The sequence below is a fragment of the Pseudomonas sp. OTU5201 genome, assembly GCF_038440135.1.
Taxonomy (GTDB): Bacteria; Pseudomonadota; Gammaproteobacteria; order Pseudomonadales; family Pseudomonadaceae; genus Metapseudomonas; species Metapseudomonas resinovorans.
This window is the reverse complement of record NZ_JASATC010000042.1, coordinates 1-49,455: the sequence shown is the minus strand read 5'-3', so window position 1 is coordinate 49,455 and position 49,455 is coordinate 1. Positions and strand designations below refer to the sequence as shown.

Genomic DNA, 49,455 nt, shown 5'->3' with positions numbered 1-49,455 from the left:
ACCAACCTGCCCTGCGCCGGGGGTGAAGTTCGCCGTGGTCGCACCGCCGATGTTGGCCCAGGTCGTTCCGTTGGCAGAGGACTGCCACTGGAAGCTGAACACCGAGGTGGTAGTGCCATCCGGATCGGCAATGGTGCCGCGCGTGGCCGTCAGCAGTTGGCCTTGGGCCGGCGTGGTGTCGCTGATCGCCGGTGCACCGGTCGGGACATCGTTGACCTGGGTGGCGGCTACCGTATCCGTCACATTCGACAGGACTGTCTCCAGCACGCCGTTGGCGTCCTTGTAGATGGCCATCACCCGCAGGGCCAGGCCAGCGAGATCCTCGGTGACGCGGAACGTCCGGCCGGTGGCGCGGGATGCCTCACCGGCGGCAATGAAGACGATGTCTTCGAAGATTCCCGAGCCCGCGACGGTTTCCACCTGCCAGTAGTAGGACACCGGGCCGGTAATGGAACCACCGGCATTGTCCGCATCAGTCACGCCATCCAGAGACGCAGTGAGCAGCGAGCCAACCTCAGGCGTACCGTCGCTGATGCTCACGGCGCCCACCGGACGGGCATCGGTGCCCGATAGATCGATGATTCCGTCGGTGAACTGCAGCCGCTCGATGCTGGTGAGGCGGTCAACGCCATCACGACCAGCCACCAGGTCGGTCACCGTCACAGAGCCATCCAGGTTGGTGACGAAGTCGTACTCGGACGAAAGCCCACGATAAGCCGCGGTATCCAGTGCCGCATCGCCCTGCAGGATCTCCCGCACGATCACCAGTTGCCCCGGGTTGTAAGTGCCGTTGACCATCAGCGGCACCATCTCGGCCATGTTGTTGAAGCTGGCGATTTCCGGTCCTGAGCCGTCGAGGTTTTGACGTACGCTGATGCGCACGTTCAGCCACTTGTCGCCATCGATCAGGTCATCGCCACCGCGCCCCATGAGGATGTCGCTGCCGCTGCCGCCGAGGATGATGTTGCCGCCGTCGAAGAAGGTAACCCCGGTGCCGAGGAATTCCTGCAGGCCCGAGATCAGCGCGATGTTGGTCAGCACGCTGCCCTTGGCGCCAGCTGTCGGCAGCGTAGTGGCATCGGAGTCGTCGCCGCTGATTACATCTCCGAAGGCGGAGCCGGACAGGCCTTCGACGAAGTCGAAGCGAGCCAGCACGGAAGCGCCCGATCCCGGTTGTTGCGGCTGATCGAAGAAGCGGTCGCTGATGTCGATCGTGACGCCGCGCGAGTCGTTCTTGAACGTCGCCCAGTCGTAGCCGGAAGCACCGATGTAGCGATCGCCCAGGCCGGCGCTGCCAACCATGATGTCGTCACCGCCCTCGGCGTTGAACTTGTCGTTCTCGCCGCTGCCGACGTAGACGTCGTTGCCCGCGATGGGGTCGTTGCCAGCCGGATCGAAGTTGTCGCCAGGGGCGCCGTCAGAGGTGCCGGCTTCCAGCCAGTCGTCCCCTTCATTACCCATGTCCTGCTCGTTGGCCTTGGAGCCCAGGATGAAGTCGTTGCCCTGTCCACCGAAGGCCTCACTAGCGTCTTCACCGGTGATGATGAAATCACTGCCGAAGCCACCGAGGATCAGGTTGACGCCATTGCCGCCCTGGATCACGTCGTTGCCGTTGTCACCCTTGATGTTGTCGTCGCCACCCACGTCCGTGATGATGTCGTCGCCGTCGCCACCATTGATGAAGTCATTGCCGTAGCCGCCATCCAGGCGGTCGTTGCCACCGTCGCCGTAAAGGGTGTCGTCACCTTCGCTGGAGCGCAGGATGTCGTTGCCAGCGCTGCCGCCCAGCACTACATGGTCGGGTCCGCGGTACAGCAGGTAGTTGGTATCGGCACCCGGCGTTGCCGGGTTGTCGCGAACCACCAGCGGCAGCAGTGGGTTGTCACCCAGCGGGTCGGAGCTGCCGGCGATGCCGTCGGCCCCCACCACATCGTCCAGCGTGCCCTGGATGCCATCGAGCCCTGCATCGTTGAGGCCGGTGTGCTGCAGCAGCGGGTTGACCTCCAGGGTGAAGCCCGGAGTGAGGAAGACGATGGCCGGCAGGTGGGTCGCATGGGTGTTGGCCATGATCAGCTTGGCGAACGAGTTGCCCTCCAGCTCGGCGTTGAAGTTCAGGCCGGCGGTGCGCTCCAGATAGTAGAAGCGGTCACCGTCCTGGAGTTTCTCCAGCTGGTTCTCGAACACGAAGTTGAAGGTCGAGCCCAACATGCCGCCGAACGGCATGATCTTCTCGGCCAGGCCACCTATCCAAAAGTCCACCAGGTTGAGGCCGGTTTCCACGCCGGTCCAGGCCCCCGTGCCATTGAGGAAGTCCAGTCGGTCGGCCGGGGCGGTAGCGCCACCCAGGACAATCGCGGTCGCGGCGGCACGCTTGTCGGCCAGGGTGGTAGCCCCGGTGATATCCAGGTGGGTGCCGTAAGCCGCGATGAAGTTGATCAGCGACTCCGGATGCTTCAGGTGCATCACCATGTCGGCCCAACTGACGTAGGGCTTCAGGTTGGCGTCGCCGGTGGCTTCATAGAACTGCGCACGGGCATGGTTGAGCGTTGCCACACCCGTATCCCGGCCCCGGGCGATGTTCAGTGCGGCGAGGTCGAGCGGCAGCCCCACCAGGTTGTTACGCAAGGCCTCGGTGACGAACTCGTCGATCTCGTTACCCACGGTGCGGGTCACGCCACGGACGATGGCGCTGGTGGCGTCTTCCGGCGTCAGCCCGCTGGCGGCATAGGCCAGGGGGTTGAGGAAGGCGGCGATCAGGCCCAGTTGCTGGTCGTTGGTCGGGTGCAGCGGATCGACGGTGACCGGGTTGAAGTTGGCATCGAAGCGGTCAACCGTCTCGGTCAGCATCGAGTGGCCGAAGCGGTAAACCGTGTGGGCGAACTCGGCAACGATCGAGGGATCGAGGTTGACGTCATAGACCTGCGTCGGCGCGAAGAACGGGTCGACGTTGGGCTGGATGGTCCGCGCGAACTCTTCGAACACCAGGTGCTGATACTGCATCTCGGTGCCGAACTTGGCGGTCTGGAACAGGCGCTCGCCGTTCCACTGCAGTCCGGCTATCTCGGCCGGGGTGGTTGGGAAGGTAGTGACCGGGGTCAGCAGCCACTCGTTGATGAAGGCCACGTCGTTGCTGGCCAGCACCGTGCTCTTGGTCTGTTCCACCAGGCGGTTGTGCTCGGAGTGGAAGATCGCGTGCACGGCGGTCAGGCCGATGTTCTCGTTGACCCGGCCGTCACCGGCCATGTAATGCGCATCCAGCAGGTCACCGTCGTAGGTGCCAGCCGGCTGGGGAACGCCGGCCTGGCTGTTGATCACACCGTCGTTGTCGCGCACCAGCCCCGGTGCTGCTGACGGGTCGGCGGCGTGAGCGATGTCGATGAGGAACTGGTGCCCGGTGCCGATAGCGCCGGCCAGGCTGATCCCGAGGCCTCCGTTGGCGGCCGGATTGCCTTCCAACAGCACGTCATCAGGTGTTCCCGGCAGCCCGTCCGGGCCAGGGAACACCACCATCGGGAAGCCGTTCGGCCCCTTGATGAAGTTGCCGTAGTCATCGGTGGCCAGCAGCGGCACATCGAACACATTGGCGTCGGTCAGGTTGATCCCGAGGACGTCGCGAGCCTGCGCCTTGACCACCGCCCAGGTGGCCATGCCGCCAATCTCCACATCGTCGGCGGTGCCGAACTCGCCATCGGCGCCCAGGTTGCGGTTGGTGATCAGTTCACCCGTGGCGCGGGGTCCGTCAGGCGTGGAAACGTACTCGCGCAGGAACACCTGGTGCGACGGGTGCGAGCTGTAAGTCTGGTTCTGGTCGACGAAGGGCGAGGTGGTGTTCTCGTTCTGCCCGGGTACACCGCCCACCTGGGTAGCGCGCGTCAGGACCATGAAGTTGGTCGGGCTGCCGGGGACGAAGCGCGGGTCGTCCGGCTGCAGCGGGATGAACACGGCCCCGCTACCGCCTTTGGTTACCAGGTCCAGGCCATGGTCGAAGAACTGACCGAAGAAGGTCATCCAGGCATTGAACGGCGCGGTCAGGCCGGCATCCGGGCTGACGTTGGGAACGAAGTTCACTTGCTGGTCATCAGCGGTACCGAACAAGCCATCCAGGCCGGGGCTGGTCACCAGTGTGGAGCCATCGGTACCTGCCGCAGCGGCTACCGCCGCCGGGTTGTTGTTGGTCTGGTCGACGATCAGGTTGCTGATGGTGCGCGGGTCGCTGTCCACCACGTTGGTGGAAGAGTTGTAGTTGGTGTTGGTGATGCCGTTGAAGGCAGCCTCGTCCTGCTCATCAGTGAACTCTGCCGGCAGCAGGCGCGGGAACGCATTGTCAGCGGCGCCGAACTGGCTCTGGTCGATGCCGGAGAAGTTCAGCAGGTTGTTGAACTCACCGGTTACGGTACGCAGACCGGCCGACGCGCGCACGTTGGGCACCAGGGACAGCAGGTCGGCACCATTGGCGTGAGCTTCGGCAATGCGGATCTGGTTGAGGATGAAGTCCAGGTCCGAACGCACCAGTTGCACACCGGCCCCGCTGGCGGTGATCGCCGGCCCCGGATCGACAGCTGTGGTGGGCGGTGGTGGAGTGAAGGGATCGACCGCAACGGTGGGCGCGGAAAACACCTGCTCAGTCACCCCATTAGCATCGGCGTAGACGCCTTTCACCCGGATTACCAGACCGGCCAGGTCCGGAGTGATGCGGAAGCGGATGCCGTTTGCACTCTGGAAGGCCAGGTCGCCCGCAGGAGCGGCGATGATGTCCTCGAACACACCAGTGCCGGGATTGCGTTCCACCTGCCAGACGTAGGTGACATCAGTGATGCCACCGCCGGGGTTGTCAGCGTCGTTGACGCCGGCCGCGGACACGCTGAGGAAGTCACCGACCTGCAGCGATCCGCCATTGGTATCGGTGATGGTCAGGGAGCCCGTCGGCTCAGCATTAAGTCCCGGCACCAGCACCTGGGTGTCATCGGAGAACCGGATGCGCTCGATGTTGGTCAGGCGGTCGATGCCATCACGCCCGGCCACCGAATCGGTCACGGTGAAGGAGCCGTCGGCGTTGGCCACCACCGAATAGTCACTTGCCAGGCCTTGGTAGTTGGCGGTATCGAAGTCCGCACCGCCATTGAGCAGTTCACGCACCGCCACCAACTGGCCGGGGTTGTAGGTGCGGTTCAGCATCAGCGGAATCAGGTCCACCATGCTGTCGAACGTGGCGATCTCGGGACCCGTGCCGTCGAGGTTCTGGCGCACGCTGATGCGCACGTTCAGCCACAGGTCGCCATCGATCAGGTCGTTGCCGCCGCGGCCCTCGATGATGTCGCTGCCACCGCCGCCGAGGATGATATTGCCACCGACGAAGGTGTCCACCAGATCGTCCGCGGTACCTAGGATGGCATCCGCGCCTACCGAGGCCTGATCGCCGAGGAAGGCCCGCAGGCCAGTGATCAGGTCCAGATTGGTCAGCGCGCCACCGGTGGCGCCACCATGGTTGATGATAGTGGTCGGGTCCACGTCGTCGCCGCGCAGGATATCGGCGAAGTCAGAACCGGACAGGCCTTCCACTTCGGCGAAACGGTCGAAGATGGAAGCCGGCGACTGCGCCACGGGGAAGGCAATGTGGTCGCCCACCTCACCGATGCCGAGGAAGGCCGCCAGGGCCAGGTCAACGGTTACGCCGATGTTGTCGTTCTTGTAGGTGACCCAGTCATAGCCGGACATGCCGTCCATCTTGTCCTGGGCATCGCTGCCCACGAAGATGTCGTCGCCGCCCTCCCCGATCATCTCGTCGAAGCCGCCACCACCGATGAAGATGTCGTGGCCAATCACGTTGTCAGCCAGCAAGGGGGCGAAATTGTCTCCGGGCGCACCGTCCTGTGTGCCCCACTCGATCCAGTCGTCGCCCTCGTTGCCGGTGGGTGGCAGGCTGGTCTTGGCGCTGTAGATAAAGTCGTCGCCCTGACCACCGAAGGTGGTGGACATATCTTCGCTGGTAACGATGAAGTCCTTGCCGCTGCCGCCGAGGATCAGATTGCCAACGCCTCCGGCCATCATGCTGCCAACATGGATCACGTCATTGCCATCACCCCCCTCCATGCGGTTGTCGCCGCCGGCGTCAGTGATGATGTCGTCGCCGGCCCCGCCCATCACGGTGTCGTTGCCATAGCCGCCTTCGAGCACGTCATTGCCGCCATCGCCGTAGAGGGTGTCATCGCCCTCGCTGGAAATGATGATGTCATCGCCAGCCGTGCCGCCGAGCACCACGTGGTCCGGACCGGTGTAGCGCAAGTAGTTGGTTTCCACAGCGGCGGTATTGGGATCGTCCCGGATTACCAGGGGGGTGATCTCGACGCCGTTGATGAGGATGCCGCCGGTGGGGTCATCACGGCCACCAACTCCCAACCCCGTGTGTTGGATAGCCTGGTTGACTTCCAGGGTCCAGGTCGGGGTGGAGAAGATCGCATTGGGCAGGTGAGTGACATCGGTGTTGAGCATCACCAGCTTGGCAAAGGAGTTGTTCTCCAGCTCGGTACCAAAGTGCATCCCCGCGGTACGCGACAGGTAGTAGAAGCGGTCACCGTCCTGCAGGGCCTCCAGCTGCGTCTCGAAGACAAAGTTGAAGGTCGAGCCGAGCATGCCGCCAAACGGCATCTTCTCTTCGGCCAGGCCGCCGATCCAGAAGTCCACCAGGTCCAGGCCGGTCGTGGTGACACCATCCGGTCCGCTCGCCCAGGTCCCGGTGCTGTGCAGGAAGTCCAGGCGGTCAGCCGGCTCACCAGCGCCGCCCAGCACCAGCAGAGTTGCAGCGGTACGCTTGGCCGCCAGGGTGCTGGCACCGGTGATGCTGGAGTGGGTGCCGTAGGCGGCGATGAAGTTGATCAGCGATTCCGGGTGCTTGAGATGGTCGAGGAAGTCCACCCAGCTGGAATAGGGGTTCAGTTGCTCGTCGCCAGTCATGCGATAGAACTCGCGACGCGCGGCATTCAGCGAGGGAATGCCGGTGTCGCGGCCACGGGCGATGTTCAGCGCCGCCAGGTCCAGCGGCAGGCCCACCAGGTTATTACGCAGGGCCTCGGTGACGAACTCGTCGATCTCGTTGCCCACGGTGCGGGTCACGCCACGCACGATGGCCCCTGCGGCTTCTTCGGCACTCGGCCCACTGGCGGCGAAGGCCAGGGGGTTGAGGAAGGCCGCGATCAGGCCGATCTGCTGGTTGGCAGTGGGATGCAATGGGTCGGCGGTGACCGGGTTGAAGCTCGGGTCCAGGCGGTCGATGGTTTCGGTCAGCATCGAGTGGCCGAAGCGGTAAACCGTATGGGCGAATTCGGCGACGATCGACGGATCAATGGTGGTGTCATAGCCACTCGGCGCAAGGAACCCGTCCACCTGGGGCTGGATGGTGCGAGCGAACTCTTCGAACACCAGGTGTTGGTATTGCATCTCGGTGCCGAACTTGGCGGCCTGGAACAACCGCTCGCCGTTCCATTGCAAGGCATCGATCTGTGCCTGTGTGGTTGGGAACGCGACCGGAGCCGTACCCGGCATCAGCCAGGGAGTCAGTTCGGCCAGGTTGCCAGAGGCCAGCAGGGTGTCTTTGGTCTGCTCCACGAGCCGGTTGTGCTCGGAGTGGAACACGTGGTGCACGGTAGTCAGGCCGATGTTCTCGTTGACCCGGCCATCACCGGCGATGTAGTGGGCGTCCAGCAGCTCGTTGTCGTAGCTCCCGGCTGCGGGCGTGGTACCGATGTTGACGATGCCGTCGGCGTCCGCCGTCAGGCCGCCGCTGGGATCGGCGCTGTGGGCAATGTCGATGAGGAACTGGTGACCGGTGCCGACCGCGTTGGCCAGGCTGATGGGGGTCAGCGGATTGCCTTCCACCAAGACATCGTCAGCGGTGCCAGCCAACCCATCCGCGCCTTTCATCACCACCTGCGGGAACCCGTTCGGCCCCTTGATGAAATTGCCGTAGGCATCGGTGGCCAGCAGCGGCACATCGAACACGTTCGCGTCGGTAAGGTCGATGCCGAGGATGTCACGGGCCTGCGCCTTGACCACCGCCCAGGTCGCCATGCCGCCGATTTCCACGTCGTCGGCGGTGCCGAACTCGCCGTCCGCCCCAAGGGCGCGGTTTGTGATCAGCTTGCCGGTGGCATGCGGCTGCCCATCGGCACCGATCTCGTAGGCACGCAGGAACACCTGGTGCGACGGATGCGAGCTGTAGGTCTGGTTCTGGTCGACGAAGGGCGACGTGGTGTTCTGCTGCTCATGGATATCGTCGGCAGTACCCAGGATCCCGTCTGCACCCGGCAGCATGGTGGCGCGGGTCATGACCATGAAATTGGTCGGGCTGCCCGGTACGAAGAGCGGGTCGTCCGGCTGCAGCGGAATGAAAACGATGTCATTGCCGCCCTTGGTGACCAGGTCCAGGCCGTGGTCGAAGAACTGCCCGAAGAAGGTCATCCAGGCATTGAACGGCGCGGACAGCCCCGCATCCGGGGAGATATTCGGGATGAACTGCGTCTGGACGTCATCGGCGGTACCGAACAGGCCATCCAGACCGGGGCTGGCCACAGTGGCCGAACCGGGAGTCTGCGCAGCAGCGGCAACCGCCGCCGGATTGTTGGCGGTCTGGTCGACGATCAGGTTGCTTATGGTGCGCGGCTGGGAGTCGATCACGGTCCCGGTTGTCTGCGCGTAGGAGGTTCCCAACTCTGCAGGCCGGAACACCGGGTCCAGCAAACGCGGGAAGGTGTTGTCCGCAGCACCGAATTCGGTTTGGCCGGCGAACAGGTTGTTGAACGAACCATCGATGGTGCGCAAGCCGAAAGGCACCTGCACGTTAGGCAGCAAGTCCCGAAGCTCCTGGCCGGAAGCGTGGGCTTCGGCGATGAGAATCTGCTGAAGGATGAAATCCAGGTCTGCGAGGTTGAAATTGGCCATTTGCTGATTCCTCAATTCCGACTGCGTAGGGGCGTGCGCCATGGCAGCAAGGACAGGGCTCCACGCTTTCGACTTGATTCGGGATTTGGGGGATTAGATGACGCCTAACTGGAAGCGACGCTGGTGGCAGCGCGAATCATGCTTTTCAGCAGGAGGTTCTATCCCTGACGGTGCCGGCAATCAGGCGCCAGCGCCGGGGTCATCGACCCGGCGGACCGTGGTATTCGGAAAGGTGCAATGAGATGGGCGAGATCGCCCACTGGAACAGGACGCGCGATGCAAGGCTCATGACGTTCTCCCTAGCTTTTATTGTTTCCCGGCTAAGGCTGCAGCGCCCTCACGATGCAGCCACCCGCAATGCGAAACAATTTCTTACATACCTGACTAAAGATTCGGCCAAAAATACTGTCAAGCAACCGTCGATCCGGCCACTTTTCAGCAAATAATCATGCTAAATGATTGTTTTATAAGAAATTTCATTTGAAATAACTTCTTACAAAGAAGAGAATGCGTGGCACTTAGGGGGCCTACTTGCCCACATAGAGGACACGCACGCAACGGCAGAAAGTCCGTTCTAGAGCCTTCAAGGGAGACATCATCCGTTAATCCGGTGTTTGCCACCGCCCGGAGGACACCGGCGCAATCTTGCAAATTCAGCGATTTCATGAGCCAAGAAACCGCGTTCTTGCCTGATTGCCCATTGGGAATGGGTCAGAGGTTGTCGCTGGCGCACGGCTGCCGTACCCAGGTCGACCAGATGAAGTTCGCCAACGATGTGCCGTCGGCCACATGGCGTAGCGACCCGCTGATCGACCTCAGTATCGAGCGCTGAGCGCGGGGCTTCGCGCGCCTTGGGCCAGCGTCCAGTCCAGAACCTGGGCCGCAAGCCGGTCGGCGGCGTGGCCGAAGGCCGCGACCACCTGCGCCGGTGCCTTGTCGCTGGCCGCCTCACGCACTTCGAAGCGTTGGCTGGCGAGCATGCGCCGGTTGCTGCTTTGCACCAGGCGCGCTTCCAGCAGGATATGCACCTCTACCCTCCCCGCCCGGTACTCCCCCTGGAAGGCACGCAGATCGCCCGCCAGCACCAGATCCGTGTCCAACCGGCTATCGTCGCTGCTCACTGCACCGATGCGACCATCACTGCGAAAGGCATCGATCAGGCGATCACGCAGCAACAGCGTGCCACGGTCCTCCCAGCGCACGCCCTGATAGGCACTGATGCGGTCGCCTTCTGGCAATACAGCGATGCGCGTGCTGTCCAGCAGCGGGCTGGCCAGGGGTTTGTTGACCTGCAAGGCCCAATCCACCGTCCGCCCGTTCATGGGCGCGGCGCTGCTGGCAGGCAGCTGGTAGACCACCAGTTCCTCACCCTTGGGCAGGATGGAGCACGCACTCAGCAGCAACAGGAACGCCAGGGGAAACAGAGGCTTCATGGTCGGAACTCCTTGATGCTTTCGCTGCGCAGCAGATAGCCGCCCGGGTCTTCTTCGAGGCGTCGGGAGAAGTTGCGCAGCGATTCCAGGGTGTCGCGCAACTGGCCGATGGCCGGGCCCAGTTCGCCAATGCTCTTCATGCCGCCATCGAGGGATTGGCGGTTGCCATCCAGCAGTTGCTCGATACTGCGGCTGCTGCGTTCCAGGGAGGCCAGCAGCCGCTCTGCGCTGGCGAACGCCTGCCGACCATCGCCATCCAGCAGGTTATTGGCGGTACGCAACAGCGCACTGGCTTCGCTCGTAGCGGTATTCACCTGCTCCAGGGTCCGGCGCAGCTCATCCCGCTGGTCAGCGATGCTGGCAGTGGTCTGTTCGAGATGGGCCAGTGTCTGGGACACGTGCTCGACGTTCTTGCTGGAGAACAGCTTATTGGCCTGCTCCAGCAATAGGGTGACGCTGACCATCACGTCTTCCCCGCCTGCCATCAACCGGGCGATGGGCGATGGATCGGCGATTATCACCGGCAACTTGCCACCCTTGCCCTTGAGCAGCGGACTGGACGGCGTACCGCCGTGCAGCTGGATCACTGCGGTGCCGGTGACGCCGGTGATGGACAGCCGCGCCCGCGTATTTTCCTTGATCGGCGTGGCGCCAACGATACGGATGCGCGCCATCACCTTGCGCGGGTCCTTCGGATCCAGGCGCAACTGCGCCACGTCACCGACCTTGATGCCGCTGTACTGCACCGCACTGCCCTGGGACAGGCCGCTGACCGCTTCGGTGAAGATCACCTCATACTCCTGCAACTGGCTTTCGGAGCCGGCTCTGTTCAGCCAGAGGGCGAAGAGCATTGCCGCGCCGACGACCAGCACGGTGAACAGACCGATCAGAACATGATGGGCTCGTGTTTCCATTCATGGACTCCCCGGCGCGCGCATCGCCGCCTGCTCGGCCGCACGCCCGCGCGGTCCGTGGAAATATTCGCGGACCCAGGGGTCCTCATTGGCGGCGACCACTTCCAGGCGGTCGGCCACCAGCACATGTTTCTGCGCCAGCACCGCGACTCGGTCGCACAGGGTGTAGAGGCTGTCCAGGTCATGGGTGACCAGGAACACACTGAGCCCCAATGCATCGCGAAGGGTTCGGATCAGTTGGTCGAAAGCCGCTGCGCCGATCGGATCGAGCCCCGCCGTGGGTTCGTCGAGAAACAGGATGTCCGGGTCCAGCGCCAGGGCGCGCCCCAAGGCGGCGCGCTTGACCATGCCACCAGACAGCTCGGTGGGATATTTGCCACCGGCATCGGCCGGCAGCCCCACCAGTGCCAGTTTGACCCTGGCCAGGGCCTCGGCGTCCGCCCTGTCGAGACGGGCGTGTTCGATCAGCGGCAGGGCGATGTTCTCGACCACCGTCAGCGACGAAAACAGCGCCCCGCGCTGGTAGAGCACCCCGAAGCGGCGCTCCAGCTGCGAGCGGCGCTCAGCCGGCAACGCCAGCAACTCTTCGCCGAACACCCGCACCGTGCCGACGTTGGCCCGACGCAAGCCGAGGATGCAGCGCAACAACACCGACTTGCCCGTGCCCGAACCGCCAACGACGCCAAGTATCTCGCCGCGCAGCAGGTCCAGATTGAGGTCCTCATGCACCACCTGGGCGCCGAACTGGTTACGCAGGCCGCGCACCTCGATGATGGATTCTCTCGTCACCAGCCCACCTCCATCAGGAACAAGGCAGCCACCGCATCCAGCAGGATGACCACGAAAATCGACTGCACCACGCTGGACGTGGTGCGCTCACCCACCGACTGGGCGCTGCCCGTGACCTTGAAGCCCTCCAGGCAGCCGATCACCGCAATCAGGAACGCGAACAAGGGCGCCTTGCCCATGCCCACCAGGAAATGCCGCAATTCGATGTTCTCCTGCAGCAGTGACAGGTACATCGAAGGCGAGATTTCCAGAGCCAGGGCGCAGACCACCGCACCGCCGACCATGCCGCTGAGCATGGCAATGAACGTCAGCAGTGGCAGCGCGATCAACAGGGCGAACACCCGTGGCAGAACCAGCAGTTCCACCGGGCTCAGGCCCAGGGTGCGGATGGCATCGATCTCCTCGTTGGCCTTCATCGAACCGATCTGCGCGGTGAAGGCGCTGGCCGTGCGGCCAGCCATGAGAATGGCGGTGAGCAACACGCCGAACTCACGCAGGAAGGAAAAAGCCACCAGGTTGACCGTGTAGATGGTGGCACCAAAGTCCGAAAGGATCGTGGCACCGAGGAAGGCGACAACCGCGCCGACCAGGAAGGTCAGCAGCGCAACGATGGGCACCGCATCCAGGCCGCTCTGCTCCAGATGTGCCACCAGCGAGGTAACCCGCCAGCGGCGCGGCCTCAGAAGGATGGCAAACATGGCGGCGAGCGTCAGGCCGATGAAGCCGAGCAACGCCAGGGTCTGCTCCCAGAGTCCCTGCATCGCAGCACCGATGCGTCCGAGCAACTCCATCAGGGCCGACTGTCTCGGGGGCGGAGACACCTCACCGTCCCCGGCCATGGCCGCAGCCACGGCCTGCAACAAGGCTCGACGCTCGGTGGGCAGGTGCGGCGCCAGGCGATCCAGGTCCGCCATGCGCGCGCTGCCGAGCAACTCCACCAGCAGGGCAGCACCGGCGGTGTCCAGGCTGCCGAGTCCGTCGAGGTCCACCGACTGTCCGGGTAGCAGCGTGTCGCGCAGGACGGCTACCCGGCCGCGCAATTCGCCAAAGTGGGCCAAGGTCCAGTCCCCGGCGATGCTCAGGCCCGATGAGTGAACGTCAACGGAAGGCGCCCCGCTCATGGCACTGGGCCTCCCCGATCTACCCCAACTGCTGCAGCGGCAACAGCCAGGCAACAAACCCTTTGCTTCAGCAACACAACACGCTCTCCCTGACGTCGCTACTGCGCTGAAATCGTATCGTTGGCGGTTGGTGCCGCTCTTGCTCCAGGTCATTTCCCCCGGCGAACGGCACCCCACCTTGCTCAAAGCAGCCGAACGCGGTCTTCCGGCTGCGGGAGCGCCCGCCTGACCGCCAAGCCTCAAAGCATAGCCCCTGCCCCAACACGCGGCGCCCGCAACTGGACAGATCGCAATGGCCGGCCTGTGGGTTCAACTCGGCCGCAAGGATTCGACGGGTAAGAGGCCGGGGGCGTGGCATTCCCCCCCGGCAGGCGGTGAATCATCGTCGGCGCTGAGGGGTTCACCCTCGGCGTCCAGGCCAACGATGCCCACCACCCGATAACAGTCGACGTCCTCTTCCAGTGGGATGGCGAACAGACGCACCGTTTCAGGTAGTGCGAAGCGATGCACCTCCTCACCGACGGGTATCCCGTCGCTATAGGCCTCAAGGTAAAGTTCGGCAGCCACTGCGTCCCCCGCCTCGTCGCGGCTCAGCACACCGACCAGGCTGTCTTCGTCGTCGATCGGTTGCAGCCAATGGCTGCGCAGATGCACATCCGCGGCCTGCACCGGCCCGGCTGCAGCCAGCCCGAGCAGGCAACAGAGCGCCAGGCCCTGGAAGGAAGTTTTCATCAGCGGCTGCTCAACTGGCCATTGCCTTCCGGCATTGGCAGCCCGAGCCACTCCTGCCAGCGGCGCAGGTCGCCACGCGCCTTCTCGAACAGCGCGCCGGCTTGCAGCTTATCCAGCGAGCTCACGCAATCCTCCAGCGGAGCCGCTTTGCGCAGGCAGGGATTGTCTGACGGCAACTGAGTGCCCGCCAGATAGGAAACCAGGAAGTAGGTGGCCGCATTGTCATTGGGGAAAATATGCCTGCCGCCGCTGTTCAGCCAGCCGCTCAGCGCTTCGGTCAGGTTGTCGGCATAGGCCTCGGCGTCGAGGGTGAAGTCGACTTCGGTGCAATCTTCCAGATAGAGGTTGCTGGCACTGTCCTCAGTGCCCTTGCCGTACACAGTGCAGTACAGTTCCGCGTAGCTCCCCTCGACAACCGGCTTGGCGTACTTGCTCGGGTCGCTGTGGAGCTCAGCCTGCACGTTGAACATGTCGCTGGCGCCCGGAAGCTCCAGGATCACGTCGTCGGCATAGTCGACCCGCACCGCCAGGATCTCGCCCGTAACGATGAGTTTGCGGCCCTTGAAGAATGGGTCGGCGGCCGCCTCGTCCCCTTCATAGAAACGCGCCAGTTTCGAACTGGGCATGCGCTCCACCGGATTGACCATCGACAGCTTGTTCAGTGCCGACTTCCCGCCAGCCAGGGCCACCAGGTAGTCCTGCTCCATGATGTGACGGAAGAAGTTCAGCGCACCCGGGTCGATGTCCGGACGGCTGGCGGCATCCTGGCGGGACAGATCCCGCGCGGTGGTGGCGATATGCACGCCAAGCAGAAACAGCGGCACGGCCAGGATGGCCACGGCGACGCCGCTGCCCTTTCGCCCGGAAAGGCTCTCGATCGCTCTCCAGGATGCGGGGCACAGCCAGACCGCACCGCAGAGCATCAATAGCCCACCAATGACGGAACTGCGCATGACCCAGAAGGACAGGACGACGAGGACCGAACAGGCGGTCCAGCACATCAGCCGGATGACAGGTACAAACTTCATTCAACGCCTCTTCTCGTAGCAAGACTGGCCCCGGCTGTTCCCGGAAGGCCGCAGCCTCCCTCGGGTCATCGACCTCGGGACGGCCGGATTCTTGGGAAGAAGAAGCGGAAATGAAAATTACCAATCCTCATTTTCTGTCAGCACGCTCCAGCGCCTGACCTCCCGCGCCCCGGACGAGCAAAAGCCCATCTCTGGCGCCCCCTGCGTGGCGTCAGAAGTTTCGCCGACAATGAGCACTATTGATTCGCATCAGGCGTAGGGCGGCGATGAGAATCAGCGGCGAGACCACTTCACTGGAGCGTTCAACATGCTGGTTCTGTGTCGCAATGTCGGGGAAAGCCTGGTCATCCAGCGCACGCCGGACACCCTCACCCGCATCAAGGTCATCCGCGCAGAACGGCCTACGGTCGTCCTGAGCGTGGAAACCCGGACGCTGGATGGAAGGCTCACGCAACGGAGCGAAATCCGCCTGCGGGAGTCCGCCTGATGCCGGCGGAAAGCGGGTCGTCCATGGCCGCCCCTCCGGCCGCCGGCCTGGTCGTCATCGGTTCAGGCAACGGACGTTGTCGATCTCCCGCGCGTAGTAGCAAATCACCTTGTCATCGGCGACCGGCAGGAACTCCAGGTGCAGCGTCGCCCCTATCGCCAGGCCGTACTGGCGGCCTAGCAGCACATCGGGGATTTCACTCATCCGCGCCATGGGCTTGGCGCGGCTGGTCTGCGCCTTCTGCAGGCGGACGTCGAGGCTGCGGGGGCCGAAATGAACGACGTCCGCCACGAGGGACGCGTAGCTCACCTCCCCGGCGACGCGCTCCATGGCAGCGAAGCTCATCACGTCGCCGATGATGAGCCGCTCCTCCAGGCTGATCCGCGTACCGTCGTTGAGCACGATGGCGCTGGCACCGTGGTAGGAAACGCCGCGGGTATAGGCCGGGCGGTCCAGCACCAGGCCGGCAATGGCCAGCAGGGCCAGGCTGCCGAGAATAAAGGCGTGCTTGTAGCGGCGCAGCATCATGGCCAGCCCCTCATGCAGCGCCGGACCATCTCCAGTTGCAGGTTGGCCATCGGGTTGTCCTCGAGAAAGATCAGGTTCTCCGTCGCACCATCGGTACGCACGCAACCGAGGTCGTAGAGTCGGTTCGAGCGGTTGATCCAGATATGCCCGGCGATTCCCTCTTCACGGGTGTTCACGGCCACCTTGAAAGCCTCGCGGGTTCGGGCGTTCTCTTCGGCGCTGTCACCAATGAAGTGGTAGGTCAGCGGCCCTGCCACCACCTCTTCGATCACCTGGTCCGAGGCCGCGCCATCGAAGACGCCGAGGCGCTGCAAGGCCACCAGGACGAGCAGGCCAACCATCAGTGCATAGGCGGGTAGCAGCAGTTTCGGCGAGCGGAGCAATCCGGCCAGCCAAGGTTCCCGTGTGGCAGGCGCGGCATCGGGTTCGGGCTGGTCCACCGCACCGCCAATCCCGACGGCAGTATCGGCGACGGCTATCGTCAGCGCCGGTGTGGGTTCGACCATCAGGTACTGCGCATTGAACCGATAACCGCGCCGCGGGACCGTCTGCAGCAACTCATGGTCGGTGCCGTCATCGATCAGATTGCGCAAGGTGAATATCGCCTGGTTCAAACTTCCAGCCGCAACGACTCGATTGTCCCAGGCGTATTCCATTATTTCATTGCGACTCCGGGTTTCCCCCGGGTTATCCAGCAGAAGTTGCAACAGGCGCGACTCCGAATAAGAGAGCGTCACCGCGCGCGGCTCGCCCGAATTCGGGGTTATATGCAACTGATTACTTGCGGCATCGAACAATGCTTCGCCGCCACTTTTCAGTAAGAACTTGAATTGGCTTTTCATGAAAATTTGCTGAGCTTATTGATTGCATCACCCGTGGGAGAGGACGCGAATTCTCTCGCACATCGACTTCGAGCTGTGCACCTCACGGCATAAATAACGATTTTTGATTCTTGTTTTCGTCGCCCATGCCCCAGAGTGCGGATGCGCCGGAGAGGGCGCGGCAAGGCGCTACGCGCTCCGTGTTTCAAGGCTGGACGCCTGAGGGCAGGCCAGACCGCCGCAATCGATGCCTGTCCCTGGCAGCCACTTCCGAGTGCCATGGATGGGCAGGTCGACGCGACTTCAACAGGAACCCCCATGCATCTCAAAGAACTTTCCATCCTTTCACTTTCGATGGTCTTGTCCGGTTGTTCGATGGCTCCCAGCATCGACACATCCGGATCTTCCGGGCAACAAGCCAATATCCCGCTGCAGGTCATCGAACGGGACGAAAAAACCATCGCCTGGAAGAAATACCCTGCACCACTATCAAGTAACCACGACAAGGCGATATTCATCGATTTACCAATTCCTCTTACTCTCGCCAATAGCGACTCGACATTCAGCGAGTCCAATGCGGATACCAACAAACTGATTCTCCACTTCCGCAACCAACTCGAACGGCAACTTTCCAGCGCCGGCTACCGCCTGGTGGACAAACCCACCCCGGAAGCGCTGTCGCTCCGCGTCTCGATTACCGATCTCAAGCGCACACCGCGTGATCCGAGCGTCATGGAGTACATCCCGATCGGCTTTCTGGTCGGGCTCTCCCTGCACGCCACCGGTGTGCGCGACGAAACCCTCTACGTGTTCTTCCAGAGCGAGGTCAGCGATGGCCGTACCGGCGAAACCCTCGTCCGAGCCGTCGACCGCGCCAGCGGCAGGAACGTCGAGCAATCCGACAAGCCCGTCGTCGAGGACATCTATCCCGCCATGGATGCTGCGGCGCGGCAGATTCGCGAGCGCCTGGACAGGGAATTCCAGCCGAAGGGATCGGCCTGATCCCCCCTCGCCCCGTTCACTTTCAACAAACCCCGCAGGAAGAAAAATGAAGTTCCGCAAGCAATTTGCAGCCACCCTACTTGCCCTGACCTCCCTGGGTGCCTTCGCCGATGACCGAGGCCTCTATGTGGGCGGAGGTTTGACCCGCGTAGAAATCGACGACAACACCCTCGGCGACGACGACAACAGCTACAAGGCCTACGTCGGCTACCGCCTGAATCCCTACCTGGCCGTGGAAGGTGCCTGGGTCGATCTGGGCAGTTTCGAAGGCAGTCGCGGCGACTTCGACGGCCACTCGCTCCAGGCCGCAGCCCACTTCGGCGTGCCGATCGGTGATCGCCTTCGCCTGTTCGCCAGTGCCGGCGTCCATGCCTGGGATGCCGAAGAAGACACCACCGGCGACAGCAGCGACCTGGATCTGACCTATGGCGTCGGCGTCGAACTGGACGTGTTCCGCAACATCGGCGTGCGCCTGGAGCAGGAAGTGCTGAAGGTCGGCGACATCGAGCTGGACCAGACCAGCGCCAGCGCCTACCTGTTGTTCTGATCCCTCTGCGGCTCCTGCTCCGGCAGCGAGCCGCCCTCTTCCCAAGGGCCACACGTCAGCGGCCCTCCAGCCTGCCCAGCACACTGTCCGAAAGCGCTTCCTCACGGTCCCGGGCAAAGCTGTAGGCAACGTAGTACTTGTACACGTTGTTCACGTAGTCGAGGGTTTCACGCCCGAGCGCCCTGGCCGCCATCTGCTCCACATGGCCGAACCAGCGATCGGGGTCGAGGCCATTTTCCCTGGCCATGCGCCTAACCTTCTGCAAATTGCCCGGCCCGGCGTTGTACGCCGCCAGCAGCATGAACATGCGGTTGTCCGGCGTCAGCGCCGGGTCGTCGAGGTAGGTGTCAGCCAGAAAGCGCAGGTACTTGCTGGCAGCCTCGACGTTCTGCTCCGCGCTGCTGCGTACGCCCGACACCCGCACATTGGGATCTGCCGCGGTGCTCGGCAGGACCTGCATCACCCCCACCGCGCCCCGGTTGCTGCGCGCACGCTGGTCGAACTGCGACTCGTGGAACGCCTGGGCCATTAGCATCAGCGGGTCCAGGTCGTAGCGCCGGGCGGAGGCGATGAAGGCCCGGTTCAGCCGACGGAAATTGCGCAGTTCCTCGGCCGATACCGACTCACGGAGAAACTGCCTGGCCTCGCCGTCATCACCATCGAAGGCCTGCTTCATTCGAGGCGCGCGCTGATGCTCGGTAAAGAACTCCGCCAGTACCCTACGCAGCTCTGGGTTGCTCTGGCGTGCAGCCCAGGCGTAGCGACCGCCCCAGTCGAAGTCGACATTCTCCTGGATCGCGATCCTGCCCAGGGTCGGCTGCCAGGCTCGCGCCACACGTCGATCCACCACGGCCGCAGCGAGGCGTCCGGCATTGACCAGCGCCAGCAGCTCTTCTGGCTCGATGCCTTCAGCCAGCGGCACCAGGCGGATCGGCGCCAGACCACGCTCGCTGAAGCCCCGGCTCAACGCCACCAGTTCCCAGAAATCACTGTTCAGTGCCGGCACCGCCACCTCCTTGCCGGACAGCCCGTCGAGGCTGGCAATCGGCTCGCCGGCCGGTCCGCTTACCAGAACCGGGGCGGCACGGAATGAGGCGGAAGCGGTCACCACCTGTTCGCTGAAACGCGCCCGGTCCCCCTCCACCAGCCCACCCGCGGCGATATCACCAACGCCCCGGACCAGGCTGGGCAGCAGTTGGTCGCGGCTGACCGGGATGAACATCACATGCCAGCGCAGGTTCTTCCCCTGGCGGGAATAGCGCGTGTTCAACCAACGCTCGAAGGCGATACCGACCTCATGGGTCACGCCCCTCTGGCGGCCATGGTCGATATGGAAGAACGTCCTGCTGTAGGGGACGAGGATGCGAATGGTGCCGCGCTCGCGGATACGATCGAAATCATCGGTTCGATCCGGCGGCGCATTGGGGGCGAGGATGGGCGCCACGCCCGGCACGACATCCTGCTGCATGGCGTTGGCCTGGGTCATGTGCAGCGCAAGCATGCCCATTGCCAGACCAGCCGGCAGGGCAAGCGCGCCCCGGAATGGGCGCAGAGACCGGCGCCGAGAGTGATTTGACATGAAGTTACCTGCCTTCGAACTCAGGGCACGGTGGCGGTCGGGCCAGGTGCATGAGTGCGATGACCGCGTCCCCGCAGCCCTGAGTCGAATCGAATTCGTTTCCGGCGTGGCTGCCGGAAAATCGCCGCGCCCGGCAAAGGTGCCTGGCGCGGACCACGATCAATGGAAGGGGAAGATGTAGTTCATCCAGGACGCCATGCGCAGGAGGATCTTGCGCATCACCGCCACATGGTGGAAATGCTCGCTGTACAGTGCCGCCTGGCCATAGGAGCCACCGGGCATCAGCTTGGCGTACTGCGCGTAATCGGGGTCGGTGATCTCGATGATCACCGGTACCCGCCCTGGCGGCGGCGAGCCACTGAAGCTGAGCAAGGTGCCGGAGGGCTGCACCTGACCTTCGCCGATTACCGCAATCACGTCCTTGACCTTGCCCTTGAATACGCGACCGGGAATGCCGTCGAAGGCCACTTCCGCCTCGTCGCCCGGGTTCAGGCGCAGTTGGCTGTTCTGCCGCATCCAGGCGGCGAAGTAATGCCCCTCATCCGGGATGAAGACCATGGACGGACGCAGCGGCAACTTGGTCGCCATCATCCCCGGACGCAACGACACATGGGTGACGAAACCTTTGCTGGGAGCACGCACCACGGTGTTGTCCAGCTCGAACAGGGCGACGTTCAGTTGCGCCTGCAAGTCTTCCACCCGCGCGGTGGTGAGGTCCACGTCGCGACGGTTGCCAACATTGCGCGCGGCCAGTTCCCGGGCGCGGGACTGGTCGGCGCGGGCCGATACCAACTGGGCCTTGAGGGATTTCACCCGGTTCTCGAACGGTGTCGGGTCGATGCGGAACAGCACATCCCCCTTCTCCAGCGGCTGGTTGGTCTTTACCGGCACCTCCACCACCTGGCCGTTGACCGCCGGAATGACCGGCGTCGACACGAAATAGCTGCGCGCCACTTCGGAGTACGGGTGGTTGTAGTTCATCAGGAAGATCAGCGCACCGATCAGCACCACGCCACCCAGGGCAGCCGTGGGCACCGACCACTTGTTAAGCGGGATGCGGAAGATCTTGAAGATGGCGACGCAGATGGCCGTGTAGGTGAGGATCAGCAACAGGTCCATGTCAGGCGTCCTCTACTGCAGAGGCCGGACGGGAGACGCGCGCCCCCTCCAGCCGTTCGAGGCGCTGGCGCATTTCGGCCAGTTGTAGCTCCAGATCCCCCCTGGGGACTCCAAAGCCCCAGCCACGATCCGTGCGGTACAACATCGCCCAGATCCACAGGAAGGGCCACAGTGCGTGGAGGGTGAACAGGCTCACCCAGCCGGCGGCATGGATAGCGTCCTGGTGCGGGTGGTTGCGCCGCTTGGCGATTCCATAGGGAATGTCGTGAAGCACGATGATTCCGTAGAACAACACGATCACAACGAAGAACAGCACGCCTAGGGCGAAGTAATCGAGAAACCCATCACTGAGCATGTCATCACCTGATTGGCAGGGGGAATCCGGCGTCCGGCCGGGTGATGCCCGGCGTCGAAGAAAATGCGGATTCGCATCCAGGCTGCTCCGTAGCGCTCGCTTCAGCGCGCGCGACGGCAAACCGGCTGTTCGCCGGTTCCGGCCTGGTGGTTGATCGGGGGAGGCCTGTCAGGGCCTGAAGTGGCGTGCGTCTCGCGCCCAGTCATCGAGCACGGGCGTAAGGTCGTCCAGTATCAGTGGCGTCTTGCGGTTCTCCAGGCTCAATCCCTGGCCCTTGCGCACCATCCTGACAACAGGCTTGCCGCTGGCGGCGTCCAACGCCTCCAGCTCTGCGTAGAGGGTCACTTCCTGGTCACGGGTACCCGCGGCCGTGGTCGCGGCAGCGGCCAGCAGGGCGATCGGGATGACCTCGTAGGCCTTCAGGTGCTCGGTCGAGACCGCCACCGCGGAGATGGAAGGGCGCAGCACCAGGGTGTCCGCCTCGGGCTGCCCCACCAGACGCAACTTGCCCGCCAGCTCGCGCTGCAGCGCCAGGCGCATGTAGGTGGCAATCTGGTCCAGGGTCTGCTGGCTCATCTTGTCGCTGGGTGCCTGGGCGGGATGGAACACCGGCTTCTCCACCAGGAGCGAGCCATAGCGCTGCGGATCGAAATCCGGCGCCGTCCAGCGCAGCACCGGCTTGCCGCTGGCAGACATCGCTTCCTCGAGCTGGGAGTAATCCCCCAGGAAGCCCGAGTACTGCTCAGGCTGGGTGACGTTGCTTGCACAACCACTGCCAAGCAGGACGATTCCAGCCAATGCAAATCCGAATAGCGGTTTCACCATAGAAGGCTCCATGAATGTCGGGGCGAACCGTGCAGGTTCTCCACCCCTTCCGACTGGCGGCAAAGACTAGGGACGGCCGCCCCCTGTGGCTTCGCATTTCATGACATTTTTTTAGCATTTCATGACAATGTGATGCCGTTCCTTGCAACAAAAAATGTCGTCAAATCGCGAGCTTCAGCTCCTGGACTGAACGGAATGAACCCGTTGCACAGGCTGTTCAGCGCGCGTCCGCCAGTTGCAACGCGCCGGCGGCAAAACCTACAGCCGCCTATGTTTATCGCCATCCGCGATAACCCGGTGCCAAATCATGCCTTTCCTTTATCAGCGACTAATGCCCCGCTGCGCCAACGGGAATTTTTTGCGGAATTCGACGACCGTCTGTTCGCCAACGTCCCAACACCTGATACAAGAAGAGGCGAATCCCGGACGGGTTCGTACATCACCAGCACCTGCAGTACCTCTATGGCCGGCAGCAATTCCGAAACGCCTTTCACGCTTTATCCGCCACTGCTCGAACAGCCGGTGCAGCTGACTCGCGCTGAATTACTCGCCTCCCTCGAAACCACCATGAATCGCCATCGCGGTGGGCCGGTCTGGCTGTTCGCCTATGGCTCGCTGATCTGGCGTCCGGAATGCCCCACGGTGGAAACCCGCCGCGCGCGCGTGCATGGCTACCATCGTGGGCTCTATCTCTGGTCGCAGATCCACCGTGGCACGCCGCAAACTCCCGGCCTCGTGCTGGGTCTGGACCGTGGCGGCTCCTGCGCCGGCTTCGCCTACCGCCTGCCGGAGGAGCAATTGGAAGAGCATCTCTTCGCCTTGTGGCAGCGGGAAATGCCCGATGCGGCGTACCAGCCGAAGTGGTTGAGTTGCCAGCTGGAGCGTGGGCCCAAGGTGCAGGCGCTGGGCTTCGTACTGCGCCGCAATATCTCCTGCTACGCCGGCGCCCTGCCGGACCATGTGCTGCGCCAGGTGTTCGACAGTGCCAGCGGCCACTACGGCAGCACCCGCGACTACGTGGAGAAGACCGCGAACACCCTGCGCGCGCACGCCATGCCTGACCGCAAGCTGGAAGAAGCCCTGGTGCGTTGCTGCAAGCAGGGCGCGCTGAGTTTCAGCTGACGGCTCTGGAGCGTACTTTCCCGTACGGTCGAGCCTCAACGCGACAGTATTCCTACTTGGCAACACGAATAATTGGACAGGGTTCATGCCTTGAACCCCTACAGGCCGACTGGGTAGCTTTTTCGCCCGTATTCCGCCTACTGCAGCCCCGAGCGACCCAGCGCATGATGATTCCGCACCATTTCCCTACCCTCGACGAATTCCCCGACGACGTGCTGGACGTCCGCGCCGACTCCAGCCCCGAGGCCTGCCGCCGCCTCGGCGACTATCGATTGGTGCAGGTGGCCCGCCTCATCGAGCGCCTGCGCATTGAGCAGGCGTCCGGCAGTGCCGACTGCCTGAGCCGCGAAGCCATGCTGTCGGGCATGGAGGCACTGCTGATGTATACGCGGGCGTATCAGCAGCCTCGCGGCAAGGCCTGAACCCTGGCCCCGCTCCAGGGCCATTGGCTCGTTCACTCCACCCTGATTTCCACCACATCCCCCTCCAGGCGCACGGACCAGACCCGCAGTTGCTGTTCCGGATACTCCAGGCAGGTGCCGTCTTCGAGGCGGTAGTGCTGTTTGTAAAGCGGTGAGGCGATCACCAGGTCGCCGCCCAGGTGACCGACAATGCCGCGGCCAATGACATTGGCGCCGGCCAGCGGGTCGTGGTTATCCACCGCGAAGAGCTGGCGCCCTTCCTCCCCGTCGGGCAGGTAGAAGAGCGCCACCTGGGCACCCTCCAACCAGGCCACTACGCCCGAATTGGGCACCAGGTCCTGGCGCGAGCAAACGCGCTGCCAGGTTTCCGATATATCGATGCGTTGTGCGCTCTGCTGGGCCATCAGACCACCTCCTCGGCTACAGGAATCAGGGTGAGCTCAGCCGCCTTCGCTGGACGGATCTGCCCACGTTCGTTGACGAAATGGATATCCGGGTCACCACGGCCGTCGTTGACGAAGGTGCGGAAGCGCTTGAGCTTCTCCGGGTCCTTGATGGCGTTCGCCCACTCGCATTCGTAGCGATCCACCACCAGTTGCATCTGGGCTTCCAGCTCATCGCCCAGGCCCAGGCTGTCATCGATAATCACGGCTTTGAGGTAGTCCAGCCCGCCTTCCAGGCTCTCGCGCCAGACCGAGGTGCGCTGAAGCTTGTCGGCGGTGCGGATGTAGAGCATCAGGAAGCGGTCGATGTAGCGGATCAGGGTCTCGTCATCGAGGTCGGTGGCGAACAACTCGGCGTGGCGCGGGCGCATGCCGCCGTTGCCGCAGACGTAGAGGTTCCAGCCCTTCTCGGTGGCGATCACGCCCACATCCTTGCTCTGTGCTTCGGCGCACTCGCGGGTGCAACCGCTGACCGCGAACTTGAGCTTGTGCGGCGAGCGCAGGCCCTTGTAGCGGTTCTCGATGTCCAGGGCCATTTTCACGCTGTCCTGCACGCCGTAGCGGCACCAGGTGCTTCCGACGCAGGACTTCACGGTACGGGTGGACTTGCCATAGGCATGGCCAGTTTCGAATCCGGCGGCAATCAGTTCGCCCCAGATATCCGGCAGCTCGTGCAACTGGGCACCGAACAGGTCGATGCGCTGGCCGCCGGTGATCTTGGTGTAGAGGTTGTACTTCTTCGCCACCTCGCCAATCGCGATCAGGCCTTCCGGGGTAATCTCGCCACCGGGGATGCGCGGCACCACCGAGTAGGTGCCGTTCTTCTGCATGTTGGCCATGAAGGTGTCGTTGGTGTCCTGCAGCGGCACCAGCCAGGGGTTCTGGATCGGACGGTTCCAGCAGGAGGCGAGGATGGAGCCGATGGCCGGCTTGCAGATCTCGCAACCCACATGGCCGCGACCGTGCTTGGCGAGCATTTCCTCGAAGGTCTCGATGCCCTCCACACGCACCAGGGCGTAGAGCTCCTGGCGGGTGTAGGCGAAGTGTTCGCAGAGGCTCTTGTCCACCGCCACGCCACGGGCGGACAGTTCGTGCTCCACGACCTGCTTGAGCAGCGCCGCGCACCCGCCGCAGCCGGTGGCCGCCTTGGTGCAGGCCTTGACCCCGGCGACATCGGTGCAGCCGCCGTCGATGGCGGAGCAGATCGACCCCTTGCTGACGTTGTGGCAGGAGCAGACGGTGGCGGTGGCCGGCAGCGCATCAGCGCCCAGGGCCGGGGCGCCCTCGCCCGCCGGCAGGATCAGGCTGGCCGGATCGGCCGGCAGCTTGATGCCGTTCTGCACGTACTGCAGCAGGGTGTCGTAGTAGCTGTTGTCGCCCACCAGCACGGCCCCCAGGGCCTGCTTGCCGTCAGCGGAAACCACCAGCCGGCGGTAGCTGGAGGTGGCTTCGTCGATGAAGCGATAGCTGCGAGCCCCCGGCAATGCACCATGGGCGTCGCCGATGGAGCCCACATCCACGCCGAGCAGCTTCAGCTTGGTGGACATGTCGGCGCCGATAAAGGGATCGGCCTCCTCGCCGCAGAGCTGCGCGGCGACGCTGCGGGCCATCTGGTAGCCGGGAGCGACCAGGCCGAAGATGCTGCCGTTCCAGGCCGCGCACTCACCGATGGCATAGATGTTCGCGTCCGAGGTCAGGCACCGACCGTCGATGGCCACTCCGCCACGCGCCCCCAGCTCCAGGCCGCTCTGGCGGGCCAGGGCATCTTGCGGGCGGATGCCGGCGGAGAAGACGATCAGGTCGGTTTCGAGGAAATCCTCACCGGCGAAGTTCATCCGGTAGCGGTACTCCGCGCCGGCACAGATGGATTGGGTGGCCTTGGACACGTGCACGCCCACGCCCAACTCCTCGATGCGCGCCTTGAGCGCCTGGCCGCCCTGATCGTCCAGCTGCACCGGCATCAGGCGCGGGGCGAACTCCACCACATGGGCGTCGAGGCCGAGGGACTTCAGCGCATTGGCCGCTTCCAGGCCCAGCAGGCCACCACCCACCACCACGCCACGGCGTGCGTTGGCCGCCGCATCGCGAATGGTGTCGAGGTCCGCCAGGGTGCGATAGACCAGCCGCGAGTTGCCCTCGGCACCTTCGATGGGCGGCACGAAGGGATAGGAACCGGTAGCCAGCACCAGCTTGTCGAAGGCCACGCAGCCGTTGGCGGTAATCACCTCGCGACGCTCGCGGTCGATCTCCAGTACCGGCACGCCCAGGTGCAGCGTCACGCCCGGGGTACGGTAGAGGCTGGCCTCACCCAGCGCCAGAGACTCGGCGTCACGGCCACCGAAGTATTCGGACAGGTGCACACGGTCATAGGCGCGCAGCGGTTCTTCACTGAAGACCTCGATGCGATAGCGGCCAAGCGCGCCGCGTTCGATCAGTTGCTCGACGCAATGATGGCCGACCATGCCATTGCCGATGACGATCAGCGTTTGCACATCAGGAGTGGAAGCGACGTTGGAGTTCATAGGTAGCACCCGGCCCAAGCCAATCACGTTTTTCGGGGGCAAAAAAAAGCGCCTGGGACTTATCGTCCCAGGCGCCTTTGCCTGTTCATTCCTCGGTGTCGCCGGGCCACGCTGCCTGACGCACCTGTGAGCCCGGGATGCGATCGCCATTGATCTGCCGGGCAGCCCTGCCGCAGCAGTCGCGGTGGGCTCAGTTATCCCTATGCAGTGGCTGTGCCAGTTCGTCAGGGAGCTTCGCAATGGCCCCTTTCGGTTGGCGCCTCGGCTCAGCAGCGGCGCGGCCTGTAGCCGTTTCCAGCTCGTTGGAGCGCTCCGGCGACATCGGCGCGAGAGGAACCAAAACGGTGCGAGAAGACAGGGCACGCCCCATCCTGAAGCCGGAACCCAGGCCCACCAATCCCCTCGCGAAATGGCGGGAAAGGCCGGCCGGCAATGCCTTGGCGGCGGTTTCGCGCAACTTGGCATGTGCCTTGCGATAGCCCCGCCAAGGCAATCAATGCCGATTGCCCCACCCCACGACAAAGGCGCCGTGTCTCCCCCGTTCCGACGGTGGGTGGCATGGCGCTTTTTCGTTTCCGCGCAAGGTACGGATATGGCGAACAAGACAGTGCGAAGCGTGTGTCCCTATTGCGGCGTCGGCTGCGGCATCGTCATGGAGGTCGCGGACAACCGCGTGGTCAAGGTGACGGGCGACAAGAACCACCCGAGCAACTTCGGCCGCCTCTGCACCAAGGGCAACACCTGCGCCCAACCGCTCACCGACTCCGGCCGCATGGAGCACGCCTACCTGCGCCACGAGCGCAGTCGCGACCCGGTGCGCACCGGCATCGACGAGGCGATCCAGGACACCGCCAACCGCCTGCGCGCGCTGCTCGACACTCACGGCCCTGACGCCATTTCCTTCTATGTATCCGGGCAAATGTCCCTGGAGGCGCAGTACCTGGCCAACAAGCTGGCCAAGGGCTTCATCCGCACCCGCCACATCGAATCCAATTCTCGGCTGTGCATGGCCAGTGCCGGCAGTGGCTACAAGCTCTCCCTCGGCTCGGACGGCCCGCCCGGCTCCTACCAGGACTTCGACACGGCCGACCTGTTCCTGGTGACCGGCGCCAACATGGCCGACTGTCACCCGATCCTTTTCCTGCGCATGATGGACAGGATCAAGGCCGGGGCGAAGCTGATCGTGGTCGACCCGCGCCGCACCGCCACCGCCGACAAAGCCAGCCTCTACCTGCCGATCAAGCCCGGCACCGACCTCGCCCTGCTCAACGGCCTGCTCCATCTGTTGCACAAGAACGGCCACACCGACCCAGCCTTCATCGCCGCCCACACCCAGGGCTGGGACGCCATGCCGGCCTTCCTCGAGGACTACGCACCGGAGCGTGTCGCCGCCATCACCGGACTCACTGAAGCCGACATCCACAAAGCCGCCCAATGGATCGGCGAAGCCAAAGAGTGGATGAGCTGCTGGACCATGGGCCTCAACCAGAGCACCCACGGCACCTGGAATACCAACGCCCTGTGCAACCTGCACCTGGCCACCGGCGCCATCTGCCGGCCTGGCAGCGGCCCCTTCTCCCTTACCGGCCAGCCAAACGCCATGGGCGGCCGCGAGATGGGCTACATGGGCCCCGGCCTGCCTGGCCAGCGTTCGCTGCTGGTGGAGGCCGACCGCCAGTTCATCGAAGACCTGTGGCAACTGCCGCGTGGGCACCTGCGCCAGGATGGCGGCAGCGGCACCGTGGCCCTGTTCGAGGCCATGCGCGCAGGCGATATCAAAGCCTGCTGGATTATCTGCACCAACCCGGTCGCCACCGTGCCCAACCGCCGCCAGGTGATCGAGGGGCTGCAGAGTGCCGAACTCGTGATCACCCAGGACGCCTTCCTCGACACCGAGACCAACCGCTACGCCGACATCCTCCTGCCCGGCGCACTCTGGGCCGAGGCCGAAGGCGTCATGATCAACTCCGAACGCAACCTGACCCTCACCCAGAAGGCCGTGGACGCGCCCGGCGACAGCCTGCCGGACTGGCAGATCATCGCTCGCGTCGCCTGCGCGATGGGGTTCGCCGAGGCCTTCGACTACGCGTCCGCCGCCGAGGTGTTCGAAGAAATCAAACTCGCCTGGAACCCCAAGACCGGTTACGACATCCGCGGCGTCAGCTACGCCTTATTGCGTCAGGGTCCGCAACAATGGCCCTGCCCGCCCGGCTCGAAGGCCAACGCGCAGAACCCGATCCGCTACCTCAACGACGGGGTGAGCCAGGCGCTCAAGACCACGGCAGACGGCACACGCCCGGCCATCGCCTTCGCCACCGACGACGGCAAGGGCACGTTCTTCGCCCGGCCGCACATGGACCCGGCAGAGCTGCCTGATGACGCCTTCCCCCTGGTGCTCAATACCGGCCGCGTGCAGCACCAGTGGCACACCCTGACCAAGACCGGCCAGGTGGCCACCCTGAACAAGCTCAACCCCGGCACCTTCCTGGAGATCCACCCGAGTGACGCCAGCCGCCTCGGTATCGCCGACAAAAGCCAGGTGGAAGTGCGCTCGCGCCGTGGCCGCGCCGTATTGCCGGCCGTGGTCACCGACCGCGTGCAGCCGGGCAACTGCTTCGCGCCCTTCCACTGGAACGACCGCTATGGCGAAGACCTGGCGATCAACGCCGTGACCAGTGATGCCATCGACCCCATTTCGCTGCAGCCGGAGTTCAAGCACAGCGCCGTCGCCCTGGCGCCGGTCGCCCCGGCCAGCCCCCAGCTCATCCCCTTGGTAGAAGTCGAGCCGGTCGCGGCCAGCGCCGCTGCCGGTTTTCCGGAGGAACTCGCCGACATGCCGATCAATGCCTTCGCCCGTCTGCTGAACCTCGACGCCAGCGCCGACATCAGCCTGGCGCCCACCGAGCAGCGCTACCTGCAGGGCTACCTGCTCGGCCTGCGCAGCGAGGAAAGCCGCAAGCACGGTGGCGTGCCCACCCTGCCAGCGAGCGCGCCGCTGGCCCCGGAAACCCGTCTGCTGCTGGATGGCGTACTCGCCGGGCTGTTCTCCCGCAGCTGGGAAGCGCCTACGGCCGTCGCGAGCCCAACGTCATCGGCGGCAAAACCGCTGCTGGTGCTCTGGTGCTCGCAGACCGGCAATGCGGAAAGCTTCGCCACTGCCTGCGCCGACGCGCTGAAACGCGAGGGCCATGCGGTGAAGGTGCACTGCATGGACGCCATCCAGCCCGCCGAGCTGGCCAGCACTGACACTGCCCTGCTGATTGCCAGCACCTTCGGCGACGGCGATCCGTCTGACAACGGTGCGTCGCTCTGGAGCGCCCTGAACGCGGACAGCGCCCCCTCCCTCAGCGGCCTGGAATTCGCCGTGCTGGCCATGGGCGACTCCAACTACGACCAGTTCTGCGGTTTCGGCCGCAAGCTCGATGCCCGCCTGGAAGCCCTCGGCGCGCGCCGCCTGGTGCCGCGCGTGGACTGCGAGCCGGAATACGAAGAACCGGCGCGCGCCTGGCTGGCCGCCGTCCGGGGCGCCCTGGCCGGTGCAACGGTTCCGCTGCCGGTGCTGGAAACCGCTGGTGTGCCCGCCGAGGACGCAGAGGCACCGCTGTACAGCCGCCAGCGCCCCCTGGCCAGCCGCCTGCTACGCAACCCCGTGCTGAATGCGCCGGGTTCCAGCAAGGAGACCCGGCAGGTCGTCCTCGATCTCAAGGGCAGCGGCCTCGACTACCGGGCCGGCGATGCATTGGGCGTGTGGCCGAGCAACTGTCCGTCGCTGGTGAACGAGGTCCTCAGCGCACTGGATCTGGACGGCAATCAGTTGGTCGAGGTGAACGACCAGGGTGTCCTGCCGCTGGCAAAAGCACTGGGCCGGAATTTCGAGATCGCCAAGGTCACCCCTGATCTGCTGCGCTTCATTGCCGAACGCTCTGGCAGCGCGGCGCTGGCAAGCCTGCTGGAACCAGCGAACAAGGCCGAGTTGGAGGATTGGCTCTGGGGCAAACAGCTGGCCGACCTGCTGCGCACCTACCCCATCCAGATCAACGCGGACGAGCTGCTGGGCCGGTTGAAGCACCTTCAACCTCGCCTCTATTCCATTGCCTCCAGTCCCCTGGCGACCCCGGACGAGGTGCACCTGACCGTGTCCACCGTCCGCTATCAATGCGAGGGCCGAAGCCGTACCGGCGTCTGCTCGGCATTCCTCGCCGACCGTGCTGGCCAGGGCGAGGTTTCGATCTTTATTCAAAAGTCGGCCCATTTCCGCGTACCGGCCAATCCGGAGCGGCCAATGATCATGGTCGGTCCGGGCACCGGTATCGCCCCTTTCCGCGCCTTCCTGCAGGAACGTGAGGCCCTCGGCGCCAAGGGTCGCAACTGGCTGTTCTTCGGCGAACAGCGGGAAGCGACCGACTTCTACTACCGCGACGAACTGCACGCCTGGCAGGCCAGCGGCCACCTGCATCGACTGGATACCGCCTTCTCCCGCGACCAGGCGGAGAAGGTGTATGTGCAGCAACGCATGCTCGAACACGGCGAGGAACTCTGGCGCTGGCTGGAGGAAGGCGCGCACTTCTACGTCTGTGGCGACGCCAGCCGAATGGCGAAGGACGTCGATGCCGCACTCAAGGCGGTGGTGCGCGAGCATGGCGGCCTCAGCGCAGCGGATGCCGAGACCTATGTCAGTAACATGGCGCGGGAGAAGCGCTATGTGAGGGATGTGTATTGAGGGCGAATGAAATGGCTATGTCTGCATGACGTGTTGTAGGCAGCTCCTACAAGGCTCTTGGCCGGATGGGAAATCGCTCGCAACAGCTATCGCGGACATAGCGAATGAATTCGCCCCTACAGGAGAGTTGCACGCCCCACTATTCCCCAATCGCAGCCAGCACTTCCTCGGTACTGAGGATCGCATGGGCATAAGTCGGCCCGTTCAGCTCATGGGCTGCATGCATGGCCTCAGACGAGAACGCCGCCGTAGCATCGGTCACCAAGGTTACGTGGTAACCCAGTTCCGCGGCGAAACGCCCGGTGGACTCAATGCAGGTATTGGCCAGCATCCCGATCAGGATCACACGCTGTATGCCGTGCTGCTTGAGCTGGTAGTCCAGGTCGGTATTGGCGAAACCACTACCGCCCCAGTGCTCCTGAATCATCACGTCCTGTTCCATCGGCTGGAAATCAGGGTGCCATTCCCCACCCCAACTGCCCGCAGCGAACACCTGGGCGCGGCTGGCACCCAGTTGGTAAGGGCTGGGGTGTTTCCAGGACTTGAAGTCGTTCGGCCGCGCGCGATGGTGTGGCACATAGAAAACCTGAATCCCTGCCTTGCGCGCTGCAGCCAGCACCCGGCGCAGGTTATCCAGCGTGCCCACGGCGTCGGCAACCGGTTTGGCCAGGCCATTGAGCTTGCCGCCTTCACTCAGGAAATCGTTATACGGGTCCACCAGCAGCAGGCCGCTGCTCTCGCATGGGTAAGTCATGACGCTGCCTCGGCACAATCAGTGACCTGAGCCAGTGTAGATAGCCCCTGACCAAATCGCTCTGCGCGCACAAAAGTTGCGGCACTTTTGGTCGGCCTCGTTGGAGGTATCTGGCCAGAAGACGGATAGAGATTCAGCGAGAAGCAAAGTCCCGGATTCAGGTCTGGCCCTGCAGAGCCTTCACAGATTGAATCGGGAATCGTCGCGCTGGAAATGCAGAAGCGACCCCTTGAAGGCTTCGCCATTGCCCAGAAGGCAGTTCATTTTGCTGGTGCTCGACATATAGTCGAGTTCGACCATTTCCCGACAGAAGCTGGACCGGTTCGAGCGATTGGGGTCGACGATGTAGACGTCCACCGTATCGGCCGAGTGCCGATCGATGAAATCTGCGAGCAGCGCCGGCTGGCCACGCTCATAGATGAGGTCGCTACCGATGATCATATCGAACACACCCAGCCCATCTTCGAGGTCGGACCAGTCCGCCGCCTGGTACTTGAGGGGGCCGAGATCGTTCAGGCGCAAATTTTCTTTCAGGAAATCGGGGATCAACGGGTGATAGTCGCTGGCGGTGATATCGCCACCCCGGCGATGTACCACAAGGCTGGCCAGAGCCAGGCCGGCCCCCACTTCGAGGATGCGTTTGCCTTCCAGGTCCATCGTGAGCATCGCCAGCGCAAGGACCTGCCCCGATGGCCAGATCTGGCCAAACAGCGGCCAGCTCTCGGGCGATATACCCAGGTTCTCTGCCACCATCTCGGGATCGTGATATTGCTGGTGATCAAGCAACGAGCGGATATGAAAGTCCATATCGCCCACGGATATATCTTGATACCTGACCTCATAGCCTGGCATGCGGAACTCCCTATTCAGTGAGTAATGCCGCCAGATGCGCAGCACTGGATAGTTAATTGGTAACTATCGACAGTACATGGAGGCAAATCGAAGTAAGTTTCTGCTGCCAATAGACAAGCCAGCGAAACGATCGGATTTTTTGGAGCAGAAATAGAAAAGCCCCGTAGAACGGGGCTTTTCGAGTCGGAAAAGTATCAGACTACCTGAACTTTATCCGCTTGCAGGCCTTTCTGGCCACGTACGACTTCGAAAGTCACTTGCTGGCCTTCGCTCAGGCTCTTGAAGCCAGTGCTTTCGATCGAACGGTAATGAACGAACAGATCAGCGCCTTCTGCGGGGGTGATGAAGCCGAAGCCTTTTTCATCGTTGAACCACTTGACGGTGCCGGATTGACGATTGGACATTTCATAACTCCAAGATAAAAATAAATAACCCTGATAGGAACTCAGGAAATTACTGAAGTGCTAAAGCTGTAACGAATCGAGGAGATGAAATAACTTCAATCAGAACATCGAACCAAGTATCGCAGAGACAATCGCAGAGCAGTGGACGCGACTATACGCGGTTCGATCAGGATGTACAGGTTTATTTTCAGGCACATTATTTGCGCCGGCAAATACGCTTGGCATTCATGCGCTTAGACGACGAACGCGGAAATTTCCGCAGGCGGGATGCCAGAAAGCCAGCAGACCCCGCCGCGGTTCATTCATCACGCCGACCGCATCAGCTCAAGGATCTGGGCATGCAGACGCGGGTCGCCGCAGGCGATGACATCGCCGCCGTGCTGTGCGTCGCCACCATCCCAGCGGGTCACCACACCACCCGCGCCCTCGATGATCGGTATCAGCGCCTGGATGTCGTAGGGCTTGAGGCCCGGATCGAGCACCACATCCACTAGCCCCAGGGCCAGCATGCAGTAGGCGTAGCAATCGCCGCTGTAGCGCATCAGACGAACTTCGCGAGAGAGCTTGTCGAACAGGTCGCTGTAGGGCGGCTGCTGGAAATGCTCGGGGCTGGTGACCATCAGGGTCGCATCGGCCAACCGGCTGCAGGCACGTGTCTGGATCGGGCGGCCGTTGAGCGAGGCACTGCTGCCATCACCGACGAAGCGCTCACGGGTAAAGGGCTGGTCCATCATGCCCAGCGCCGGACGGGTGCCGTCGTTGAGGGCGATCAGGGTCCCCCAGAGCGGAATGCCGCTGATAAAGGAACGGGTACCGTCCACCGGGTCCAGTACCCAGGTCCAGGGTTCCTCGCCCGCGATGTTCTCCTCTTCCTCGCCCAGGACGCCATGTCCGGGATAGCGCTCGCCGATCAAGGCACGCATGGCCCGTTCGGCGCCCTTGTCGGCCAGGGTCACGGGGTCGAAGCGCTCGGCCTCCTTGTTCTCCACCTCCAGAGGCAGGCGGAAGTAGGTCAGGGTTACCCGGGCCGCCGCATCAGCCAGTTCTTCAGCGAACTCCAGGTACTCGGGAGGGAGGGATTGATCGTTCATGGGGACTCCGTATCGGGCGAATCAGCAGGTTTCCAGCATAGGTCAGGCGCCCAGGCTTCCGGCGAAGCGCCGGTCCAGCCGTTCGCGCTGGAAATGCTCGGTGAGAAAGTCGATGAAGGCGCGGGTCTTGGCCGGCAGCAGGCTGCGACTGGGGTAATAGAGAGCAATGGTACCGGCATCGGCGTACCACTGGGGCAATAGTCGCACCAGTTGGCCACGCTCCAGCCAGGGCAGCACGTCGGGTACCGCCAGCAAGGCGACGCCGAGGCCCAGCAGGGCCGCTTCGCGCATGGCGGCGGGGTCGTTGAGCATGAGGGTCTCGGCCAGTGGCGCGGCCACTTCGCTGCCGCCGGCGTCACGCAGGGTCCAGTGGCGCATCCGGCCGGTGCGGGAGGAGCGCATGACGATGCCGTCGAAGTCGATCAGCCCGGCCGGATCGGTGGGCAAGGTGCGGTCCGCCAGATAGGCCGGCGCCGCCACTGCGATGATGTGAGCCGGCGCCAATGGCCGCGCCACCACGCCTTGGGCCAGATCGAAACCGCCGCCGATGGCCAGGTCATAGCCTTCGGCAATCAGATCCACCGGGCGGTTTTCCAGGTGCCACTCCGGACGCACCTGGGGGTAGCGGGCTCGGAAGGCCGGCAGCAAAGGCAGGATGTGAGTCATGCCGAAGCTCGGCGCCATGCTCATCTTGAGTACCCCGGAAGGCTCGCCCTGATCGTTGCCTACCGCTGCAATGGCCGACTGCAGGGCCTCCAGGTTTCCGCCGATGGCCTGGAGGAAGCGTTCACCGGCTTCGGTCAGGGTGAGCTTGCGGGTGGAGCGCTGGAACAGGCGCACGCCGAGGTTGCGCTCGAGCATGGCAACGTTGCGGCTGACAGCGGCCGGCGTCAGGGCGAGGCGACGCGCGGCGGCGGAGAAGCTGCCGGTCTCGGCGCTGCGCACGAAGGACTCCAGGTTGGCGAGGGTTTCCATCGGCCGACCTTATATCAATGCTTGAAAATCATTCAAGACATTACCCACTAATCAATGATCAATCCGGAGGGGATAGTGGACTCACACCCACCCCAACCCCGGAGATACCCGCCATGACCACCACCCTCCCCCTCGCCGGCAAGACCGCCCTCGTTACCGGCGGCTCCCGCTCCATCGGCGCCGCTATCGCCAAACGCCTGGCCGCTGACGGTGCCGCCGTCGCCATCACCTACAGCGCCTCGCCCGACAAGGCCGCGGAAGTCGTGCGTGCCATCCAGGCAACCGGCGGCCGCGCCGTTGCCATCCAGGCCGACGCCGGCAATCCGGCCGCCGTGCGCGCCGCCGTCGCCGAAACCGTGGACGCCCTCGGCAGCCTGGATATCCTGGTGAACAACGCAGGCCTTGGCCTGGGCGGCGCCATCGACGAAATCCCCTTCGAAACCTACGAGCGCATGCTGGCGGTGAACGTCACCGGCGTGTTCGTAGCCACCCAGGAAGCCGTACGCCATATGTCGGCAGGCGGGCGCATCGTGCATATCGGCTCCTCCATGACCCATTACGCGGCCTTCCCCACCGCCTCGCTCTATACCCTGACCAAAGGTGCCATCGCCGGTTTCAACCGCAGCCTGGTACGCGACCTCGGACCGCGCGGCATCACTGTGAATACCGTGCACCCCGGCCCCACCGACACCGACATGAACCCGGACGGCGGCCCGGTGAGCCAGATCGTCGGCCCAGGCATCGCCATCGGCCGTTATGGCAAGCCGCAAGAGATCGCCCATGTGGTGGCCTTCCTCGCCGGACCGGACGCGTCCTTCGTCACCGGTGCCGACATCATCGCCGACGGCGGCTTCACCGCCTGATCCATCCGGAGAACAAGCATGAAAAGCATTGGAATCATCGGTGCAGGCGCCATCGGGGCAGCCTTCGCCAAAGCCCTGGCCCATCAGGGTATTGAAGCGGTAATCGCCAACAGCCGCGGTCCGGAATCCCTGGCGGAACTCGTCCGCGATCTCGGTCCGACCATCAAGGCCGGCACCCGCGAACAGGCAGCCGCGCAAGACATCGTGCTAGTGGCAGTGAACTGGTCGAGGCTGCCCTCCGCCCTGGCAGGCCTGCCAGACTTCGCCGGGCGCATCGTGATCGACGCCAACAACCCTATCGAGGCGCCGCTGTTCAGGCCGGCGGAACTGCACGGCCGGCTGTCCAGCGAGGTGTTCACCGACCTGGTACCCGGCGCCCGCGTGGTGAAGGCCTTCAACCACTTGCAACCGCAATTGATATCGGGCAATCCGGCCAGCGAGGGCGGTCGCCGCGTGCTGTTCTATTCGGGCGACGACGCTCAAGCCAAGGTCGACGTGGGTGGGCTGATCGAGCGCCTGGGGTTCTTCGGAATCGACCTCGGTGCACTGGCCATCGGCGGCCGCCTGGTACAGTTCCCCGGCGGCCCCCTGCCAGCCCTCAACCTGGTGCGTTTCGGCTGACGGTCAGCCGACGAGGTCAACCACCACCTTGCCCTGGGCGTCACCGCTGGCCACCAGCCGGTGCGCGTCCAGGGCCTCCTCCAGACTGAAACGATGGGGGTCCAGGCGGACCTTCAGCTTGCCGTCTTCGACCAGCCTTGCCACCTTCGCCAGAATCTCGCTGTGATGTTTGCGGCCCTCGCCGGTGAGCAGCGGCAACAAGGAGAAGACCCCCGAATAGGTGGCGCCCCGGAACGACAGCGGCGCCAGCTTGTGCTCACCCCAGCCCAGGGCGCTGACCACATGGCCGGTGTAGTGACGTACTGCCTGGAACGACGCATCCAGCGTGACGCCGCCAACGGTGTCATAGACGATGTCGAAGCCTCTCCCGTCGGTGTGACGCGCCACGTAGTCCTCCACCGCGGTACTGCGGTAGTCGATGGCGATGGCACCGAAACCTTCGATCACCGCCAGGTTCTCGGCCGAGCCAGTCGCGTAGACCTCGGCCCCGAAAGCACGGGCGATCTGGATCGCCACATGGCCCACGCCACCGGCACCGCCATGCACCAGAACCTTGTGCCCGGCACCGACCCTTGCCCGGTCCACCAGCCCCTCCCAAGCGGTGATGGCCACCAGCGGCAATGCAGCGGCCTGGCGCATGTCGAGGTTGACCGGCTTCTTCGCCAACAGGTCGGCATCCAGCACCTGATAGTCCGCCAGGGTTCCCGGGGTGCCGCCGATACCTCCGGCCATACCGTACACCTCATCCCCCGGCACGAAGTTGCTGACGCCCTCCCCCACACTCTCCACCACGCCGGCCAGATCCATCCCGAGCACGGCGGGCAACGTCTGCCGGGCATGGGCGCCCTTGCCGGCGCGAATCTTGGTATCCAGCGGGTTGACGCCGCTGACGTGAATACGCACCAGCACCTGGCCCGGGCCGGGCTGCGGGCGCATCGGATGGATGAGCTTGAAAGGCGCGTCGACGGTTTCGAGCAACAGTGCGCGGTCACGGGTTTCGACAGTCATGGCTAAGGCCTCCGGGTTGCAGTGGAGAACATTCTTCGCCCACCAGCTCATTCGCAGAAGACGGGGAAACGGCATAGCATTCATTCCACCTGAGAATGAGTGGGAACGGTGATGGACAAGCTCAATGCAATGGCCGTGTTCGTACGGGTGGTGGAAAGCGGCAGCTTTTCGGCAGTGGCGCGAGAACTGGGCACCAGCCAGCCAACCATCAGCAAGCAGGTGCAGGCCCTGGAGACGTCCCTGGGCGGCCGGCTGATCGCTCGTAACACGCGCCAGCTCTCGCTCACGGATGAGGGACAACGCTATTTCGAGCAGTGCCGACAGATTCTCTCGGCAGTGGACATCGCCGAACTCAGTTTCCAGACCGGGCGCGAACAGGTGGCTGGCCCCTTGCGGGTGGCTTCGTCCGTGAGCTTAGGCCGCACGTGCATCGCCCCCGTGCTCGGGGAGTTCCTCGCACGTTATCCACAGGTCAACCTCGACCTGCAGCTCAGCGACCGCAACGAAGACCTGGTAAGCGAAGGCATCGATGTCAGCCTGCGCATCGGCGAGCTACCGGCCAGCGGGATGATCGCGCGCAGGCTCGGCCATATGCGGCGCGTGGTACTGGCCGCCCCCGCCTACCTCGCAGCCCGTGGCACACCACAGTCGCCGGAGGCGCTGCGTGAGCACAACTGCCTGGTTTTCAGCCTGCTGCCGGATGCCGGTACCTGGACCTTCATACGCGACGGGCACACACAGTCGGTGCGGGTGAGCGGCAATGCGCGCAGTAACAGTTCGGAGGCGATTCGAGAGATGGTGCTATCCGGGTTGGGTATATCGCTGTCGCCGGACTGGCTGTTCATGGCCGACCTTGCGGCCGGTCGAGTAGTCGCCCTGCTTCAGGACTTCACCCCTTCAACCTTGCCCATCCACGCCCTGTCCCCAGCCAACCGGCGGCAGTCGGCGCGGGTCAGGGCCTTTGTGGATTTCATTGCACAGAAGCTCGCGTAGTCAGTGGCCGGACGGAGCGAGGCCCGACATTGCAGCGCCAGGCCTCACACCTTCGCCCCCCTGCCTAGGACTTGATGAAAGCCAGCAGATCGGCATTGACCTGCTCCTTGTGGGTGTCGGTCAGGCCATGGGGAGCACCGGGATAGACCAGCAACTTCGCGTCCTTGACCAGCTTGGCCGACTCCAGTCCGGAGGCCTTGATCGGTACGATCTGGTCGTCGTCGCCATGCAGGATCAGCGTCGGGATGTCGAATTTCTTCAGGTCTTCGCGGAAGTCGGTCTCGGAGAAGGCCTTGATGCAGTCATAGGCGCTCTTGTGGCCAGCCATCATGCCTTGCATCCAGAAGGAGTCGATCAACCCCTGCGACACCTTGGCGCCCGGGCGGTTGAACCCGAAGAAGGGGCCGCTGGCGATGTCCTTGTAGAGCTGCGAGCGATCGGCAACGGAGCCCGCCCGAATACCATCGAAGGCTTCGATCGGCGTGCCCAGCGGGTTGTCTTCGCTCAGCACCATTTTCGGCGGCACGGCAGCGATCAGTCCGGCCTTGGCCAAGCGCCCGGTACCGTGGCGGCCAATGTAACGGGCCACTTCGCCGCCACCGGTGGAAAAGCCGAAGAGGATTGCATCGCGCAGGTCCAGCGCCTCGATCAGTTCGGCCAGATCGTCTGCGTAGGTGTCCATGTCATTGCCGTCCCAGGGTTGGCTGGACCGGCCATGACCACGGCGGTCGTGGGCGATGGCGCGGTAGCCCTGGCTGGCCAGGAAGAACATCTGTGACTCCCAGCTATCGGACGTCAGCGGCCAGCCATGGCTGAAGACAATGGGCTGGCCGGAGCCCCAGTCCTTGTAGTAGAGCTGCGTACCGTCTCGGGTGGTGATGCTGCCCATCTTGCGCACTCCTTCGGTGTCGGGCCCCGGTCCGGGGCCCCATGGGGTGGGAAGGTGCTCGATTGCACTCGACTGCATCAGCGGCGGGGGTTACTCGCCGTGCTGCGCGAGGTATTCGTCAGTGGAAATCACAGTGGCGTAGGCGAATGCCAGCGCAGCCATGAAGGCACCATGGACTTGTTCAGCGGGGACGACCTTGCCGTTGAATTCCAGGTCCCGCGAGGCGCAGGCATCGTGGACCACCGTGACCTGGTAACCATAGTCGGCCGCTGCGCGGGTGATGCCATCGACACACATATGGCTCATGCTGCCGACGACCGTCACCTTCTCCACGCCGTTGCTGTCGAGGATGTCCTTCAGTCCGGTTTCGCGGAAGGAGTTGACGAAGTGCTTCAGGACCACCGGCTCGCCCGGCGCATTCAGCACCTTCGGATGGATGTGCGCGCCCTCCGAGCCAGGCCGGAAGAAAGGCGCATCCGGGCTGGTGAACTCGTGACGGATGTGAACCACCAGGTCGCCTGCCTCGCGTGCACCGGCGATGATCCGGGCGGCCTTGTCGGCTGCGGCGTCCGCGCCGTGGAGGGTCCAGAGGCCACCGGGGAAATAGTCATTCTGGATGTCGACTACGATGACGGCTTGCTTGCTCATGATGTTCACCTCAGGTTGTGGGGGGGGTTCGTGGGATCTAAGGTGAACCTTTCAGCACCGGGCAGGGATCGGCGCAACCGACAAATTCGCAGGAAAAACTGACAATGAAGACCATGCTGGAGATCGGCCTCCTGCTCTATCCCGGTGCCCAGCTCGCGGCGGCCCACGGCCTCTCCGACCTGTTCACCGTGGCCAATCGCATGGCCGCCGAGCACACCGACGCCGACCTTCCCCTGCTGCGGGTGCGTCACTGGTCGGCTGCCGATGACGGCGTATTGCGCTGCACCCTCGACAGCCACCCGGACGCCGACAGCCGTGTCGCGGCGGTGGTGGCGCTGCCTTGCATCGGTTCGCTGCCCTCGACCGCAACCCTGCAGCCCTTCGCCGACTGGCTCACCCGCCAGCATGCAGAGGGAGTGACCTTGACCTCGGTGTGCGCAGGTGCATTCGTGCTGGCGCAGACGGGCCTGCTCGCCGGCCGCGCCATGACCACCCACTGGAGCCTGGCCAAGGACCTGTCCGAGCGCTATCCGGATGTGAAAGTGGATGCCGACAAACTGGTGGTGGACGACGGCGACATCATCACCGCCGGCGGCGTGATGGCCTGGACCGACCTTGGCCTGACCCTGGTGGACCGCCTGCTGGGGCCGACCATTGCCGCCAACACCGCGCGCTTCCTGGCGCTCGACCTGACCCGCCACTCCCAGCAGTACTTCCGCCGGTTCACCCCGCGCCTCAACCATGGCGACGAGGCCGTGCTCAAGGTGCAGCACTGGCTGCAGCGCCAGGACGCACGCAACGTCAGCCTGCCCGCCATGGCCGACCAGGCCGGACTGGGCGAGCGCACCTTCCTGCGCCGCTTCCAGCTGGCCACCGGTCTGCGCCCCACCGAATACTGCCAGCAGCTTCGTGCCGCCAAGGCCCGTGAACTGCTGGAACTGACCAATCGCTCCGTGGATCAGATCGCCTGGGAAGTCGGCTACCAGGACCCGGCGGCCTTCAGGAAGGTGTTCAACAAGATGGTTGGGCTGTCGCCCACGGATTACCGGCGGCGGTTCGGGCGGCGGAGCCTGGGGGAGTCGTGAGGTTTTCTGCTGTTGGGGCGAATGATTTGGCTCTGTCTGAGTGAGATGTTGCGGCGCTGCAAGGAGTTCTTCAGCTCAGACCATCCAAGCCTCCGTGCGTGCTGATGCAACCCCTCTCGCCCCCCTCTCCCGCAGCGAGCGAGGGGTGACGCGCGCCGGCGAGGCATGAACCATCCTGAAGCCCACGCGGGCCTGGAACCGGACAGATGAGGCAGGGCCGCGGCTCTGCCCCTGCAGGAGGCCGAACGATGGAGAGAGGGTACCCGACGAAGTCGGGTCGGATAGTGGGGCAAGCGTTCTTGTTTACTCTTGCCGTGATTGGCAAAAGTGACTCGCCCGGGAAGGTGAAACCAGAACTACCTGCAGAACTGGGCAAGCAGCCTGACTCAGGACGTTCTAGCAACAATTAACGCAGGCATAGCCAATAAACTCGCTCCCACGACGATTTCCAGATCAGCGCCTTTACTCTTCGCTGCACCACCAGTCCTCACACGCCTCTTCGTCCAGCACGCCCTCCCCATCCCGTATTTCCACATCTCGATAAACCCCAAGCGCCGGGTCGAAGGTGCGAATCAGCACCTGCGGCTCTTCGGTGCTGACGCGGGGTAGCCGGGCATCGCGAAACGGGTGGTACTCGGGGATCACGACGAAGGGTTGCGGCGGTAGGTCGGCGAAGGGCCTGGGGGGCTGCGATACATGGGGTTGCAGCGGACGGCTGGGGTAGTCGGTCGTGCCCAGATAAGGCCCCAGTCCATAGTACGAATCGCTATAGCCGTCCCCCAAGGCGCAGGGTGTGACCAGTACCAGGAGCAGGATTCCGCGGCATCCCATGACGGCGCCCTCTACGGTGAGTCCCCCAAGGACTTCAGTTATAGCACCGGCCGCACGGCCCGCTGCCCAATGCCCAATGCCCAATGCCCAATGCCTTATCGACGCTGACCGAAAAGGTGGGCGATGTCCCCATTCAGCCTGCTACTCATCTCCCTTGCCAGCACCCTCGCGTATCTGGGCCTGGCCGTCCTGGGCCTGGGCGGGTTCACGGCGTTTTGCGGAAACCCGCCACTGGTGGCCCTGACGCTGCCACCGCTACTGGCGCATCCGCGCGGAAGATGCCTTGCTGCGTATCGAACTCTGCGAGGAGTACTGCGCCTTCTGCGCTCATTTCGCGACCGTTCCCCGGGGTCTACTAGACCGTTCGCCCCAGCAACTCGAACCGTGGGGATTCGCGTGCGGTCAAATTCATGCAACCCACTGGCGCCCTGCTCTTCCTTGGCGAACATCCGGGCGTTGAGTTTCAGGAGATCTGCGAATGATCACTCACTACAAGATCGGCAAGAACCTTGCCTGCGGACGACACGGCAGCAACCTGATTGCCAGCACCGAACTGGCGCGGGTGAAATGCCGCAACTGCAGGAACACCGACGCCTTCAAGGAGGCCCGCCGGGACGCGCGCAACGCCGCCCGGCGCGCAGCTCGCCGGGCCAAGGCCGCCCACGCGGCCAATGACTGGCGCTATTTCTGGGAAGAGAAGCTGACCAGGATGCCGGGCCGACAGCGCCTGCCACGGGGCTTTGGCGACCAGCCCTTCGTCTGATCCCGCCGGGGCGAAGCTTCAGTCCACGCAGGATTTGATGCAGTTGCGCCCCGCGCCCTTGGCCAGGTAAAGCCCCTGGTCGGCACGCTTGATCACGCTCTCGCCATTATTGTCGTCGGGACGGGCCTGGGCCGTGCCGATGCTGACAGTCATGCGATTGACCTCCGGCGCCGGAGTGCCTTCGATCGTCGCGCGAATCTTCTCCGCCACCAGCACGGCATCGCCCTCCTGCGCAGCCGGCACAGGCTGATGCCACCGATGAGAAGGGCTAGGCGGTTCCTGAAGGTTCCGGGGAGAAGGGGCATCGAAGGCTTCCTGGCTTGAACTGACCTTCATGACTGCATGCACTCAAGCGCGGAAAATAACGCGGTCGGCGCGCAGGTTTCGGGGGGCTCGCACGAACGCGGCCACGCTCCCCGGCGCCTACCGTATCCACCTGGATTCCCCTCCGGCGACTGGCGCGTCGCTCAAAGGCGCCGGCGTTCGGCACTGATTTCCGGCAGGTCGGTGCGGCGCAGATAGACCAGGAGCACGTCGCACAGATTGAGGCGGTCGTTGATGTTCTGCTCCAACAGGATCTGCAGGCACTCGCGGCTCAAGGTCATGACCTGGTCGGTCTTCGTTGCCCAGACGAACTCGCAGGCTGGAACGATGCTGTCGTCGGGCACGTCCATGCCGAACGAATCCTCGCTGAATCGGACGATGTACTTACCCAGCTTGCGGTTGAAGCCGACAAAGCCCTTGAGGGCGTCGGCGGCGTTGCAGATATCGACGGAAGTGATGCTCATGCTGTACGTCCCTGGTTGGATCGACGGGTTGGGCACGCATGACAGGCAGGAATGTCCCCACTCTGCGCGGTGGGGTAGGCAGGCCATTCTGCCAGCCGCGAACAACTTGGGGGATAGCGCCACGGGAGGCGCTTTGTCGCACCCGTGGCGTTTCGCCGGGGCGTCCAGCCCCAGCACCGTAGAGGCATTGTTCGCGCGCGCCCAGCGGCAGAACCCACCGTAGCCACAGCCAAGGTCCACCACGCGGAGATTTCGCATTTCCGGCAGCAGGGCGCGCAGCGCCGGCCATTCGGGGGCGCCGGCGAGCCCGAAGCGAGAGCGGCCAAGCTGGCCATAACCTTCAAAGAAGTCGGGGTCGTCGTAGATGTTCTGGGTCATTTGCCCCGGCCCCCTGGAAAAACCCCAGACTCTGGTGGCTCAGCGTCCCGGCGGCAACGACGCCATCGGACTGACTCCGTCTCAGTGCGCCGGCTGCACGATGGCGTTGCCCGGCAGCGCGGGCAGTCGTGCCAAATGCAGGGCAACCGCCACCGCGACCACCAGCAAGGCACCGATGAACAGGCCGACACCCTGCCAACCGTAGTGGTGCCAGAACAGGCCGCCGAGGGTGCCGGCCAGGCTGGATCCGACGTAATAGCTGAACAAGTAGAGCGATGAGGCCTGGCCCTTGGCACTCTGGGCGCGGCGGCCAATCCAGCTGCTGGCCACCGAGTGCGCACCAAAGAAGCCGAAGGTGAAGATCGCCATGCCGGCCAGGATCACCCCCAACGGGCTGAACAGGGTCAGCACCAGCCCCCCCAGCATCAACAGAATGGCAGCCCAGAGCACCTTGCGCCGGCCCAGCTTGTCCGCCAGGGAGCCGACCCAGGCCGAGCTGTAGATACCCGACAGGTAGACCACCGAGAGCACGCCCACCACGGCCTGGGTCATCTGGTAAGGAGACGCCAGCAGGCGGTAGCCGATGTAGTTGAACAGGGTGACGAAAGCGCCCATCAGCAGGAACCCGGTAAGGAACAGCCAGGGCAGGCCCGCATCACGGAAGTGCAGGCGATAGCCTTCCACCAGGGTGGACGGTTTGAGCGGCTGAGGACGGAAGTGCTTTGACTCCGGCAGCACGCGCCAGAACACCACGCCGGCCAGCAGCGCCAGGCCGCCGAGCACGGCCAGCGCCGCGTGCCAGGAGACGAAGTCCACCAGCACGCCGCTGATCAGCCGCCCGCTCATACCGCCAATGGCGTTGCCGCTGATGTAAAGGCCCATCGAGAAACCGAGGTGATGCGGGTGGATCTCCTCGCTGAGGTAGGTCATGGCCACGGCGGCCAGGCCGCTCAGCGACAGCCCGACCAGGGCGCGCATCACCAGCACGCCTTCCCAGGTCGGCATGACCGCACTGGCCAAGGTGAACAGGGCGGCGGCGATAAGCGACACCACCATCACCGGCTTGCGGCCGATGGCGTCGGAGAGCGGGCCGGTCACCAGCAGGCCGAGGGCGAGCATGGCGGTCGATACCGAAAGCGCCAGGCTGCTCTGGGCAGCGGTGATGGAGAAGGCCTTGGACAGTACCGGCATCATCGGCTGCATGCAGTACAGCAGGGCAAACGTGGCGAAACCGCCGGAGAACAGCGCCAGCGACGTGCGCATGAACTGCGGCGTGCCTTTGCGGATATAGGTGGGAAGTTCGGGATCGTTGGCGGCGGCATCCGGCAGCTCACTGGCTGCGTCACGCACCGCCTCGCTAAACGCGGGGTCGTCTTCGGTCTTGAGTACTGCCTGGGATTTGCTCACGGGACACCTTCGGAAGATTGCGGCGAGCAGGCACAACGAGGCCGTGCCGCCTTTATCAGGGGCTGGGGATATTCGTTGTTGGGGTTATGGGCCGAAGGATATCGGGCGGTTTATATTATCTCCAATATATTGTTCGACACATTTAATACGTTTTGAATATCAATAGGCATCCCCATGGAACTGAGACATCTGCGCTACTTCATCGCCGTGGCCGAGGAACTGCACTTCGGTCGAGCCGCCGAGCAACTGGGCATCTCCCAGCCCCCGCTGAGCCAGCAGATCCAGGCCCTGGAAGAAGAAATCGGCGCACGCCTGCTGGAGCGGACCAACCGCCGGGTGGAACTGACCGAAGCCGGCCGGCGCTTCCTCGACGAGGCCCGACAGGTACTGGTGCACGTGGACAAGGCCGTGCAACTGGCGCGCCGCGCCCATCGTGGCGAGCTGGGTGAGCTGAAGGTGGGTTTCACCTCGTCCGCCCCGTTCACCTCCAGCATTCCCCGCAGCATCCACGCCTTCCGCCAGGCCTATCCGGATGTGCACCTAGAACTCACCGAGGGCAGCAGCGCGGAAACGGTCAAGGCGCTGCTGGAGGACAGCCTGCAGGTGGGGGTGATCCGCCCCCTCAACCTACCGGACAACCTGCTGGCCGTGGAGCTGTTCAGCGAGCCGCTGGTGGCCATCCTGCGCGCCGACCACCCCTTGGCCGTCGGTAGCGAGGACGGCATCCATTTCGGCGCCCTGGCGGAGGAACCCTTCGTGTTTTTCCCGCGTACCTTCGGTACCGGCCTCTACGACCAAATGCTCGAGCTCGCCCGCAATGCCGGCTTCCTGCCCCGCGTCGCCCAGGAAGCCAGCGAAGCCATGACCATCATCGGCCTGGTATCGGCTGGACTTGGGGTATCGGTGCTGCCCGCCTCGTTCCGCCGCACCCGCGTCGACGGTGTGGTCTATCGCACCCTGCTGGACACGGGCGCGACCACCGCCGTCTGGTTGGTACGCAAACGCAGTGAACGCTCGCCCCTGGCGCTGTCGTTCATCGAGCTGGTGACCCGCGAGGCGGCCGCCATTCGAGAACGCCGCGAGGGTTGAGCTCAGCGCTGAGCCGCTTCGGTTCCCTAGGCCGTTGCTGGAGCGACGAGCGGCAATAATCGGGGCTGCCCCCACAACGCGACCAATCGCCGCTCATTCGACGTTTTTTTCACATTCTGTCTGGCAGAGTCCGCCGGCCTCGGCGGGCTTGACTGGAACCAATGTGCCATCAGGTGGTCTTTTTGCCTCTGGCAGCAGTTCCCTAAAGAGATGCCGCCCCGACTTGAAGTAGACCTATGGATGCTTGATCGCATGACCGCACAGGAACCCGTTACCACCCGGCAGTCCTCGTTCAACCTGGACCGTCCCACCGTCAAGAGCCACCTCGCCTTCACACTGATCAGCGCTGCCGCCCTGATGGTGATGTACAGCCTGCTGCGGGTGGCGCTGCTGGTGTACAACAGCGACCAGATCGGCGACAGCCCGGCCTCGGTCTTCGTCGAAGCCTTCTACAACGGCCTGCGCTTCGACCTGCGAGTTGTGGTGTTCGCCTGTGTGCCACTGCTGCTGTCCCTGCTCAGCGTCCGCGCCATGGCCGCCCGGGGCCTGCACCGGATCTGGCTGACCCTCTTCGCCAGCCTCACCCTGTTACTCGGCATCAGTGAGCTCGACTTCTATCGCGAGTTCCACCAGCGCCTGAACAGCCTGGTGTTCCAGTACATGCAGGAGGACTTGGGGACTGTTGCCAGCATGATCTGGAACGGCTTCCCGGTAGGTCGCTACCTGATCGCCTGGGCCCTGGCCACCGCGGTGCTCTACTGGATGTTCCGTGGCCTGGACCTGCTGAGTCGCCCACGATCCCGTGCCCTGCACGGCAGTCCGGCCGTTCACCATCACGCCCCCTGGTTCGCCCGTGTAGCTGTCTTCATGGTCTGCCTGGTGGTCGCGACGACTGCAGCCCGCGGCCACCTGCGCCAGGGTCCGCCGCTGCGCTGGGGCGACGCCTTCACCACCGACTCGATGTTCGCCAACCAGTTGGGCCTGAATGGCACACTGACTCTGGTGGATGCCGCCAAGAACAGTTTTTCCTCCCACCGCGACAACGCCTGGAAGGCCACCCTGCCCGAGGATGAAGCCCTGGCCGCCGTCCGCCAGATGCTCCTGACGCCCAACGACAAGCTGGTGGATGCCGACAAGGCCGCCATTCGCCGTGACTTCACCCCGCCAGCCGAAGGCACCCTGCCGATCCGCAATGTGGTGGTGATCCTCATGGAGAGCTTCGCTGGCCGCTACGTCGGCGCCATGGGCAGCCCGGAGGGCATCACCCCCTACTTCGACAAGCTGGCCAAGGAGGGTCTGCTGTTCGACCGCTTCTTCTCCAACGGCACCCACACCCACCAGGGGATGTTCGCCACCATGGCCTGCTTCCCCAACCTGCCCAGCTTCGAATACCTGATGCGCACCCCCGAAGGTGCGCACAAGTTTTCCGGCCTGCCGCAGCTGCTCAGTGCCCGCAACTTCGACGACCTCTACGTCTACAACGGCAATTTCCAGTGGGACAACCAGTCCGGCTTCTTCAGCAACCAGGGCATGACCCGCTTCATCGGCCGCGAGGACTTCGTAAACCCGGTGTTCATGGACAAGACCTGGGGCGTTTCCGACCAGGACATGTTCGACCGTGGCGCCGCCGAACTGGCGAAGATGCCCACCGACAAGCCGTTCTACGCCCTGCTGCAGACCCTTTCCAACCACACGCCCTATGCCCTGCCGACCGACCTGCCGGTGGACAAGGTCACCGGCCATGGCGCCCATGACGAGCACCTGACCGCCATGCGCTACTCCGACTGGGCCCTGGGCCAGTTCTTCGAGAAGGCGCGCAAGGAGCCCTACTTCAAGGACACCCTGTTCGTGGTGGTCGGCGACCATGGTTTCGGCAGTGACAAGCAACTTACCGAGATGGACCTGTTCCGCTTCAACGTGCCGCTGCTGTTGATCGGCCCCGGCGTGCAGGAAAAGTTCGGCACCCTGAATCACACCGTCGGTACGCAGATCGATGTCGTGCCCACCATCATGGGCCGCCTGGGCGGCGAGGTTCGGCACCAATGCTGGGGCCGCGACCTGCTCAACCTGCCAGCCGACGACCCGGGCATCGGCGTGATCAAGCCGTCCGGCAGCGACCAGACCGTCGCCATCGTCAGCAGCGACCGCATCCTGGTACAGCCCAAGGACTTCCCGGCGCGCCTGTACCAGTACCAGTTGGGGGCCAACGCGAAGGCCGAGCGCATCCCCGGCGACAGCGACCCACGCCTGCAGAAGTACCTCGAAGCCTTCTTGCAAACCGCCACCGGCAGCCTGCTGAACAACACGGCCGGGGTCGAGGACGCCAAGCAGCACCAGTGACTGAAAAGGCCCCGCACGATGCCTTGTGCGGGGCGGCCTCTCTGTAGGGGCGAATTCATTCGCCAAGGGCCGCGCAGCGGCCCCATGTTGCTCCGCAGGGCATACCTGCGGTCTGCTTGGCGAATATATTCGCTATGTCTGCGTTAGCTATTGCGAGAAATTTCCCATTCGGCCAAGAGCCTTGTAGGAGCTGGCTTTGCAGCGAAACGCCGCCATTAGGAGGCCAGCCCGCA

The 49,455-nt window shown here is 63.9% G+C and carries 42 protein-coding genes; 15 read left to right on the top strand and 27 right to left on the bottom strand.

Annotated elements, in window-relative coordinates:
• Positions 1 to 8,934 (bottom strand): peroxidase family protein (locus tag AAHM40_RS22165; protein ID WP_342246586.1); only part of this gene is annotated, 8,934 nt, incomplete at its 3' end.
• A gap of 242 nt (positions 8,935 to 9,176) precedes the next feature.
• On the opposite strand from AAHM40_RS22165, the gene AAHM40_RS22160 reads away from it, so the two are divergent.
• Together AAHM40_RS22160 and AAHM40_RS22155 are read left to right on the top strand one after the other, a co-directional pair.
• Positions 9,177 to 9,380 (top strand): hypothetical protein, encoded by a 204-nt coding sequence (locus tag AAHM40_RS22160; protein WP_342246585.1) that lies wholly within the window; start codon positions 9,177 to 9,179, stop codon positions 9,378 to 9,380.
• Between the two features lie 218 nt (positions 9,381 to 9,598).
• On the top strand, positions 9,599 to 9,766 hold the full coding sequence (locus AAHM40_RS22155) for a hypothetical protein (protein ID WP_342246584.1): 168 nt from the start codon (positions 9,599 to 9,601) through the stop codon (positions 9,764 to 9,766).
• Here the strand turns inward: AAHM40_RS22155 and AAHM40_RS22150 are convergent.
• The 6 genes from AAHM40_RS22150 to AAHM40_RS22125 all read right to left on the bottom strand — a co-directional run bounded on the left by AAHM40_RS22150 (position 9,750) and on the right by AAHM40_RS22125 (position 14,951).
• A complete protein-coding gene (locus AAHM40_RS22150) occupies positions 9,750 to 10,367 on the bottom strand; it encodes an ABC-type transport auxiliary lipoprotein family protein (RefSeq protein WP_342246583.1) in 618 nt (205 codons plus the stop codon). The two genes, AAHM40_RS22155 and AAHM40_RS22150, sit on opposite strands and share 17 nt — an antisense overlap.
• Positions 10,364 to 11,281, bottom strand: coding sequence for an MlaD family protein (locus tag AAHM40_RS22145; RefSeq protein ID WP_342246582.1), 918 nt, complete (start codon positions 11,279 to 11,281; stop codon positions 10,364 to 10,366). The genes AAHM40_RS22150 and AAHM40_RS22145 overlap by 4 nt, the downstream gene beginning before the upstream one ends.
• Complete coding sequence (locus AAHM40_RS22140) at positions 11,282 to 12,070, bottom strand: ABC transporter ATP-binding protein (protein ID WP_342246581.1); 789 nt, start codon at positions 12,068 to 12,070, stop codon at positions 11,282 to 11,284.
• Positions 12,067 to 13,191 carry an MlaE family ABC transporter permease gene (locus AAHM40_RS22135; RefSeq protein ID WP_342246580.1) on the bottom strand — a complete coding sequence of 375 codons (1,125 nt, stop codon included), beginning with the start codon at positions 13,189 to 13,191 and terminating at the stop codon, positions 12,067 to 12,069. Before AAHM40_RS22135 ends, AAHM40_RS22140 begins: the two co-directional genes overlap by 4 nt.
• A gap of 309 nt (positions 13,192 to 13,500) precedes the next feature.
• Complete coding sequence (locus AAHM40_RS22130) at positions 13,501 to 13,923, bottom strand: hypothetical protein (protein ID WP_342246579.1); 423 nt, start codon at positions 13,921 to 13,923, stop codon at positions 13,501 to 13,503.
• Positions 13,923 to 14,951 (bottom strand): hypothetical protein, encoded by a 1,029-nt coding sequence (locus tag AAHM40_RS22125; protein ID WP_342246578.1) that lies wholly within the window; start codon positions 14,949 to 14,951, stop codon positions 13,923 to 13,925. Before AAHM40_RS22125 ends, AAHM40_RS22130 begins: the two co-directional genes overlap by 1 nt.
• A gap of 307 nt (positions 14,952 to 15,258) precedes the next feature.
• On the opposite strand from AAHM40_RS22125, the gene AAHM40_RS22120 reads away from it, so the two are divergent.
• Complete coding sequence (locus tag AAHM40_RS22120) at positions 15,259 to 15,438, top strand: hypothetical protein (RefSeq protein ID WP_342246577.1); 180 nt, start codon at positions 15,259 to 15,261, stop codon at positions 15,436 to 15,438.
• Positions 15,439 to 15,492: 54 nt separating this feature from the next.
• Here the strand turns inward: AAHM40_RS22120 and AAHM40_RS22115 are convergent, their stop codons facing one another.
• Entirely contained in the window at positions 15,493 to 15,966 is a 474-nt protein-coding gene (locus tag AAHM40_RS22115) for a hypothetical protein (RefSeq protein ID WP_342246576.1), read from the bottom strand.
• The gene (locus tag AAHM40_RS22110; RefSeq protein ID WP_342246575.1) at positions 15,963 to 16,808 is read right to left on the bottom strand and encodes a winged helix-turn-helix domain-containing protein; all 846 of its coding nucleotides are present in this window, start codon (positions 16,806 to 16,808) and stop codon (positions 15,963 to 15,965) included. Before AAHM40_RS22110 ends, AAHM40_RS22115 begins: the two co-directional genes overlap by 4 nt.
• A gap of 297 nt (positions 16,809 to 17,105) precedes the next feature.
• Between AAHM40_RS22110 and AAHM40_RS22105 the strand changes: the two genes are divergently transcribed.
• Positions 17,106 to 17,789, top strand: a complete 684-nt coding sequence (locus tag AAHM40_RS22105) for a DUF3313 domain-containing protein (protein WP_342246574.1) — start codon at positions 17,106 to 17,108, stop codon at positions 17,787 to 17,789.
• Positions 17,790 to 17,835: 46 nt separating this feature from the next.
• Positions 17,836 to 18,336: a porin family protein gene (locus tag AAHM40_RS22100; RefSeq protein WP_342246573.1), complete on the top strand. Its 501-nt coding sequence runs from the start codon at positions 17,836 to 17,838 to the stop codon at positions 18,334 to 18,336.
• A 55-nt stretch (positions 18,337 to 18,391) separates the two neighbouring features.
• Here AAHM40_RS22100 and AAHM40_RS22095 read toward each other — a convergent pair whose 3' ends face one another.
• From AAHM40_RS22095 to AAHM40_RS22080, 4 genes are all read right to left on the bottom strand, one after another.
• Positions 18,392 to 19,837 carry a transglycosylase SLT domain-containing protein gene (locus AAHM40_RS22095; RefSeq protein WP_342246572.1) on the bottom strand — a complete coding sequence of 482 codons (1,446 nt, stop codon included), beginning with the start codon at positions 19,835 to 19,837 and terminating at the stop codon, positions 18,392 to 18,394.
• 237 nt (positions 19,838 to 20,074) lie between these two features.
• Complete coding sequence (locus AAHM40_RS22090) at positions 20,075 to 21,034, bottom strand: HlyD family secretion protein (protein WP_342246571.1); 960 nt, start codon at positions 21,032 to 21,034, stop codon at positions 20,075 to 20,077.
• A gap of 1 nt (position 21,035) precedes the next feature.
• Complete coding sequence (locus AAHM40_RS22085; RefSeq protein ID WP_342246570.1) at positions 21,036 to 21,389, bottom strand: DUF3302 domain-containing protein; 354 nt, start codon at positions 21,387 to 21,389, stop codon at positions 21,036 to 21,038.
• Between the two features lie 168 nt (positions 21,390 to 21,557).
• Positions 21,558 to 22,214: a DUF3313 domain-containing protein gene (locus tag AAHM40_RS22080; RefSeq protein WP_342246569.1), complete on the bottom strand. Its 657-nt coding sequence runs from the start codon at positions 22,212 to 22,214 to the stop codon at positions 21,558 to 21,560.
• A 462-nt stretch (positions 22,215 to 22,676) separates the two neighbouring features.
• Here AAHM40_RS22080 and AAHM40_RS22075 point away from each other — a divergent pair, with 462 nt between their 5' ends.
• Together AAHM40_RS22075 and AAHM40_RS22070 are read left to right on the top strand one after the other, a co-directional pair.
• Positions 22,677 to 23,336 (top strand): gamma-glutamylcyclotransferase, encoded by a 660-nt coding sequence (locus AAHM40_RS22075; protein ID WP_342246568.1) that lies wholly within the window; start codon positions 22,677 to 22,679, stop codon positions 23,334 to 23,336.
• A gap of 164 nt (positions 23,337 to 23,500) precedes the next feature.
• A complete protein-coding gene (locus AAHM40_RS22070; protein ID WP_342246567.1) occupies positions 23,501 to 23,758 on the top strand; it encodes a hypothetical protein in 258 nt (85 codons plus the stop codon).
• Positions 23,759 to 23,790: 32 nt separating this feature from the next.
• On the opposite strand, the gene nirD is transcribed toward AAHM40_RS22070, so the two are convergent.
• Together nirD and nirB are read right to left on the bottom strand one after the other, a co-directional pair.
• Positions 23,791 to 24,162: a nitrite reductase small subunit NirD gene (gene nirD, locus AAHM40_RS22065; protein WP_342246566.1), complete on the bottom strand. Its 372-nt coding sequence runs from the start codon at positions 24,160 to 24,162 to the stop codon at positions 23,791 to 23,793.
• Complete coding sequence (gene nirB / locus AAHM40_RS22060; RefSeq protein ID WP_342246565.1) at positions 24,162 to 26,723, bottom strand: nitrite reductase large subunit NirB; 2,562 nt, start codon at positions 26,721 to 26,723, stop codon at positions 24,162 to 24,164. Before nirB ends, nirD begins: the two co-directional genes overlap by 1 nt.
• 592 nt (positions 26,724 to 27,315) lie before the next feature.
• Here nirB and AAHM40_RS22055 point away from each other — a divergent pair.
• Positions 27,316 to 31,443 (top strand): sulfite reductase subunit alpha, encoded by a 4,128-nt coding sequence (locus AAHM40_RS22055; RefSeq protein WP_342246564.1) that lies wholly within the window; start codon positions 27,316 to 27,318, stop codon positions 31,441 to 31,443.
• A gap of 139 nt (positions 31,444 to 31,582) precedes the next feature.
• On the opposite strand, the gene AAHM40_RS22050 is transcribed toward AAHM40_RS22055, so the two are convergent.
• The 5 genes from AAHM40_RS22050 to AAHM40_RS22030 all read right to left on the bottom strand — a co-directional run bounded on the left by AAHM40_RS22050 (position 31,583) and on the right by AAHM40_RS22030 (position 35,519).
• A complete protein-coding gene (locus AAHM40_RS22050) occupies positions 31,583 to 32,197 on the bottom strand; it encodes an isochorismatase family cysteine hydrolase (RefSeq protein WP_342246563.1) in 615 nt (204 codons plus the stop codon).
• A 180-nt stretch (positions 32,198 to 32,377) separates the two neighbouring features.
• A complete protein-coding gene (locus AAHM40_RS22045) occupies positions 32,378 to 33,049 on the bottom strand; it encodes a class I SAM-dependent methyltransferase (protein ID WP_342246562.1) in 672 nt (223 codons plus the stop codon).
• A 194-nt stretch (positions 33,050 to 33,243) separates the two neighbouring features.
• Entirely contained in the window at positions 33,244 to 33,453 is a 210-nt protein-coding gene (locus AAHM40_RS22040) for a cold-shock protein (protein WP_028626465.1), read from the bottom strand.
• Positions 33,454 to 33,758: 305 nt separating this feature from the next.
• Complete coding sequence (gene hisN / locus AAHM40_RS22035; protein WP_342246561.1) at positions 33,759 to 34,544, bottom strand: histidinol-phosphatase; 786 nt, start codon at positions 34,542 to 34,544, stop codon at positions 33,759 to 33,761.
• A gap of 42 nt (positions 34,545 to 34,586) precedes the next feature.
• On the bottom strand, positions 34,587 to 35,519 hold the full coding sequence (locus AAHM40_RS22030; RefSeq protein WP_342246560.1) for a LysR family transcriptional regulator: 933 nt from the start codon (positions 35,517 to 35,519) through the stop codon (positions 34,587 to 34,589).
• Positions 35,520 to 35,632: 113 nt separating this feature from the next.
• Between AAHM40_RS22030 and AAHM40_RS22025 the strand changes: the two genes are divergently transcribed.
• A complete protein-coding gene (locus AAHM40_RS22025; protein ID WP_342246559.1) occupies positions 35,633 to 36,382 on the top strand; it encodes an SDR family NAD(P)-dependent oxidoreductase in 750 nt (249 codons plus the stop codon).
• A gap of 18 nt (positions 36,383 to 36,400) precedes the next feature.
• Positions 36,401 to 37,003, top strand: coding sequence for an NADPH-dependent F420 reductase (locus AAHM40_RS22020; RefSeq protein WP_342246558.1), 603 nt, complete (start codon positions 36,401 to 36,403; stop codon positions 37,001 to 37,003).
• Between the two features lie 3 nt (positions 37,004 to 37,006).
• Here the strand turns inward: AAHM40_RS22020 and AAHM40_RS22015 are convergent, their stop codons facing one another.
• Positions 37,007 to 38,011, bottom strand: coding sequence for a zinc-dependent alcohol dehydrogenase family protein (locus tag AAHM40_RS22015; protein WP_342246557.1), 1,005 nt, complete (start codon positions 38,009 to 38,011; stop codon positions 37,007 to 37,009).
• A gap of 111 nt (positions 38,012 to 38,122) precedes the next feature.
• Here AAHM40_RS22015 and AAHM40_RS22010 point away from each other — a divergent pair, with 111 nt between their 5' ends.
• A complete protein-coding gene (locus AAHM40_RS22010) occupies positions 38,123 to 39,004 on the top strand; it encodes a LysR family transcriptional regulator (protein WP_342246556.1) in 882 nt (293 codons plus the stop codon).
• Positions 39,005 to 39,068: 64 nt separating this feature from the next.
• Here the strand turns inward: AAHM40_RS22010 and AAHM40_RS22005 are convergent, their stop codons facing one another.
• Positions 39,069 to 39,893, bottom strand: coding sequence for an alpha/beta fold hydrolase (locus AAHM40_RS22005; protein ID WP_342246555.1), 825 nt, complete (start codon positions 39,891 to 39,893; stop codon positions 39,069 to 39,071).
• A 90-nt stretch (positions 39,894 to 39,983) separates the two neighbouring features.
• Positions 39,984 to 40,541 (bottom strand): cysteine hydrolase family protein, encoded by a 558-nt coding sequence (locus AAHM40_RS22000; RefSeq protein WP_342246554.1) that lies wholly within the window; start codon positions 40,539 to 40,541, stop codon positions 39,984 to 39,986.
• A gap of 104 nt (positions 40,542 to 40,645) precedes the next feature.
• On the opposite strand from AAHM40_RS22000, the gene AAHM40_RS21995 reads away from it, so the two are divergent.
• Positions 40,646 to 41,626 (top strand): GlxA family transcriptional regulator, encoded by a 981-nt coding sequence (locus AAHM40_RS21995; protein WP_342246553.1) that lies wholly within the window; start codon positions 40,646 to 40,648, stop codon positions 41,624 to 41,626.
• A gap of 462 nt (positions 41,627 to 42,088) precedes the next feature.
• Here AAHM40_RS21995 and AAHM40_RS21990 read toward each other — a convergent pair whose 3' ends face one another.
• Complete coding sequence (locus tag AAHM40_RS21990; RefSeq protein ID WP_342246552.1) at positions 42,089 to 42,457, bottom strand: hypothetical protein; 369 nt, start codon at positions 42,455 to 42,457, stop codon at positions 42,089 to 42,091.
• 478 nt (positions 42,458 to 42,935) lie between these two features.
• Here AAHM40_RS21990 and AAHM40_RS21985 point away from each other — a divergent pair, with 478 nt between their 5' ends.
• Positions 42,936 to 43,220, top strand: a complete 285-nt coding sequence (locus AAHM40_RS21985; protein ID WP_342246551.1) for a hypothetical protein — start codon at positions 42,936 to 42,938, stop codon at positions 43,218 to 43,220.
• Positions 43,221 to 43,238: 18 nt separating this feature from the next.
• Here AAHM40_RS21985 and AAHM40_RS21980 read toward each other — a convergent pair whose 3' ends face one another.
• The 3 genes from AAHM40_RS21980 to AAHM40_RS21970 all read right to left on the bottom strand — a co-directional run bounded on the left by AAHM40_RS21980 (position 43,239) and on the right by AAHM40_RS21970 (position 45,793).
• Positions 43,239 to 43,463 (bottom strand): GGDEF domain-containing protein, encoded by a 225-nt coding sequence (locus AAHM40_RS21980; protein ID WP_342246550.1) that lies wholly within the window; start codon positions 43,461 to 43,463, stop codon positions 43,239 to 43,241.
• 224 nt (positions 43,464 to 43,687) lie between these two features.
• A complete protein-coding gene (locus AAHM40_RS21975; protein WP_342246587.1) occupies positions 43,688 to 44,008 on the bottom strand; it encodes a DUF2025 family protein in 321 nt (106 codons plus the stop codon).
• Positions 44,009 to 44,467: 459 nt separating this feature from the next.
• Positions 44,468 to 45,793 carry an MFS transporter gene (locus tag AAHM40_RS21970; RefSeq protein ID WP_342246549.1) on the bottom strand — a complete coding sequence of 442 codons (1,326 nt, stop codon included), beginning with the start codon at positions 45,791 to 45,793 and terminating at the stop codon, positions 44,468 to 44,470.
• Positions 45,794 to 45,967: 174 nt separating this feature from the next.
• Here AAHM40_RS21970 and AAHM40_RS21965 point away from each other — a divergent pair, with 174 nt between their 5' ends.
• Together AAHM40_RS21965 and AAHM40_RS21960 are read left to right on the top strand one after the other, a co-directional pair.
• Positions 45,968 to 46,882 (top strand): LysR family transcriptional regulator, encoded by a 915-nt coding sequence (locus AAHM40_RS21965; RefSeq protein ID WP_342246548.1) that lies wholly within the window; start codon positions 45,968 to 45,970, stop codon positions 46,880 to 46,882.
• Positions 46,883 to 47,134: 252 nt separating this feature from the next.
• Positions 47,135 to 49,222 carry an LTA synthase family protein gene (locus AAHM40_RS21960; RefSeq protein ID WP_342246547.1) on the top strand — a complete coding sequence of 696 codons (2,088 nt, stop codon included), beginning with the start codon at positions 47,135 to 47,137 and terminating at the stop codon, positions 49,220 to 49,222.
• Positions 49,223 to 49,455: the final 233 nt, after the last annotated feature.

Excerpts from the sequence above, each read along its gene's own strand:
- AAHM40_RS22160 (WP_342246585.1), top strand. The coding sequence starts at position 9,177 with ATGGGCGAGATCGCCCACTGGAACAGGACGCGCGATGCAAGGCTCATG.
- AAHM40_RS22155 (WP_342246584.1), top strand. The coding sequence starts at position 9,599 with ATGAGCCAAGAAACCGCGTTCTTGCCTGATTGCCCATTGGGAATGGGT.
- AAHM40_RS22150 (WP_342246583.1), bottom strand. The coding sequence starts at position 10,367 with ATGAAGCCTCTGTTTCCCCTGGCGTTCCTGTTGCTGCTGAGTGCGTGC.
- AAHM40_RS22145 (WP_342246582.1), bottom strand. The coding sequence starts at position 11,281 with ATGGAAACACGAGCCCATCATGTTCTGATCGGTCTGTTCACCGTGCTG.
- AAHM40_RS22135 (WP_342246580.1), bottom strand. The coding sequence starts at position 13,191 with ATGAGCGGGGCGCCTTCCGTTGACGTTCACTCATCGGGCCTGAGCATC.
- AAHM40_RS22130 (WP_342246579.1), bottom strand. The coding sequence starts at position 13,923 with ATGAAAACTTCCTTCCAGGGCCTGGCGCTCTGTTGCCTGCTCGGGCTG.
- AAHM40_RS22125 (WP_342246578.1), bottom strand. The coding sequence starts at position 14,951 with ATGAAGTTTGTACCTGTCATCCGGCTGATGTGCTGGACCGCCTGTTCG.
- AAHM40_RS22120 (WP_342246577.1), top strand. The coding sequence starts at position 15,259 with ATGCTGGTTCTGTGTCGCAATGTCGGGGAAAGCCTGGTCATCCAGCGC.
- AAHM40_RS22115 (WP_342246576.1), bottom strand. The coding sequence starts at position 15,966 with ATGATGCTGCGCCGCTACAAGCACGCCTTTATTCTCGGCAGCCTGGCC.
- AAHM40_RS22110 (WP_342246575.1), bottom strand. The coding sequence starts at position 16,808 with ATGAAAAGCCAATTCAAGTTCTTACTGAAAAGTGGCGGCGAAGCATTG.
- AAHM40_RS22105 (WP_342246574.1), top strand. The coding sequence starts at position 17,106 with ATGCATCTCAAAGAACTTTCCATCCTTTCACTTTCGATGGTCTTGTCC.
- AAHM40_RS22100 (WP_342246573.1), top strand. The coding sequence starts at position 17,836 with ATGAAGTTCCGCAAGCAATTTGCAGCCACCCTACTTGCCCTGACCTCC.
- AAHM40_RS22095 (WP_342246572.1), bottom strand. The coding sequence starts at position 19,837 with ATGCTTGCGCTGCACATGACCCAGGCCAACGCCATGCAGCAGGATGTC.
- AAHM40_RS22090 (WP_342246571.1), bottom strand. The coding sequence starts at position 21,034 with ATGGACCTGTTGCTGATCCTCACCTACACGGCCATCTGCGTCGCCATC.
- AAHM40_RS22085 (WP_342246570.1), bottom strand. The coding sequence starts at position 21,389 with ATGCTCAGTGATGGGTTTCTCGATTACTTCGCCCTAGGCGTGCTGTTC.
- AAHM40_RS22080 (WP_342246569.1), bottom strand. The coding sequence starts at position 22,214 with ATGGTGAAACCGCTATTCGGATTTGCATTGGCTGGAATCGTCCTGCTT.
- AAHM40_RS22075 (WP_342246568.1), top strand. The coding sequence starts at position 22,677 with ATGGCCGGCAGCAATTCCGAAACGCCTTTCACGCTTTATCCGCCACTG.
- AAHM40_RS22070 (WP_342246567.1), top strand. The coding sequence starts at position 23,501 with ATGATGATTCCGCACCATTTCCCTACCCTCGACGAATTCCCCGACGAC.
- nirD (WP_342246566.1), bottom strand. The coding sequence starts at position 24,162 with ATGGCCCAGCAGAGCGCACAACGCATCGATATATCGGAAACCTGGCAG.
- nirB (WP_342246565.1), bottom strand. The coding sequence starts at position 26,723 with ATGAACTCCAACGTCGCTTCCACTCCTGATGTGCAAACGCTGATCGTC.
- AAHM40_RS22055 (WP_342246564.1), top strand. The coding sequence starts at position 27,316 with ATGGCGAACAAGACAGTGCGAAGCGTGTGTCCCTATTGCGGCGTCGGC.
- AAHM40_RS22050 (WP_342246563.1), bottom strand. The coding sequence starts at position 32,197 with ATGACTTACCCATGCGAGAGCAGCGGCCTGCTGCTGGTGGACCCGTAT.
- AAHM40_RS22045 (WP_342246562.1), bottom strand. The coding sequence starts at position 33,049 with ATGCCAGGCTATGAGGTCAGGTATCAAGATATATCCGTGGGCGATATG.
- AAHM40_RS22040 (WP_028626465.1), bottom strand. The coding sequence starts at position 33,453 with ATGTCCAATCGTCAATCCGGCACCGTCAAGTGGTTCAACGATGAAAAA.
- hisN (WP_342246561.1), bottom strand. The coding sequence starts at position 34,544 with ATGAACGATCAATCCCTCCCTCCCGAGTACCTGGAGTTCGCTGAAGAA.
- AAHM40_RS22030 (WP_342246560.1), bottom strand. The coding sequence starts at position 35,519 with ATGGAAACCCTCGCCAACCTGGAGTCCTTCGTGCGCAGCGCCGAGACC.
- AAHM40_RS22025 (WP_342246559.1), top strand. The coding sequence starts at position 35,633 with ATGACCACCACCCTCCCCCTCGCCGGCAAGACCGCCCTCGTTACCGGC.
- AAHM40_RS22020 (WP_342246558.1), top strand. The coding sequence starts at position 36,401 with ATGAAAAGCATTGGAATCATCGGTGCAGGCGCCATCGGGGCAGCCTTC.
- AAHM40_RS22015 (WP_342246557.1), bottom strand. The coding sequence starts at position 38,011 with ATGACTGTCGAAACCCGTGACCGCGCACTGTTGCTCGAAACCGTCGAC.
- AAHM40_RS22010 (WP_342246556.1), top strand. The coding sequence starts at position 38,123 with ATGGACAAGCTCAATGCAATGGCCGTGTTCGTACGGGTGGTGGAAAGC.
- AAHM40_RS22005 (WP_342246555.1), bottom strand. The coding sequence starts at position 39,893 with ATGGGCAGCATCACCACCCGAGACGGTACGCAGCTCTACTACAAGGAC.
- AAHM40_RS22000 (WP_342246554.1), bottom strand. The coding sequence starts at position 40,541 with ATGAGCAAGCAAGCCGTCATCGTAGTCGACATCCAGAATGACTATTTC.
- AAHM40_RS21995 (WP_342246553.1), top strand. The coding sequence starts at position 40,646 with ATGAAGACCATGCTGGAGATCGGCCTCCTGCTCTATCCCGGTGCCCAG.
- AAHM40_RS21990 (WP_342246552.1), bottom strand. The coding sequence starts at position 42,457 with ATGGGATGCCGCGGAATCCTGCTCCTGGTACTGGTCACACCCTGCGCC.
- AAHM40_RS21985 (WP_342246551.1), top strand. The coding sequence starts at position 42,936 with ATGATCACTCACTACAAGATCGGCAAGAACCTTGCCTGCGGACGACAC.
- AAHM40_RS21975 (WP_342246587.1), bottom strand. The coding sequence starts at position 44,008 with ATGAGCATCACTTCCGTCGATATCTGCAACGCCGCCGACGCCCTCAAG.
- AAHM40_RS21965 (WP_342246548.1), top strand. The coding sequence starts at position 45,968 with ATGGAACTGAGACATCTGCGCTACTTCATCGCCGTGGCCGAGGAACTG.
- AAHM40_RS21960 (WP_342246547.1), top strand. The coding sequence starts at position 47,135 with ATGACCGCACAGGAACCCGTTACCACCCGGCAGTCCTCGTTCAACCTG.